At 37.3% G+C, this 47,269-nt stretch carries 45 protein-coding genes and 1 pseudogene (1 of these 46 running past the window's edge); 28 read left to right on the forward strand and 18 right to left on the reverse strand.

Translation table 11 applies throughout. The annotated features are described in order from the left end of the window. The 6 genes from ruvB to ACK1JC_RS09995 all read right to left on the reverse strand — a co-directional run. Positions 1-275: the 5' end (the start) of a Holliday junction branch migration DNA helicase RuvB gene (gene ruvB / locus ACK1JC_RS09970; RefSeq protein WP_409511713.1), read on the reverse strand. 730 nt of this gene lie to the left of the window's left edge; 275 of the gene's 1,005 nt are visible here — the first part of the coding sequence; it begins with the start codon at positions 273-275; the stop codon falls past the left edge of the window. A 46-nt stretch (positions 276-321) separates the two neighbouring features. After that, positions 322-924, reverse strand: a complete 603-nt coding sequence (ruvA, locus tag ACK1JC_RS09975; protein WP_409511714.1) for a Holliday junction branch migration protein RuvA — start codon at positions 922-924, stop codon at positions 322-324. A gap of 163 nt (positions 925-1,087) precedes the next feature. Beyond that, positions 1,088-2,428 carry a deoxyguanosinetriphosphate triphosphohydrolase gene (locus tag ACK1JC_RS09980; RefSeq protein ID WP_409511715.1) on the reverse strand — a complete coding sequence of 447 codons (1,341 nt, stop codon included), beginning with the start codon at positions 2,426-2,428 and terminating at the stop codon, positions 1,088-1,090. A gap of 122 nt (positions 2,429-2,550) precedes the next feature. After that, positions 2,551-2,850 carry a hypothetical protein gene (locus tag ACK1JC_RS09985; RefSeq protein ID WP_409511716.1) on the reverse strand — a complete coding sequence of 100 codons (300 nt, stop codon included), beginning with the start codon at positions 2,848-2,850 and terminating at the stop codon, positions 2,551-2,553. Then, positions 2,840-3,616: a hypothetical protein gene (locus ACK1JC_RS09990; protein WP_409511717.1), complete on the reverse strand. Its 777-nt coding sequence runs from the start codon at positions 3,614-3,616 to the stop codon at positions 2,840-2,842. The genes ACK1JC_RS09985 and ACK1JC_RS09990 overlap by 11 nt, the downstream gene beginning before the upstream one ends. A gap of 15 nt (positions 3,617-3,631) precedes the next feature. Next, on the reverse strand, positions 3,632-4,144 hold the full coding sequence (locus tag ACK1JC_RS09995) for a PAAR domain-containing protein (protein WP_409511718.1): 513 nt from the start codon (positions 4,142-4,144) through the stop codon (positions 3,632-3,634). 380 nt (positions 4,145-4,524) lie between these two features. Between ACK1JC_RS09995 and purL the strand changes: the two genes are divergently transcribed. Both purL and ACK1JC_RS10005 read left to right on the forward strand, forming a co-directional pair. Further along, positions 4,525-8,361 carry a phosphoribosylformylglycinamidine synthase gene (purL, locus tag ACK1JC_RS10000; protein ID WP_409511719.1) on the forward strand — a complete coding sequence of 1,279 codons (3,837 nt, stop codon included), beginning with the start codon at positions 4,525-4,527 and terminating at the stop codon, positions 8,359-8,361. 207 nt (positions 8,362-8,568) lie between these two features. Next, positions 8,569-8,703, forward strand: a complete 135-nt coding sequence (locus ACK1JC_RS10005) for a KGW motif small protein (protein WP_409511720.1) — start codon at positions 8,569-8,571, stop codon at positions 8,701-8,703. A gap of 263 nt (positions 8,704-8,966) precedes the next feature. Here ACK1JC_RS10005 and hemP read toward each other — a convergent pair whose 3' ends face one another. Then, the gene (gene hemP / locus ACK1JC_RS10010) at positions 8,967-9,134 is read right to left on the reverse strand and encodes a hemin uptake protein HemP (RefSeq protein ID WP_409511721.1); all 168 of its coding nucleotides are present in this window, start codon (positions 9,132-9,134) and stop codon (positions 8,967-8,969) included. 141 nt (positions 9,135-9,275) lie between these two features. Here hemP and ACK1JC_RS10015 point away from each other — a divergent pair, with 141 nt between their 5' ends. Further along, positions 9,276-10,178 carry an NUDIX domain-containing protein gene (locus tag ACK1JC_RS10015; protein ID WP_409511722.1) on the forward strand — a complete coding sequence of 301 codons (903 nt, stop codon included), beginning with the start codon at positions 9,276-9,278 and terminating at the stop codon, positions 10,176-10,178. A 21-nt stretch (positions 10,179-10,199) separates the two neighbouring features. Here the strand turns inward: ACK1JC_RS10015 and ACK1JC_RS10020 are convergent, their stop codons facing one another. Both ACK1JC_RS10020 and mrcB read right to left on the reverse strand, forming a co-directional pair. Then, on the reverse strand, positions 10,200-10,781 hold the full coding sequence (locus tag ACK1JC_RS10020) for a tetratricopeptide repeat protein (RefSeq protein WP_409511723.1): 582 nt from the start codon (positions 10,779-10,781) through the stop codon (positions 10,200-10,202). A gap of 17 nt (positions 10,782-10,798) precedes the next feature. Next, positions 10,799-13,198 (reverse strand): penicillin-binding protein 1B, encoded by a 2,400-nt coding sequence (gene mrcB, locus ACK1JC_RS10025; RefSeq protein ID WP_409511724.1) that lies wholly within the window; start codon positions 13,196-13,198, stop codon positions 10,799-10,801. 193 nt (positions 13,199-13,391) lie between these two features. On the opposite strand from mrcB, the gene ACK1JC_RS10030 reads away from it, so the two are divergent. Continuing rightward, positions 13,392-14,297 carry an NAD(+) kinase gene (locus tag ACK1JC_RS10030; RefSeq protein WP_409511725.1) on the forward strand — a complete coding sequence of 302 codons (906 nt, stop codon included), beginning with the start codon at positions 13,392-13,394 and terminating at the stop codon, positions 14,295-14,297. A gap of 2 nt (positions 14,298-14,299) precedes the next feature. After that, a complete protein-coding gene (locus tag ACK1JC_RS10035) occupies positions 14,300-14,566 on the forward strand; it encodes a YeaC family protein (protein WP_409511726.1) in 267 nt (88 codons plus the stop codon). A 69-nt stretch (positions 14,567-14,635) separates the two neighbouring features. Here the strand turns inward: ACK1JC_RS10035 and ACK1JC_RS10040 are convergent, their stop codons facing one another. Continuing rightward, positions 14,636-15,631, reverse strand: coding sequence for a glycosyl transferase family protein (locus ACK1JC_RS10040; protein WP_409511727.1), 996 nt, complete (start codon positions 15,629-15,631; stop codon positions 14,636-14,638). A 437-nt stretch (positions 15,632-16,068) separates the two neighbouring features. On the opposite strand from ACK1JC_RS10040, the gene ACK1JC_RS10045 reads away from it, so the two are divergent. Then, the gene (locus ACK1JC_RS10045) at positions 16,069-17,415 is read left to right on the forward strand and encodes a dicarboxylate/amino acid:cation symporter (protein WP_409511728.1); all 1,347 of its coding nucleotides are present in this window, start codon (positions 16,069-16,071) and stop codon (positions 17,413-17,415) included. Between the two features lie 180 nt (positions 17,416-17,595). On the opposite strand, the pseudogene ACK1JC_RS10050 reads toward ACK1JC_RS10045, so the two are convergent. Beyond that, a pseudogene (locus ACK1JC_RS10050) lies at positions 17,596-18,879 on the reverse strand (dicarboxylate/amino acid:cation symporter); the annotation flags it as partial. A 602-nt stretch (positions 18,880-19,481) separates the two neighbouring features. Between ACK1JC_RS10050 and ACK1JC_RS10055 the strand changes: the two are divergent. Then, positions 19,482-20,624: an acyl-CoA dehydrogenase family protein gene (locus ACK1JC_RS10055; RefSeq protein WP_409511729.1), complete on the forward strand. Its 1,143-nt coding sequence runs from the start codon at positions 19,482-19,484 to the stop codon at positions 20,622-20,624. 145 nt (positions 20,625-20,769) lie between these two features. Here the strand turns inward: ACK1JC_RS10055 and ACK1JC_RS10060 are convergent, their stop codons facing one another. Continuing rightward, positions 20,770-21,288 (reverse strand): DJ-1/PfpI/YhbO family deglycase/protease, encoded by a 519-nt coding sequence (locus ACK1JC_RS10060; RefSeq protein WP_409511730.1) that lies wholly within the window; start codon positions 21,286-21,288, stop codon positions 20,770-20,772. A gap of 333 nt (positions 21,289-21,621) precedes the next feature. On the opposite strand from ACK1JC_RS10060, the gene pheA reads away from it, so the two are divergent. The 3 genes from pheA to ACK1JC_RS10075 all read left to right on the forward strand — a co-directional run bounded on the left by pheA (position 21,622) and on the right by ACK1JC_RS10075 (position 25,519). Then, complete coding sequence (pheA, locus tag ACK1JC_RS10065; protein WP_409511731.1) at positions 21,622-22,728, forward strand: prephenate dehydratase; 1,107 nt, start codon at positions 21,622-21,624, stop codon at positions 22,726-22,728. Positions 22,729-22,756: 28 nt separating this feature from the next. Continuing rightward, the gene (locus ACK1JC_RS10070; protein ID WP_409511732.1) at positions 22,757-25,003 is read left to right on the forward strand and encodes a bifunctional prephenate dehydrogenase/3-phosphoshikimate 1-carboxyvinyltransferase; all 2,247 of its coding nucleotides are present in this window, start codon (positions 22,757-22,759) and stop codon (positions 25,001-25,003) included. A 138-nt stretch (positions 25,004-25,141) separates the two neighbouring features. Further along, complete coding sequence (locus ACK1JC_RS10075) at positions 25,142-25,519, forward strand: hypothetical protein (protein ID WP_409511733.1); 378 nt, start codon at positions 25,142-25,144, stop codon at positions 25,517-25,519. A gap of 81 nt (positions 25,520-25,600) precedes the next feature. Here ACK1JC_RS10075 and ACK1JC_RS10080 read toward each other — a convergent pair whose 3' ends face one another. Then, positions 25,601-26,041, reverse strand: coding sequence for a DUF2147 domain-containing protein (locus tag ACK1JC_RS10080; RefSeq protein ID WP_409511734.1), 441 nt, complete (start codon positions 26,039-26,041; stop codon positions 25,601-25,603). Between the two features lie 175 nt (positions 26,042-26,216). Next, on the reverse strand, positions 26,217-27,611 hold the full coding sequence (locus ACK1JC_RS10085) for a PLP-dependent aminotransferase family protein (RefSeq protein ID WP_409511735.1): 1,395 nt from the start codon (positions 27,609-27,611) through the stop codon (positions 26,217-26,219). A gap of 328 nt (positions 27,612-27,939) precedes the next feature. Here ACK1JC_RS10085 and ACK1JC_RS10090 point away from each other — a divergent pair, with 328 nt between their 5' ends. The 16 genes from ACK1JC_RS10090 to ACK1JC_RS10165 all read left to right on the forward strand — a co-directional run bounded on the left by ACK1JC_RS10090 (position 27,940) and on the right by ACK1JC_RS10165 (position 42,597). Next, positions 27,940-28,050, forward strand: coding sequence for a hypothetical protein (locus ACK1JC_RS10090; protein ID WP_409511736.1), 111 nt, complete (start codon positions 27,940-27,942; stop codon positions 28,048-28,050). 359 nt (positions 28,051-28,409) lie between these two features. After that, positions 28,410-29,414 (forward strand): phosphotransferase family protein, encoded by a 1,005-nt coding sequence (locus ACK1JC_RS10095; protein ID WP_409511737.1) that lies wholly within the window; start codon positions 28,410-28,412, stop codon positions 29,412-29,414. Next, positions 29,411-29,746, forward strand: coding sequence for a hypothetical protein (locus tag ACK1JC_RS10100; RefSeq protein ID WP_409511738.1), 336 nt, complete (start codon positions 29,411-29,413; stop codon positions 29,744-29,746). The genes ACK1JC_RS10095 and ACK1JC_RS10100 overlap by 4 nt, the downstream gene beginning before the upstream one ends. Next, positions 29,743-30,465, forward strand: a complete 723-nt coding sequence (locus tag ACK1JC_RS10105; protein ID WP_409511739.1) for a histidine phosphatase family protein — start codon at positions 29,743-29,745, stop codon at positions 30,463-30,465. The genes ACK1JC_RS10100 and ACK1JC_RS10105 overlap by 4 nt, the downstream gene beginning before the upstream one ends. Further along, positions 30,462-31,622 (forward strand): acyl-CoA dehydrogenase family protein, encoded by a 1,161-nt coding sequence (locus tag ACK1JC_RS10110; RefSeq protein WP_409511740.1) that lies wholly within the window; start codon positions 30,462-30,464, stop codon positions 31,620-31,622. Before ACK1JC_RS10105 ends, ACK1JC_RS10110 begins: the two co-directional genes overlap by 4 nt. Before the next feature lie 53 nt (positions 31,623-31,675). After that, positions 31,676-32,440, forward strand: a complete 765-nt coding sequence (locus tag ACK1JC_RS10115) for an SDR family NAD(P)-dependent oxidoreductase (RefSeq protein ID WP_409511741.1) — start codon at positions 31,676-31,678, stop codon at positions 32,438-32,440. A gap of 12 nt (positions 32,441-32,452) precedes the next feature. Continuing rightward, the gene (locus ACK1JC_RS10120; protein ID WP_409511742.1) at positions 32,453-34,342 is read left to right on the forward strand and encodes a sigma 54-interacting transcriptional regulator; all 1,890 of its coding nucleotides are present in this window, start codon (positions 32,453-32,455) and stop codon (positions 34,340-34,342) included. A gap of 177 nt (positions 34,343-34,519) precedes the next feature. Continuing rightward, the gene (locus ACK1JC_RS10125) at positions 34,520-35,773 is read left to right on the forward strand and encodes an AMP-binding protein (RefSeq protein ID WP_409511743.1); all 1,254 of its coding nucleotides are present in this window, start codon (positions 34,520-34,522) and stop codon (positions 35,771-35,773) included. Positions 35,774-35,815: 42 nt separating this feature from the next. Further along, positions 35,816-36,169, forward strand: coding sequence for an AMP-binding enzyme (locus tag ACK1JC_RS10130; protein WP_409511744.1), 354 nt, complete (start codon positions 35,816-35,818; stop codon positions 36,167-36,169). A 34-nt stretch (positions 36,170-36,203) separates the two neighbouring features. Next, complete coding sequence (locus ACK1JC_RS10135) at positions 36,204-36,515, forward strand: DUF485 domain-containing protein (RefSeq protein ID WP_409511745.1); 312 nt, start codon at positions 36,204-36,206, stop codon at positions 36,513-36,515. After that, the gene (gene actP, locus ACK1JC_RS10140; protein ID WP_409511746.1) at positions 36,508-38,163 is read left to right on the forward strand and encodes a cation/acetate symporter ActP; all 1,656 of its coding nucleotides are present in this window, start codon (positions 36,508-36,510) and stop codon (positions 38,161-38,163) included. The genes ACK1JC_RS10135 and actP overlap by 8 nt, the downstream gene beginning before the upstream one ends. 262 nt (positions 38,164-38,425) lie before the next feature. Then, the gene (locus tag ACK1JC_RS10145; protein ID WP_409511747.1) at positions 38,426-38,626 is read left to right on the forward strand and encodes a hypothetical protein; all 201 of its coding nucleotides are present in this window, start codon (positions 38,426-38,428) and stop codon (positions 38,624-38,626) included. Positions 38,627-38,963: 337 nt separating this feature from the next. Continuing rightward, positions 38,964-40,283 carry an NCS2 family permease gene (locus ACK1JC_RS10150; protein WP_409511748.1) on the forward strand — a complete coding sequence of 440 codons (1,320 nt, stop codon included), beginning with the start codon at positions 38,964-38,966 and terminating at the stop codon, positions 40,281-40,283. Positions 40,284-40,430: 147 nt separating this feature from the next. Next, on the forward strand, positions 40,431-41,432 hold the full coding sequence (locus tag ACK1JC_RS10155; protein ID WP_409511749.1) for an adenosine deaminase: 1,002 nt from the start codon (positions 40,431-40,433) through the stop codon (positions 41,430-41,432). A gap of 78 nt (positions 41,433-41,510) precedes the next feature. Further along, positions 41,511-41,870: a hypothetical protein gene (locus tag ACK1JC_RS10160; RefSeq protein ID WP_409511750.1), complete on the forward strand. Its 360-nt coding sequence runs from the start codon at positions 41,511-41,513 to the stop codon at positions 41,868-41,870. Between the two features lie 592 nt (positions 41,871-42,462). After that, positions 42,463-42,597, forward strand: a complete 135-nt coding sequence (locus tag ACK1JC_RS10165) for a hypothetical protein (protein WP_409511751.1) — start codon at positions 42,463-42,465, stop codon at positions 42,595-42,597. 513 nt (positions 42,598-43,110) lie between these two features. Here the strand turns inward: ACK1JC_RS10165 and ACK1JC_RS10170 are convergent. Beyond that, on the reverse strand, positions 43,111-43,665 hold the full coding sequence (locus tag ACK1JC_RS10170) for a cytochrome b (protein WP_409511760.1): 555 nt from the start codon (positions 43,663-43,665) through the stop codon (positions 43,111-43,113). 247 nt (positions 43,666-43,912) lie between these two features. Between ACK1JC_RS10170 and ACK1JC_RS10175 the strand changes: the two genes are divergently transcribed. Together ACK1JC_RS10175 and rnhB are read left to right on the forward strand one after the other, a co-directional pair. After that, positions 43,913-44,293 (forward strand): hypothetical protein, encoded by a 381-nt coding sequence (locus ACK1JC_RS10175; protein ID WP_409511752.1) that lies wholly within the window; start codon positions 43,913-43,915, stop codon positions 44,291-44,293. Positions 44,294-44,354: 61 nt separating this feature from the next. Then, complete coding sequence (gene rnhB / locus ACK1JC_RS10180) at positions 44,355-44,921, forward strand: ribonuclease HII (protein WP_409511761.1); 567 nt, start codon at positions 44,355-44,357, stop codon at positions 44,919-44,921. Positions 44,922-44,988: 67 nt separating this feature from the next. Here rnhB and csrA read toward each other — a convergent pair whose 3' ends face one another. The 3 genes from csrA to ACK1JC_RS10195 form a co-directional block, all read right to left on the reverse strand. Next, the gene (gene csrA / locus ACK1JC_RS10185; RefSeq protein WP_409511753.1) at positions 44,989-45,243 is read right to left on the reverse strand and encodes a carbon storage regulator CsrA; all 255 of its coding nucleotides are present in this window, start codon (positions 45,241-45,243) and stop codon (positions 44,989-44,991) included. Between the two features lie 240 nt (positions 45,244-45,483). Continuing rightward, the gene (locus ACK1JC_RS10190; RefSeq protein WP_409511754.1) at positions 45,484-46,764 is read right to left on the reverse strand and encodes an aspartate kinase; all 1,281 of its coding nucleotides are present in this window, start codon (positions 46,762-46,764) and stop codon (positions 45,484-45,486) included. Between the two features lie 209 nt (positions 46,765-46,973). Next, entirely contained in the window at positions 46,974-47,189 is a 216-nt protein-coding gene (locus ACK1JC_RS10195) for a helix-turn-helix transcriptional regulator (RefSeq protein WP_409511755.1), read from the reverse strand. Between the last annotated feature and the right edge of the window lie 80 nt (positions 47,190-47,269).

The following is a 47,269-nucleotide window of genomic DNA, read 5'->3' on the forward strand; positions in this document are numbered from 1 at the left end:
CCTGCACGTTCGAGTACAGGGCCAGAGGTAGATTTTAAATTCCCACCCATTTCACGGGCAATAATGTTTGCCAATGTCGTTTTACCCAAACCTGGCGGACCAAAGATCAGTGTGTGATCAAGTGCTTCACCACGACCTCGTGCTGCGCCAATAAAAATTTCCATTTGCTCTCGTACCACAGGCTGACCAATATAGTCATCGAGGGAAGTTGGGCGGATGGCACGATCAAAATGATCTTCGGGTTTTTCAGAACCACTGATTAAACGGTCTTGCATTGGATGATTGATCTAACTCTTATAGCGTTAATTTATCAGGATTGGCTTATTTATTCATTGACTTCAAAGCAGCACGAATAATATCACCTGCTTCAGTAAATTCGCCTTTGGCAGCATTTACTAGCTTCTGTGCTTCGGCAGGTTTATAACCTAAAGATTGTAAAGCGGCCTCCGCTTCAGCCACCGCAGAATTACCCATAAATTGGATTTGTGTTGAAGTTGAACCACTTGCCACAGCACTTGTAGTAAAGGCTTTGAAGCGATCACGTAATTCAATCATCAAGCGTTCAGCTGTTTTCGCACCAACACCTGGAACTTTGACTAATGTTTTTACATCGCCATGTTCAACGGTGTGTACCAACATTTCTACACTTAAAGTTGAAAGAATACCTAAAGCCATTTTAGGACCAACGCCGTTGACTTTAAGGAGCGTACGGAAAATATTTTTTTCTTGTGGGTTTAAAAAACCATACAAAAGTTGGGCATCTTCACGGACGGCTAAATGTGTCCATAGCGTGACTTTTTGTCCTTTTTGCAGTTGGCAAAAGGTTGACAATGGGGTGTCGACTTCATAACCCACACCATTTACATTTAAAAGTACAGTTGGCGCTTCCAACGCTAAAACTTCACCAATGAGACATCCGATCATTATGTTTGTTCACTTCTAAGTTCAGCTTACTTTTTATTAAGTAAGCTTTTATTGCGGTTTATTACGATACTTTTAAATGAATGTGTATCGTATTGATATCCAAATTCGTTGAGAGAGTATAACGAAGCAAGGGAAATTACCAATCTTTCAAATATTAAATGGATTAAAAGAAACCAACCTTATTGCCTTGTAACTCTTGTGCCAATTGATAGGCCTGATGATCTGAAAATTTACTGACAATATCTAAAACTTGCATAATATTGTCGTAGTGATCATCACTAAAACGTGCGCCAAAACGTTCTATTATTGACAATAAACGACCATCTTTAAAACTCAAAGTTTTGTTTGGTGTTGTAAGCGGAATAAAGGCATCTAAAATATGTTGTAAACTTTGATGTGCAATAATTTCTAAACCTGACTTTTGTGGATGTTCAAAAATTTTATCACGGGCTAAATTCTTTGCTCGGTCAATACCCATCTCGATATCTTCAGCGCAATATTGCAATAAAGAGCCTTTGAGTTGCCCTGAGATAATTTGCCAATGATGTTTAGCAAATGCTGTAGTTACCTCGTCTACAAGTCGTTTCATCACTCGACCACGTAATGCCGCAATTTTTTGTTGCCATGTGGTATAGGGCATACTGAGTTCGGCAGGAATACTGAACTCACCCAATAGATCTAAGAAAATGGGTTCCACTTCTTCATAAGAGAGCATGTTTAAAATAATGCCATCTTCAAGATCAATCAGCGCATAACAAATATCATCGGCAGCTTCGAGTAAATAAGTGAGCGGATGACGACACCAATGATACTCACCCAACTGAATTAAACCGAGTTGATCAGCAATTTGTTTGAGTATGTCTTTTTCAGCTTGGTAACAACCAAACTTAGCACGCTTACTTGCAGGTGTATCACCTTGAGATTCGATGGTTTTAGATAGCCATGGGTACTTTAAGTAAGCCCCTAAGGTTGCGTAAGTAAGACGCATGCCACCATCATTTGGATGATAATCAATTTTAGTGAGTAGTCTTAATCCTTGTGCATTGCCTTCAAACTGACGGACATCGGCTTGTTGTTCTAGACTTAAATCTTTTAAAAAATCGGTATGGGAGGCATCGTCAAACCATTCCCGAATCGCATATTCACCTGCATGACCAAACGGTGGATTACCAATGTCGTGCGCCAAGCATGCTGCTTGAATGATTGCACCAACATCGGCAGGGGAAATCCAAACAGGTAGTTCATCTTTGATTTTTTCGGCTGCAAGCATACCGAGCGAACGTCCAATACAAGACACTTCGAGTGAATGCGTTAAACGTGTGTGAATACCATCATGTTGCGTCAGTGGATGGACTTGGGTTTTTCTGTTGAGCTGTCTAAAACTTTGCGAAAATATAATGCGATCATAATCTTTATGAAATGGGCTGCGAGCCTGTTCTGTACTTTGTTTTTTACTTCCTAAACGAACCGTTGAAAGTAGTTCTAACCAACGCATTTGAGTCATTTATCGTTATTCATATCTTCGTTGGATTCATCATGCCAAATTTATAGTGAATGTACTAGAGGAGGGCGACATCAGTTGTCTTGTTCAATTATTTTTAATTGGATTTTGCAAGTTTTTGAGAATTACACCAAGTTTGTAGGATTGAAGTTTGCACAATTATTATGAATTGGCATTTGATAATAAATATTATCTTCAGTTTCAGAAAAATAAAAATAGTTTTGAGAGTCTTTACCGTATCGCCAGTATCCACCAGAACCTTCATCAATTTGAATGGGAGTAAATTGAAAAATATTGCTTTCTTTGGGAATGTAATTGCTATTATCTGTGATCAGCATCCAAAGGTTTGAAGTCGAATATGTAAATATACTGATTAATAAGAAAATAAAAATGCTTATGATTAGTGCAATAGTCTTATTTTTCATAAAAATAAAGATTTCCTTTTTTTTGTATACCAAGATTTAAATTAGCCATAGCATTTTCAGCATCTTTACCTTTCCCGTTATAGGCTTTGATAACTTTCTTTAAATCATCGTACGATAGAGTACCGTTAAAGCATCGTTTCAATTCACGATCAATTAAAAAGCGAAGATGAGCTGCTGCGTAATATAAATCATTTCTCCAATCATCACCTGAAATTCTAGTATCTGTATTTAAACCTAAAATATCCTTTTTTACAGAAGTAGGTATAGGGGGACGTCCATATTTTTTGATACAATTTTGAACCCCGTCTAATAAAGCTTTATCACTAACATTTGCAATTCCTGATGAACCTTTAGAAACTTTATCAGGAATAATCGAAATAATCAGATCGATAGCATTTGCAGCTGTAGTAATAGATCTTTCACCAAACTGAGCAACTCTTCTCCAATAGGGAGTATTTGGATTATTTTCGTTTTGTAGTATAAGTGCTAATAATATGTGTGGGATTTTGTGATATTCACATGCTTCTTTAACCCATTTTCTTAAATCTGAATCATTTATAAATATAATATTTTCTGCTCTTGGTGCAATCCAATAGAGTTTGATTGGAGATTTAATATCGCCATGGAATGATGGAATTCTATTTTCATCTACAAATTGAGCTACTTCATGTCCCGTACATTCACAAAGTACAATTTTTTTTACTGATTTATCTGCCTGCAGAGTTGTACTTGTACTACGAGCGGTGCAATACGTTAATTCACTCATGAATTTCCCTTATTTTTAATAATCGTATGTAATTTTAAATGAAATAATTTCAGAAGAGTTTGAGGTTGAAATTAAATGCGTATAGCCATTGCTATCTGTCACCCCTGATTCTTCACTGCCATCGGCTCTTGTAACGATATATTTTGTATTTTTTATCGGTTCGTCTGATTCACTCATAATTTGATATTTATCATCAAAAATTAATTTATTTGTATTTGATAAGAAGGAGGAATGAGTATCGTGAGATTTAACTTGAGAGGGTGTTACATTTTCTCCAATAACTAAAAATTGTTTTTCAATTAAACGAGCACCACAAGTAAAGTGATCACCAGCAAAAGCTACTGTTTTGCCATCAAAAATAATGAAATCATTACTTTTTATTAAGGTTGACCAACACTTGCATTTGGGGCAAAAGAATCCATCCCCTGCTCTTAAAAATAGACTGCCATCAGTAGAACTTCTTTGTTGAGTAGAAATTACAATACCACCATGATTGGTTGTTGAGCCATGTATGCCAAAAGGTTTCACTTTTGTCTCTATAATATTTTATATTTTTTATTGATAGTTACTTTATATTTTCTAATGAATTATTGCAATGAACTTGTTGCTTTAAATTTGATTTTTTCAAATCAGCTAAGCTTTAATTTAAAAGTAATGACTATTGGATTTTAATTGCCAAAGAAAATGCACAGACAGGTGAATTCAGCTATTCAGTCAATTAAATCAATTGTTACGAATCATGTTTGAATTTGAAAGTCAAAGAAAATCGGACATTTAAAAGCATGATTTCAGCATATTTTAAGTCTTATATGACTAGCTGAAAACTTGCATTCGCAGTAGAATATGCGCTCTCTTCAAGTCACATTGCGGTATGGTTGTCTAAACCTGCCCGTGGAGCCAAAATCAGCATGTTTATCGTTGCCGGTGCACCTGCACACTCTTCTTTTAAGCAAACACAACTTTTAACACGCCTTGCGTCTATGAGTTCTGTTCAATCAATAGAAAGCCAATGGGTTTACCTTTTCGACCAAGCGCTTAGCGAGCAACAACAGCAATCTGCACTACAACTTTTAAATGATGGCGCATCGTTTGAAGTTCGTCAGGCTGCGAGTGATGAAGTCCAAATTTTAGTGACACCACGTGTCGGTACAATTTCGCCTTGGTCATCAAAGGCAACTGATATTTTTGCCAACTGTAATACGCCAATACACCGCCTTGAACGCGGTGTTTTGTTTACTTTAAAGGGGATTTCTACAATCTCTGATGAAGTGAAACAAGTTTTACATGATCGTATGACAGAAAGCGTATTCAATCAAATTGATGATGCGGCTGCATTATTTTCTGAAACGGAACCAAAACCTTTAAATAGCATTGATATTTTAGGAAAAGGTAAAGAAGAGTTAGTGAAAGCAAACTCTGAGTTTGGCTTTGCATTGTCTGATGAAGAAATCGATTATTTAACGGCTGCATTTACCAAAATTGGTCGTAATCCACATGACATCGAACTCATGATGTTTGCACAAGCAAATTCTGAACATTGTCGTCATAAAATCTTTGGTTCTGAATGGACAATTGATGGTGAAAAACAACCATTGTCATTGTTCCAAATGATCAAAAATACTTATAAAGAATCACCTACAGATGTCTTGTCAGCATATAAAGACAACGCTTCTGTAATTGTGGGCTTTGACACTCAGCGTTTTTATCCAAAACAAGATGCTGAAACAGGTCATCACGTTTATAAATATAAGAGCCAAGCTGCTCATATTTTAATGAAAGTGGAAACTCACAACCACCCAACTGCAATTGCACCATTTGCTGGTGCTGCGACAGGTTCAGGCGGTGAAATCCGTGATGAAGGCGCAACAGGTCGTGGTGGTAAGCCAAAAGCTGGCTTAACAGGTTTTACTGTTTCTAACTTGAATATTCCAGGCTTTGAACAGCCGTGGGAAGATAATTACGGCAAACCATCTCGTATGGCTTCACCTTTGCAGATCATGATCGACGGTCCTTTGGGCGGTGCTGCATTTAACAATGAATTTGGTCGTCCTGCGCTTAATGGTTATTTCCGTACCTTTGAACAAAACGTCAATGGCGATGTAAAAGGTTTCCATAAACCAATTATGATCGCAGGTGGTTACGGTAACATTCGTCCTGACCACGTTGAAAAAGATCCAATCCAACCGGGCGATTTACTGATTGTTCTCGGTGGTCCTGCAATGTTGATCGGTTTAGGTGGTGGAGCTGCATCTTCTGTAGATAGCGGTAAACTCGGCGAAAACCTAGATTTCGCATCTGTACAACGTGAAAATCCAGAAATGGAACGTCGTTGCCAAGAAGTCATTGATACCTGCTGGCGCATGGAAGATTACAACCCAATCGTGTCTGTACATGATGTAGGGGCAGGTGGTGTGTCGAATGCGATGCCAGAACTTGTGAATGATCATGAACTTGGTGCTATTCTTGACCTGCGTAAAATTCCTTCATTGGAAAAAGGCATGTCGCCAATGGAAATTTGGTCTAATGAGGCGCAAGAGCGTTATGTATTGGCGATTCGTCCAAGCTCATTAGAATTGTTTGAATCAATTTGTGCGCGTGAACGCTGTCCGTTTGCTGTATTAGGTGAAGCGACTGAAGCACGTCAGTTGACTGTAAACGATCCATTGTTTGATAACAAAGCTGTGGATATGCCGATGCAGGTCATGCTTGGCGGAACGCCTCGAATGAGTCGTTCTTACGATTCTATCGAACGTCATGGTGATGATTTCACAGCAGAAACCGTGACTGATTTGAAAGATGCAATTTTCCGTGTTTTGAAAAATCCAACAGTTGCCTCTAAATCATTCCTCATTACCATTGGTGACCGTTCAATCACAGGTATGGTTGTACGTGACCAAATGGTCGGTCGTTGGCAAGTGCCTGTAGCGGATGCTGCAGTAACGACTACAAGCCTCGTGGGTTATACAGGTGAAGCAATGGCAATGGGTGAACGTCCACCTGTAGCATTGCTTAATCCTGCTGCTTCTGCACGTTTATCCGTTGCGGAATCAATCTCGAATATCATGTGTTCTAAAATTGACCAAATCAGTGATATTAAACTCTCTGCAAACTGGATGGCTGCTGCTGGGCAACAAGGTGAAGACCAAGCATTATTCGAAGGCGTAAAAGCCATCGGTATGGAAATGTGTCCTGCACTCGGTATTGCAATTCCAGTCGGTAAAGATTCATTGTCAATGCGTACGACATGGAATGAAGAAGGTGAAGACAAATCAGTTACTTCTCCAATGTCAGGCGTAATTACAGCATTTGCACCTGTAACTGATGTACGTAAAACATTGACACCTGAATTGAAAAATGAAGATTCAGTGCTCGTACGTATAGATTTATCTAAAGGTCAGTTCCGTTTAGGTGGTTCAATCCTTGCTCAAGTGTATAAAGCGATAGGTTCTGTGACACCTGATGTCGATAATTTTGAAGAGTTCAAAGCATTCTTTGACTTGGTTCAAGATTGGAACAATCGTGGTTTGATCAAGGCTTACCATGACATCGGTGATGGTGGTTTACTTGCAACTGTTGCTGAAATGATGTTCGCTTCACGTTTAGGTGTAGCGCTTGAAGACCAATCAACTGCGGCATTATTTGCAGAAGAAATTGGTGCAGTGCTCCAAATTTCTAAAGCAGATTGGGCAACATTGGAAGCTGAAGTTGCAGTATCAACATTGAGCGATGCCATTACGGTTGTGGGTACTGTAAATGATACAGATACATTAACCATTAATGGTTTGAACTTAGACCGTGCTGAATTACAACAAGCATGGACTGAAGTGTCTTATCAAATTCAGCGCTTACGTGACAACGTAGAAACTGCCGATCAAGAATATAGCTTGATAGCCAATAAAGAACACAAGGGCTTAATCGCATTACCAATATTCGATTTGAATGAACCTGTTGAAGCACCGTACATCAACGAACGTCGTCCAAACATGGTGATTTTACGAGAACAAGGCGTAAATGGTCATGTCGAAATGGCTGCTGCATTTGACAAGGTTGGCTTTAACACTGTCGATGTTCATATGAGCGATTTACTCGCAGGTCGTATTGATCTTGATGAGTTTGAAGGTTTAGTGGCATGTGGTGGTTTCTCATATGGTGACGTATTGGGCGCAGGCGGTGGTTGGGCGAAATCTGTATTGTTTAACCCACAATTACGTGATCAATTTGAGAAATTCTTTAACCGTGACAATACCTTCTCTGTCGGTATTTGTAATGGTTGTCAAATGTTGTCACAACTTGCACCTTTAATTCCAGGTGCAGAGCATTGGCCACGTTTCCAACGCAATACTTCAGAAATGTTTGAAGCACGTGTGGTGAACGTAAAAGTTGAAAAATCGGCTTCAATCTTGCTAACGGGTATGGAAGGTTCGATTCTTCCGATCGCTGTGGCGCATGGCGAAGGTCGTGCAGAAACTTCGGCTGAAAAATTTGCAGCATTAAATGTAGGTAACCAAGTGGTTCTACGTTATGTGGATAGCTTCGGTAACCCAACGCAACAGTATCCAATGAACCCGAACGGTTCACCTGATGCGATTTCAGGCGTAACGTCTAAAGATGGTCGTGCAACCATTATGATGCCGCACCCTGAACGTAACTTCCGTGCGATTCAGCATTCTTGGAAACCTGAAGAATGGACTGAAGATGGTGCATGGTTACGTATGTTCCGCAATGCTCGTCAGTTTATTGGTTAATTGATTTAATCAAAAATAAAAAAGCCCCGAAAGGGGCTTTTTTATTGATGAATAATTGGAAAGTTGAAATTGTGAAGTTTGGCACATAAATTTTAATTGCTTACAATTTAAACATTGGCTTATTTTTTGCTTCATATACATTGTCTAAATAAGACTCGTATTTTGTTCCGAAATGTTCAAAAAAAATGCAAAAATGAGGAGTTAAAAATGATAAAAGTAGCTAACTATAACAATGTCACCTCCATTGCCCTACGTCAAAAAGGATGGAAACTTTTTGGTGCAGTCTTATTATTACAAATTATGATGGTGAGTGCAGGATATCTATTTCGTTTATATGGATAAGAAACTCAAAATATTTTAAATTGGATTAATTGGATTAATTGGATTAATTGGATTAATTGGATTAATTGGATAACAGCAGAAAAGGAGTATTTTGAAAATTATAAATGATGAAATAATGTTGATTTTATTTAAAAAATTTCTTTTTATAAGGAGCTATGGTGTTACCGTCAAATGATTGAACTTAATCTTTTATTAAATTAAAAAGCAGTATGCGCTGATTCATACTGCTTATTCCCACTTTTTTATTGTTAAGTTTTTTCTTGTTATTTTGTCAAGATTAAACGGTTATTACGTGTTAAGCGTAAACGATATTCTTCACCTGCATGCATAATGCGGATTTCACGACCCAAAGCAAATAAATTGTTTGAGTGCAACATTGGTAGAGCGTGAGTTGATTCTGTACGTGTAAATAGGCTAAAAGGTGCGTTCATTGTTGTAACTCCGTTTTTGTGGGGTGTCTTTGAGTGATTTAAATGATAATCATTATCGAATAGACCTGTCAATGCAATTTTTATCATTTTTAAAAAAAGTTACAATAGGACAATGAAGTAAAAATAGCACTGAGGTCAATGATGGCAAAGCCTTCTATTCATGTAGCAATCGCACTACTTTTTCATCGTGGAAAAGTTTTGGTGGGTTGGCGAAATGCAGAGCAACATCAGGGGAATAAGCATGAATTTCCAGGCGGTAAATTTGAAGAAAAAGAAACGCCCATCCAAGCTTGTCGTCGTGAAGTTATGGAAGAAGTTGGAATTGATCTGACCGATTGGCACAATTTTGATTTTGTACAGCATGATTATGATGATCTTCAAGTTAATCTGCACTTTTTCCATACCTATGTTGATGATACGCAATTGGCTACAATAGTAGAGCCTTGGACGTGGTTTAAGCGTGAAGAATTAGACGGTTTAAACTTTCCTAAAGCCAATCAAGATATAGTTAATCGTTTAGTATTGCCACAACACATTAAAATTACGACAGACCTTTCAGATATCGTTCAGCTTGCTGAAAATACGTTGTTGTATTGGCGTATGCAGTTAAAAGTGCATGAACTTGAAACAGCGTTATCCGCATTGCCAAATGAACAATTAGCAAAAATTATGCTGAACGTTGTGCAATGGCAACAGCTTTCAAAGGATTTACAACAACGGATAGGCTTTATCCATTTTAAACAAAATCAACTGATAGAGTATCAATCTAAAGATCGTCCGCAAGGCGTTATATGTATAGCTGCATGTCATGATTTGAGCTCATTACAGCAAGCTCAACAGATTGGAGTTGATGCTGCAATTTTAAGTCCTGTACAAGCAACGAATACGCATCCTGATGTTCAACCCCTTGGATGGACTCAATTTTCTGAATTTACTAAAGCAATGGATATTCCTGTTTATGCCTTAGGTGGAATGAAACCAAGCGATTTGGAGCAAATTCAACAACATCAAGGTTATGGTGTCGCAGGCATATCAAATTTTTAATTTGAATGGCTGATTGAAGAGCTATAGTGCTTTTAAACGTGTTTGTGCTTCCTGAATCAGGGCTGTATTTTTTTGAACTTGCCCTGATTTAAGAATAACCTGCCAAAGTTGCTTTTTAGAAGATTGGGTTTGTGCATAACTCAGCCCACGGCGTGCTAAAAATTCTGCATTGCTGGCTTTATTTTGCTTCAATGCAATTTCAGAAAGCCAATAGTAGCTTTCGTCAGATTGTGGCGCGAGCCGTTGTACGTGTAGAGCATATTTCTCAGCTTCTGCCCATTTTCCTTGCTGAAATGCTGTCTTTGTTGCTTGAAGCAAATGTTTAACGGCAGGCGTTTCACGACCATCGTCAAACTTTTGTGGAGTAGGTAATACTTTCGGTTGTGAGGTGACAATAGGCACTTTAGGTGCTTTTTCCCGAATAATTTCAGGATAGTCATACGTGGTAATTTTTACTCCATCGGATGTTGTGATTGAGGGCTTTGTTGGTGTAGGTGGAGTATGGGGCGTGACTTTTTGAGGTACAGGTGTAGATTGACATGCCGTTAATCCAACGATAATACCTACACCCAACAGCACACAACGAAGTATTTGAGATTGCATCAATACCGTATTCTCCATTAATTTTGGTAGCTACCACTCGAAATTATATGACCACTGGAATTACTATCCTCAGATGAGTTACTTTCACTTTCGCGAATGTAATTTTCAATGCTGTCATTGCTTATAGTTTGTGAACTTGAAGGCTGTTGATCTGGAACATAATCAGGTTCAACATTGTAGTGTGACGAGCCACATGCAGTTGCACGGTTCGGTACAGTATGACGTAGCATTGGAATATACATCGCATCACCACAACCTTGTGCGGATAATTCACCACTTGCGATATCAATCCATTGCCATTGCACATCATCGGTTTGACGCAAGTTGACAGGTTTTTGACGTAGTTGTTTCATAACATTGATCCAGACGGGTAGTGCCCCTGTAGAACCTGTTAATCCTGTAACTTTGTTATCATCAAGCCCAAGCCAAACGACAGCTAAATTGTTGCCTGAGTAGCCTGCAAACCAAGAGTCACGAGTATCATTGGTTGTACCTGATTTTCCTGCCAATTTAAGTTCAGATGAGAATGTATTGTAGGCAGATTTACCTGTACCTGATGACATGACCTGTTGTAAGCCATAATTCAAAATATACGCCGAAGAAGGTTCAATGGTTTGTTGTACATTCAAACCATAACGATCAAGTAAACGACCATTAGAGTCTGCAACAGTACGAATAGCTTTGACTGGATACTTAAAGCCACCTGTTGCAAAATTACCATAAATACTCATCATTTCCATAGGTGACATATCTACAGCACCCAAGAAAATAGAAGGATAGTTTGGAATTTTTGAGGTTACACCAAATTTAACAAGATTATTTTTAAATGTAGATAATCCAAACTCCTGTCCCAAGCGAACTGCAGACAAATTGTATGAATTTGCTAATGCTTGAGCGAGTGGAACATAACCATGACCCGATCCACTATAGTTTTTAGGCGTCCAAGATTTATTATTTTCAACGGGTATACTAATGGGTGAGTCTTCAATTTGAGTCGCCCAATTATAACGTCCCGATTCAATTGCACTTAAATAAATCACAGGTTTAAGCAATGAGCCGACTTGGCGTTTGGCATCAATTGTGCGGTTAAAGCCAGTAAAATCTTGTGTAGAACCGACAGCAGCAATTAGCTCACCATTTTCAGGGCGTGAAATGAGTACTGCACCTTGTAAATCTTTTAAGCGTTTCGGATTAGCACCTGCTAGACGTGCCACACTTTCACGGAAACTATTTTGCACACGTGTCTGTGCAACAGGATCAAGTGTAGTAAAAATACGTAAACCTTGATTGGTTAAATCGGTTTCTTGATATTCGGTTTTAAGTTGACGGCGTACAATATCAAGGAAATCTGGGAAGCGAGCAGTTCCAAGACTCGGTTTATCAACTATATTTAGTGCACGATTACTTTCTTTTTCAAACTGTTCAGGCGTCAAATATCCCATCACTAGCATATTATTGAGGACGACATTGCGACGTTTTTTAGCAAGTTCAGGGTTTTTCCATGGATTGTATAAGGTAGGACCTTGGACTAAACCAACAAGGAATGCTTGTTGGGAAATATTCAGTTCACTGAGCGGTAAACCAAAATAAAACTGTGAAGCCAAACCATAACCATTGACTGAATAATTACCGCTTTGACCTAAATTTACTTCGTTTAAATACGCTTCTAAAATTTCATCTTTACTGTAATGCAATTCAAGTAATAAAGACATAAAGGCTTCGTTAACTTTACGTTTTAATGTTTTTTCAGGAGTGAGATAGAAATTTTTAATAAGCTGTTGCGTAAGTGTAGAACCACCTTGACGCTTACCACCAGTGACGTTACTCACTAAAGCACGGGCAGTCCCACGAAAGGAAATGCCATGGTGGTGATAAAAATTACGATCTTCAGTTGCAATAAGTGCTTCAATTAAAGGCTTAGGGACTTTATCTAGCTTAATGAGGACACGATCTTCATTGTGTTGAGGGTAGATGCCACCAATCAACATAGGTTCAAGGCGTGCAATCCCTGTATTTGTTGGCTTTGTCGCTTTGACATCGGCAATCACATCATTGGCAAAAGTGACTTGTAAAATTTGTTCAGGGTCTACACTGTCACCAAAGTCAAAACCTCGGGTATGGACATAAAATGAATTGGCTTGTGCAACATAGCTACCTGGTTTGGCATAGCTATCACTGCCTTTATAGCCAAGTAATTTGAGTTCTTGTTCAAAATCATCTTGTGCTACTGGTGCATTGACATAGACTTCAAGGGGGCGTGCAAAAACTTTGGCAGGAATATCCCAACGATTACCTTCAAATTTATCACGAATGAGATTGTCGAGCCGAATCAAATACACACTGAAAGCCAAAAATGCGCCAATGATAAGCACACAAAAAATCAATGCAATAATGCCAATACCACGTTCAGACTTCATAAAGACAGATAAAACTCATATTTAATATGCTAATCATGCGAAGCTTTTTGTCATTTTGCAATAATAAAACTGTGAAATCATTTAAATTGGAGTTGTAAATAACAAGAATAGGTATGATATTTTTCTTGTGTCTTTTTAAAAATAATCCTGTTAGTGCTACTATAGTCATAATCACAGTGGAGTCTGAGCATACGTGCAAATATCAGCAAAGTCATTTCGCAATATTGGTTTAATCGGGCGACCTGATAAAACTTCTGTCGTCGATACCTTGTCATTGATTCATGATCATCTGCTCAGTCTAGGGTTACATCCTGTTTTTGATACTGAAACTGCTGCATTGGTGCCTTATCCAAATACGCAAGCCGTGAGTAAAAGTTTACTCGGAGAAGTGGTAGATTTGGTCATTGTGGTCGGTGGAGACGGTTCGTTACTTCATGCAGCGCGTGCGTTGGTCAAATACAATACGCCTGTATTGGGCGTGAACCGTGGTCGGCTTGGATTTCTGACAGATATTAAACCTGCTGAAGTTTTGTTTAAACTCGATCAGGTGTTAAAGGGAGATTTTCAGCTAGATCGTCGGTTTTTATTGGAAATGGAAGTTCGTAGCAATAATCAAACGATTTATGATGCCATCGCACTAAATGATGTTGTATTGCATTCAGGTCGATCTGTACATATGATTGATTTTGAACTCAATATTGATGGTCAGTATGTTTATAGACAACACAGTGATGGCTTGATTGTATCAACGCCGACAGGTTCGACAGCGTATGCATTGTCAGGTGGTGGACCTATTTTACACCCAAGTATGGATGCAATTGCATTAGTACCAATGCATCCACACACTCTATCTTCACGCCCAATTGTGGTGGGTGGACACAGTGAAATTAAAATCCAAATTCGTGAAAATCGTGTCTTACCCATGGTCAGTGCAGACGGGCAACATAGTATTTCTTTAAATGTTGGAGATAGTTTGCATATTCGTAAACATCCCTTCAAACTTATATTATTACATCCACCGGGTTATGACTTTTATATGGCATGTCGTACTAAACTCGGTTGGAACCAAGATTTTGACTCTTTTCAACAGCAGGATTGAACATGAATATTGAACAAATGCTTTCTATTTTGGATGCTGATATTGTTGAGCGTTTAAAAACCGCCGTTGAAATTGGTAAATGGCCAAATGGCGTGGTTTTAACTGCGGAACAACGTCAGATTTGTATGCAAGCGGTAATTGCTTGGGAACATCAAAATGTGGATGCCAAAGAACGCACAGGTTATATCGATAAAGGGCATAAGGAAGAAGATGAAGAGTGTGATTCTCATGTTCCAGAGCCTGAGTTTAAACCAATTCGTTTTGTATAATGTATTAAGTAAAAAGAATCATAGTATCATTCAAATGCTATGATTCTTTTGTAAGATCAAGCAATAAGATTAAAATCGATTCTTCCAGAGTTCTTTGCCCCTTGCCATTGCTTCATCAAATGAAGTTACAGCACCCATCGTATGCAGTGCTATTCCCATCGTTTCAGGCACAGCAATTTCACCATATTCATGGTTTTGCTTACCTTCCCAAACTGCTTTGAATACTGCTAAATCGAGTTCTTCTTCCGAAGGTGAACGGTTTTCGGTAAGTTTTGGTAATTCATGCTCATATTTTTCACCATTTTGAATCCCACAAATTAACGTCTTTGCATCAGGATTGCGCTCAAACTCCCCCCCTTCACCTTTAATCACAGCACTATTTTGATAACCCAATTGGAAAGCAGCTTGTTGATGTGAACTTCTGTAAGCAGGGTGGAAAATGGCTTGCATGGTGGCTTTGGCGTTAAAGGGATTAATGAGGCGAGCAAGCGTATGGATAGGGGAGCGTAAACCCATAACATTGCGAAGATTAATCAGATCACTTAAAGTTGGTGAAATAGCTTCTAAAGGCAAATAAGCAAAATTACGTTGCTTAAGTTGTTCCATAACTTCTTTTTCATTTTGGCAAATAGGAAAACCTAAATATTCTAAAACTTGTTCGGTATATAATCGATTAATTGTATGCCCTGAAGCGCCGTGCATTACTACTTTATAACCATGTTTTGCCAAGGTTAGTGCGGCAAGTAAAAACCATGGATAATGTTTACGCTTGCCAGCATATGATGACCAATCAAGATCGACATTAAGTGTTTGGAAATTCAATTGGTCTTTAGTTGCCTGTACAAAACCGTGTAACTCATCTACAGACTCTTCTTTGACCCGAAGCAACATAAGAAATGCGCCTAGCTGGACATCAAGAACTTCATCTTTTAAAATCATACGAAAAGCCTGATATGCTTCATCATAACTTAGTGATCTTGCACCATTTTTACCTTTTCCAACAATGCGAACGTATTGGGCAAAAGGGTGTTCAAAGTCTTTGTAAAGATTACGTTTTGTAGGCATAGGGAAATCTAAATTTTGAAAAAATAACTGTACTAACACTATGACATAAAAGTATGCAGAATAAATTGGATTGATTAATGTTCGACTAATGTCTAATAGGGAAATGTTTTATTTTTAAGCGATTTTAACAATTTCATGGGGTGTGGTTAGAAAAAATTCATTAAACTAATCACATTAATTTCTATTATTCATCTCCTATTCCCACTTTTTAGTTTTTTCTTTGTAGAAAAACTGAAATAAAGTCGATGACATTAGTCTCTATATGTAGTTGTGATGTTTCGGAATACTTTGATTTTTCGAGTGTATTTTTGTTTTAAAAAATGTTTGCCTTTGTGTTTTACAAAGGTTTTTAGGGCTACGTATCTTATAGATATGTGAAATTTTTGAATATTTATTTCTGTGCTGAGCAGCAATAAATATATAATGATGAAACTCTTATGGCTAAACAACCTTTGTATAAGTCACTATATTTTCAAGTGATTGTTGCCATTATTGCTGGTGTGTTGGTTGGACATTTTTATCCAAGTAGTACGCAGATAATTAATGGTGTAGAAAAAAATATCCCAGGTTTAGGTGAGCAACTTTATCCATTGGGTAAGGCATTCATTAATCTGATTAAAATGATTATTGCTCCTGTAATCTTCTGTACTGTCGTGAGCGGTATTGCGGGTATGGAAAGCATGAAATCTGTAGGTAAAACAGGCGGTATCGCTTTGCTTTACTTCGAGATTGTATCAACAATTGCACTGCTCATTGGTTTGTTAGTGATTAACATTGCCAAACCAGGTGTAGGTATGAATGTTGATCCAAGTAAATTGGATACTTCAGGTATTTCTAAATTTGTAGAAAGTGGTGCATCACAGTCAACGCTTGATTTCTTTATGAATATCATTCCAAACACAGTGGTTGGTGCATTTGCAGAAGGTGAAATTCTGCAAGTATTACTTTTTGCTATTTTATTTGGTTTTGCTTTGCATAAACTCGGTGAAGCAGGTAAACCTGTACTGAAGTTTATTGATCAAGTTTCACATGTGTTCTTTAACATTGTAAATATGATCATGAAGCTTGCTCCGATTGGCGCTTTTGGTGCAATGGCTTATACCATTGGCAAATATGGTATTGGCAGTTTGGCTCAATTAGCTCAGCTAATTATTTGCTTCTATATCACGTGTTTGCTCTTTATTTTCTTAGTATTAGGTACTATTAGTCGTATTTGTGGTTTTAGTATTTTAAAAATGATTCGCATGATTCGTGAAGAGTTACTTATTGTATTGGGTACGTCTTCATCAGAGTCAGTGTTGCCACGCATGTTGAAAAAACTTGAAATTGCGGGTTGTGAAAAGTCTGTTGTAGGTTTAGTTATTCCAACAGGGTATTCATTTAACTTAGATGGTACATCAATTTACTTAACAATGGCGGCGATCTTTATTGCCCAAGCGACCAATACTCAACTTGATTTATCACATCAAGTGACTTTACTTTTGGTGTTATTAATTTCATCTAAAGGTGCGGCAGGTGTAACAGGTTCAGGCTTTATTGTTATGGCGGCAACTTTATCAGCTGTGGGACATATTCCTGTTGCAGGTTTGGCGTTGATTTTAGGTATTGACCGTTTCATGTCAGAAGCACGCGCTTTGACTAATTTGGTTGGTAACTCTTTAGCAACTATCGTTGTTGCGAAATGGGTTGGACAGTTAGACACTGAAAAACTTCAACACGCATTGAATAATCCTGAAGAAGTGGATCGTAAAATGCTTGAAGAAAATAACCAAGCCCATGCTTAAAATTTAAAATTCAAAGCGATTTTATAGATGAAAAAATTAAGGAAGCTGCTGCTTCCTTTTTTTATGCTGAAATTTGAATAGAAAATGAGTCTAGATTTTATTTTATCAGATAATAAAACAGGACGCTTCAAGTCCTGTTTTCTTTAGAAGTGGATTTTAAAACAATGTAGATGTAAGGTTTTAATCTTGTGGAATAGATTGATTTTTTTTCAATGTACGATCAAGCTGTTCTTTATTTAAAGCATTGTCCCAACGCGCCACCACAATTGTTGCACAAGCATTACCGACAAAGTTAGTCAGTGCTCGACATTCCGACATGAAACGATCAATACCTAAAATTAATGCCATACCTGCAACAGGTACAGCAGGAACAACGGATAATGTTGCGGCAAGTGTGATGAAACCTGCACCTGTTACACCTGCAGCACCTTTAGAGCTAATCATGGCGACAAGAAGCAATAAAATCTGATCCTGTAGATTTAAATCAATATTACAAGCCTGTGCAATAAATAGTGCAGCCATGGTCATATAAATGTTTGTTCCATCTAAGTTAAATGAATAACCTGTAGGAACGACCAAGCCGACGACTGATTTTTCACAACCCGCTTTTTCCATTTTACGCATGAGTGATGGAAGTGCAGCTTCAGATGAAGACGTACCCAATACAAGCCATAATTCATCTTTAATATAACGAATCAAATCAATAATAGAGAAGCCATCATAACGAGCAACTGCACCTAAAATGACGAGAACAAAGAGTAGTGCAGTAAAGTAGAATGTCAAAATGAGCATGAATAAATTACCAATACTATCAATTCCATATTTACCTATTGTGAATGCCATCGCACCAAAAGCACCAATAGGTGCAAACTTCATTAGCATGCCAACAAGGTGGAAAATTGGTGCAGTTAAATGATTAAGGAAATCGACAATGGGCTTGCCTTTTTCACCAATTGAAGCGAGTGATAAGCCAAACAGAACGGCAACAAACAGCACTTGTAAAATGTCTCCACTTGTCAGTGGGCTTGCAAGGGTGGTTGGTAGAATATTCATCAGGAAGTCTAAGATTGATGCATCGTGTGCTTTCTCAGAATATTCGGTAATTTTATCGGTTTTTAATGTTGAAGGGTCAATGTTCAAGCCTTTACCAGGTTGAACCAAGTTTGCAACAGTCATACCAACAATCAATGCAAGCGTCGAGAAGGTCAGAAAGTACAGCATGGCTTTACCTGCTACACGTCCCACACTTGCCATATGGGTCATACCTGAAATTCCTGTCACAATAGTTAGGAAAATTACAGACGTAATAATCATTTTAATAAGTTTAATAAATGCGTCACCAAGTGGTTTGAGGCTTCTCCCGACATGGGGATAGAAGTGACCGAGTAAAATACCAATTACAATGGCTGCAATTACTTGCACATAAAGTACTTGGTAGAATTTTTGTGGCTTTTTTGAATGTTCACTTTGAGTATCTGTTTATATTTCCATGTTGATTCCTTTCACCAAATTGATTCCTTTCACCAAATTGATTCCTTTCACCAAATTGATTCCTTTCACCAAATTGATTCCATTTGGTATTTATTTAAAAATATCACTTAAGACTTAATCAATTAAATAAATATTGCTTGTTGTTTTAACGTATTGATTTTAAATAGATGTACTTAAACAACAAACACATTGATTAGATTAATTAAAGTATTAAATTAGATATTATTTATTAAAAAATATTAGGTATTTGTATTTGATATGATTTGTATATTATTTTTATTTATATGAATTTTATTTATTTTTGATTTGACTTGTTTATTTTGATACATTCATTTTTAGAAAAAAATTGAATAAACTGTCTTAAAATGCTTTTAACCTATTTTGATTTGCGATATCCGTTATATATTTCAGGTCTTAATTTAAGTTTTACTGATAAAAAGGTGATATGCGGCACATTTTTATGTATTGGGCTACATCGAGATTAAAAATGACCACAGGTTTCATGTTTTTCATTTCAAAAATGATTAGGATGGCTGTGATAACAATCAAAAATTTCGTGATACAAGGAAAATGTAATGCTGGCTTATGATGCTGATTTGGAATTATTCAAGGACAATTTTAAACGTTTTATGAATGAGCACATTGCTCCTCATTATGAGCAATGGGAGCGTGAAGGAATCATGCCTCGTTCAGTGTGGACACTGTTGGGTGAAAATGGCTACCTCTGTGTTGATGTGCCAGAAGAATACGGTGGTTATGGTGTTCCAACAGAATATTCGCTTATGTTGGTCGAAGAATCGGCACGTGCAGGCTATGGCTCATTATCGACAGCAATTTCGTGTCACTCTGAAATTGCAGGACCGTATATTTTAAATATTGCTAATGAAGAACAAAAGCAATATTGGTTGCCAAAAATGGTATCGGGTGAAGTGGTTGGTGCAATTGGTATGACTGAGCCGGGTGCAGGTTCTGACTTACAAGGTATGCGTTCATCTGCTATTTTAAATGGTGATCATTATGTTTTAAATGGTTCTAAAACTTTTATTTCCAATGGTCAGCATGCAGATTTAGTGGTTTTAGCGTGTAAAACAGATCCACAAGCACGTGCAAAAGGTGTGTCATTACTACTTGTAGATACGCATTTAGATGGTTTTAAGAAGGGTACAAACTTAGACAAAATCGGTCTGCATTCTCAAGATACATCTGAATTATTCTTTGATAATGTCAAAGTGCCTGCCAACCAATTATTAGGAAATGCAGGGCAAGGTTTTGCTTATTTGATGCAAGAGCTTCCACGTGAACGTACAGCAATTGCAGCAACTGCATTGGGCGCAATTCGTGGTGCGATTGATGTGACAAGTAAATATGTGAAAGAACGTCAAGCTTTTGGTCAGGCGATTGGTAACTTCCAAAATACACGTTTTGTTCTTGCTCAAGCGAAAATTGATGAGCTTGCAACGGCGGCATTTTATAACCAAAACTTGGCTTTATATAAAGAAAATAAATTGGATGTTGAAACAGCAGCAGCATTGAAAAGCTTTAGTTCAGATATGCAGATGAAAGTGGCAGATAGTTTACTGCAACTTTTCGGTGGTTATGGCTATATGGTTGAATACCCAATTTCACGCTTCTTTGTTGATGCACGTATCCAACGCATTTATGGTGGAACAAATGAAATTATGAAAGAAATTGTGGCACGTGGCATGATTGGTCGATAATTTCGATACTTGATCTAGACTCCAAAAATAAAGATCAAGCTATCCAAAGGTAGCTTGATCTTTTTACATATATACAGGCTGATCCATCAAAAAAAGCAGAAACTTGATTCTTAATAAAAAAATTAAAAAACAATGTAGTAAATGATTAATTCCTTAAAACACTTAAACATTCATCAATAAAAATAGGTAGCTCAAAGGTCGAACGTGAGGATATATATAGATTATTGTCATTGACTACTTCATGATCAAAAATGACAGCCCCAGCATCTTTAAGTTCTTTAATCGTTTCATGAATAGAGGTTAAGCGTCTACCAATAGCAATCTGTGCATCGATGAGTAAATGCGGACTATGACAACACAATAAAATAGGTTTTTGTGCGTTTGCAAAACTGCGCAAAAAATCGATAAAGCGCTGATCTTTTTTCAGGTGATAGGGTGAGTGCCCACCAGGAATCATCAGTGCATCAAAGTCTTGGACTGAAATGTCATCAATACCTAAATCAATACTCACAGAGGATTTTCGTTGCTGACTATAAATGATATTGCCAGCCTGCTTTTCAATGTTGCGTACACTATGACTTGCTGCACGAAAGGCTTCTACAGGAGCATGATATTCAATATCTTCAAAGTCTTGGGTGACGAGAACAGCAATACGTTTATTCATTTTTTTTCTCGCACTACTTTTATTTTAATAAGCATACGAAATTTTGAGCAAAAATTATTATATGCATTTGTTGTTGAATCGTTATGTAACGTAATTTTAACCAAGTCTATGTATTTTTGTGCAAATTTTTCTGATTTTACGAATTTTTATAGAGAGAACTGCTAAAAAGTAAAAAATGATTTTGTTCATCTGTTTTGGGGTGATGAATTATTGTTTTATTGCAATAAGCTGTTGGATAAAAGGCGTATTGCACAACAAATCGTACTGAACTATTGTTATACTATTTAAACTTAAAACCTCGGGTAATCTCGATTTTCATAGGGCGATATAACAATGATCAACGTTGATCAACAAGCAACCTCTCTCGATCTTTCTCAAATCCGTGACGATATTGATTCTGTCGACCAACAGATTCAACAACTGATCAACCGCCGTGCCAAATTGGCTGAAGCTGTCGCAAAAGCGAAATTTGCAGCAGAAGAGAATCCGTTGTTTTATCGCCCTGAACGTGAAGCTCAAGTTCTACGAAATGTGATGGAGCGTAATGAAGGCCCGTTGTCCGATACAACTATGGCTCGTTTGTTTCGTGAAATTATGTCGGCATGTTTGGCACTTGAAGCACCGCAAAGCATTGCATTTTTGGGCCCTGTTGGAACATATACGCATTCAGCCGTATTGAAACATTTCGGTCAAGATGCAGTGGTTCGTCCATTGCCAACCATTGATGAAGTGTTCCGTGAAGTGGAAGCGGGTAGCGCGCACTACGGTTTAGTGCCTGTAGAAAACTCGTCTGAAGGCGTTGTGAATCATACTTTAGATTGTTTTAAAGCATCACATTTGAATGTCATTGGTGAAGTTGAATTGCGTATTCATCACCAATTTTTAGTGTCTTCAAATACGCGTAAAGATAGTATTAAACAGATTTATGCTCATCAACAAACTTTGGCACAGTGTCGTGGTTGGTTGGATGCACATTATCCAGGTGTAGAGCGAGTTGCACTCAGTTCAAATGCAGAAGCTGCTCGTCGTATTCGTAATGAGTGGCATTCAGCAGCGATTGCATCAGATGTGGCTGCAAGTATTTATGATCTTGAAATTTTGCATGGCAATATTGAAGACAATCCTGAAAATACGACACGTTTCCTTGTGATTGGCCGTGAAAAAGTGCCGCAAAGTGGTAATGATAAATCATCATTACTCATTTCTGCACATGACCGTGCAGGAGCGTTACTTGAGATTCTTGCACCATTTGCTAAACATAACATTAGCTTGACCAGTATTGAAACTCGTCCTGCGTTACCTGAAAAATGGGCTTACGTGTTCTTTATTGATCTTGAAGGTCATGTAGAACAGGACAATGTAAAAGCTGCGATTGAAGAAATTCGCCCATTAGTGAAAGAAGTGCGTGTATTGGGTTCATACCCAATTGCTGTACTTTAAGTTTAGGTTGAAGGTCTGAAATAGCATCATGTCACAACCTATGTTTAAAAAAGTTGCGTTTATTGGGCTTGGGCTAATAGGTTCAAGTCTTGCTCGGGTAATTCTTGCGGAAAATTTAGCAAATACTATTGTTGCTTCAACACGTTCGAAAAAAACCTTGGAAGATGCCAAAGCTTTAGGATTGATTTCTGAAGGTTTTACCGATCCTGCCGATGCAGTGAAAGATGCTGATTTAGTGGTTTTAGCCTTGCCTGTTCGTGCAACGCAAAAAGCACTTGCAAGTATTCAGCCTTATTTGTCAGAAAACTGCATTATTACTGATGTTGGAAGTACCAAAGGTAATGTGGTTGATGCAGCTAAAGCTGTGTTTGGTGATGTACTACCTGTTGGGTTTGTTCCGGGACACCCAATTGCTGGTGCAGAACATACAGGTGTGCATGCAGGTAAAGTCGATTTATTTGCCAATCATAAAGTGATTCTCACGCCATTACCAAGTAGTGCAGATTGGGCAGTGAATAAATTGATTCAGCTCTGGCAAGCAGCGAAAGCCGAAGTTATTTGTATGGATGTGGAAAAGCATGATGAAGTGCTTGCGCATACGAGTCATTTACCACATTTAATGGCATTCAACTTGGTTGAACAACTTGCAAATCGTGAAGATAATTTCGATATTTTTCGTTATGCAGCAGGTGGTTTTCGTGATTTCTCACGGATTGCAGCGAGTGATCCACAAATGTGGCATGACATCTTTTTTGCTAATAAAAAAGCAATACTCAATGCTGTAGATGGATTTGAAGCTCAACTTAAAACATTACGCCAACTCATTGAAAATGAAAATTCACAGGCATTGATGGGATTGCTCGGACATGCTCAAGCAGCACGTCAACATTTCAATCATATGCTCGCTCAAAAACCTTTGATGGAGAAAAATAAGGTGACACAACAATTTACCATTTTGCCAGGTGATAAGACATTTAAAGGTAAATTTACCGTGCCGGGTGACAAATCAGTGTCACATCGCTCCATCATGTTTGGTGCGATTGCAGAAGGCACAACGCATGTGACAGGTTTCCTTGAAGGTGAAGATGCACTTGCAACTTTACAAGCATTCCGTGATATGGGCGTGAGTATTGAAGGTCCTAAGAATGGTGAAGTAACCATTCATGGTGTTGGTATGAATGGTCTAAAAGCACCGAAAACTGCACTATATATGGGGAACTCGGGTACATCAATGCGCTTGCTTTCAGGCATGTTGTCGGCTCAAGCTTTTGACTCTGTGATGACAGGTGATGCATCACTTTCTCAACGCCCAATGGAGCGTATAGCGAAGCCTTTACGTGAAATGGGTGCACAAATTCAAACGACAGGTGAGCGTGGTACGCCACCGATTTCGATTACAGGTGCACAAGCTCTAAAAGGCATTCACTATGATTTGCCAATGGCATCTGCACAAGTGAAATCAGGGATTCTATTGGCAGGTTTATGGGCTGAGGGCGAAACTTCAGTGACTGAACCTGAACCTACTCGTGATCATTCAGAACGTATGCTTCGTGCTTTTGGTTATGATGTAAAAACTGAAGGCAATCGTATTTCGCTACAAGGAGGTGGAAAATTAGTGGGGACTGACATTCAAGTACCCTCTGATATTTCTTCTGCTGCGTTCTTTATGGTCGGCGCTGCCATTACCAAAGGTTCGGATGTAACGCTTGAAGCAGTGGGTATTAACCCGACACGTACTGGTGTAATTGAAATCCTAAAACAAATGGGTGCAGATTTAACCGTTGAAAATGAGCGTATTGCAGGCGGTGAGCCAATTGCAGACATTCGTATTCGCGGAACACGTACACTCAAAGGCATTCATATGCCAGAAGATCAAGTACCATTGGCAATTGATGAATTTCCATCACTATTTATTGCGGCTGCATGTGCAGAAGGGCAAACGATTTTGACGGGTGCTGCTGAACTTCGTGTAAAAGAGTCCGACCGTATCCAAGTGATGGCAGATGGGTTAAAAACCATGGGGATCGATTGTACACCAACTGACGATGGTATTATTATTGAAGGAAAAGGCAAATCAGGTGAGTGGGGTGCAATCTTCACAGGTGGGGAAATTGAATCACACCACGATCATCGTATTGCCATGAGCTTCTCAATGGCGGGTTTGCGTAATTCGGGTGAAATCAAAATTGTTGGTACAGAAACAGTTGCAACGAGCTTTCCAACATTTACGCAATTGACCAATCAAGCGGGTTTGCAGATTCAGGTGACTGAATAAGTTTCAAACCAATTTAATCGCTAATCTTTGGTCTAGTTTTTGTATATTTGTTCGACAACAGCCAAGCAAACGCTTGGCTGTTTTGTTTTTATTGCTTATTCTAAAACCATACAACTATAAAGTCTTTTGGATGAAGCGATGAGAACATTACAATTTACTGCAAACTGTGAAAATCATATCAAAAGTGAAGCTCAGGGCAATGCATGTCATGTCACTCAGGAATATGTAACTGATCTATTGTCTCAATCGCTTAAAGAATATGGTTTTAAGACTGAAACTGCGCATTCAGAAGAAAATATTGCGGTAAGTGTAGAAAATCATCCAATTGGCTTAGGTGTATATTGTCAATTAAATGATAAAGGTTTGTTGACCTGTCAAATTTCTGCTCATGCAGATGAAGAACAAGTCTGGTTTAAGAAAATTGCTACGCAAAGTATGATTAAGCAGCTTGCTAATGCTGTTGAAAATACTTTGAAAAAAGATGATGCGTTTAGTGGTTTTGAGTGGAAAAGTTAAGATTTAAGTGAGTTGAGTGTATATAAAAATGCTGAATAGTGTAGGCTGATTCAGCATTTTTATTGTGTAGCAATTTAAAAGCTATTCTACTCTCAACCAAGTTTGGCTACGCCCCACAGCTGAAACACCAATATAGCCACGTAAAAATAGTTTCTTACCATTTGGACTGACTTTACCTTTTAGGCTATAGAGTTTGCCTGAGACAGGATCAATAATTTTGCCATTGGTATAATTTATTTGATCTTCAGTTTTTAAACCTGAAATGACTTGCATGCCAATAATTGGCTTATTGGTGTAAGGTGCAGGGCAGTTGGTACAAAATTCTTTTGGTGTATAACCAGGTCGAGGAGTTGCTTTGAGTGCGGTTCCTGCGTACGTGCCATTGGCTTGTTTTTCCATTTTAACTAAACCTTTTGGTTCACCTGTTTTGTCATCAATATAGCGCCATGTTCCTGTAATATCTTGAGAAAATACGCTTGTACTGATCAGTGTAATAAAGATTGCCCCAAAAACTTTTTTCATAATATCCCTATATAAAAATATAATTAGCAAAACTAGCTAAAGACTTGATTATATAATAAATAATGAAAATTAATATTTACATATTGCGCCAAAATTAAGTGAAAAATAAAGCATAATCACCAATCTAGGTTATTTATTCCTCATATTATTGTTGTTTGAGTGTATTGATTGGCATTTATTCTTTTAGGTGTTGAATGAGCTGATTAAGCGCTATTTCAATATTTTCATCTATTTCAAATGAGCAATTGATACGAATGTGATGGTATTCTTTTTCCATTTGATAAAATAATGTACCAGGTGCAACACCAATATTTTGCTCCAATAACTGCTGATAAATCAGATGACTATTTAGATATTTAGGTAAACTAATCCAAAGAAAATAGCCTGAAGGATAGAGTTTTATTTTAAATGAGTCAGGTAAATGCGTAGATAAGTATTGATAATATTGTAGTTTTAAACGTTTCATCGTACTACGAAGCATTTTTAAATGCTTTTCATAATGTCGATGAGATAAATATTCTGCCAAAGCATTTTGAATCAGTGAATTGACTGAAATGGTACTCATCAATTGCAAATGTTGGATATGTTCAGAAAATTTTCCTGCATAGACCCAACCAATACGAAAACCAGCACCAAGCGTTTTTGAAAAAGATGAACAGTGTAGTACCCAATTTTGTTGATCAAAATATTTCATAGATAAGGGTTTTTTATGCCCATGATAAAGTTCTTCATAAACATCATCTTCAATTAAGTAAATTTGATGCTCATGTAAAAGCTGTGCTAATTGCAGCTTAATTTCATCGCTGACGGTAAAGCCAACAGGGTTGTGGCTGTTTAACATGAGTAGGCAGACTTTAATTGGATAGCGTGTAATGGCATCTTTAAAGGCTTCTACATCAAACCCATATTCAAGATGCTCTGGAATGCTAATGACTTTTAGACCCAAGTGTTCCGCAGCTTGCCATGCGCCATAGAAAATAGTTTCCTGCAATAAAATATAATCTCCTGCTTGGGTTAGAGCTTTGAGTGAGAGATTTAAAGCATCCAATCCTCCAGAGGTAATGACAATATCAGAAGGATCGGTTTGAATGCCTTGCATACTATAACGTTGTGCAATTAATTTTCTTAGTTCAATATTCCCAGGAGGAAGGCTTGGCATTTGTTCATAGTTTTGACGATATTTAGATTGTTGTGCCAATGTTTGCATCAATTTTGCTGAAAACAACAATTGGCTATTTGGGAATGCACTCCCAAAAGGAGTAATATTTTCATTTTGAATCGATTTTAAATAGCGAAAAATTAAAGAATTAATCTCAATCTGTTCATTTAGTATAACATTGGTTTTATAAGCATTTGTGATGGGTACTTCGGCAACAAAGTAACCGAGCTTTGTCCGTGAATAGATCAGACCCTGTGCTTCTAAATCTTGATAAGCATTCATCACTGTCATTAAGCTAAAACCTGAAGTATTGGCTTGCTGACGTAAAGAAGGGAGTTTTTCATGCGCTTTCCAAAAACCACTTTCAATGAGATGTTTCAAACTGAGTGCAAGTTGTTCTGATTTATACATAAAAAGGAATGCTCTATGGTATGGAAATGCAATGCGTTATAGATTCTGTCAATCATCGACTATATTTATGCGATACAGTGGAACTCAAAATAAATATTCCAGTTTAATTTTAACATGAGCTGTGTATTTTTTTGAAAAATAGCGAAATGTATATTGAATAGTGAATTTTATAAAAAATGATATAAAATATAGTATTAACATATGCATATATAGATGAGCATTAAACGTGCTGTTATCATCTGTTATAGTATTTTTGATCAAAACTGTATATTTTATTTCGAATCAGAAATCTTCAAAATAATGACATCTGCTCAAGTGAGATGAATGTATGAATTTTTTTAACACCAAAAACAAAGCATGGTTTGTTTTTTTCATTATTACTTCGTATTCATTTTTAGGCTTTTTCCTTGGTTTTATTATTTGGAAATACGTGCTCTAAATCAGATACAACGTGATAAAAGTCTAAGATCAAACTTTTTGAAGTTATTGATCTTATATTGAGGCTTATTCAATACAATTTTTGCAATGAAAATATGTGCGAGTGAATAAGCCAAAGTCCTTATATGTCAACGATTAATATCATTCAATCGTACTACTCTATTCTCAGATCTATTTCATTAAAATAAAAATTTCAAATTGTTATGACAGCTTCTATCTATAAAACAATGAGGGACGTTTTTTCATTTTTGAAACATTATTTCATTATTGTAAACTAATAATAATTTTAACTAATTGATATTTAATAAAAATAAAATTGGCATACTCCTTGCTAACCTATTACTGAAAAGGAGATGTATTATGGATGACGTGCAATTTCAGGATTTAAAAAATCTGCTTGTACAGCGACTAGATTTTGATCGAAATACAGACATGAGTATCAAAAAACTCAGTGGTGGTGCAATTCAAGAAAACTGGGCAATTTTAGGTCAGAAAAATCATGAAAATTTTGAAATTGTACTGAGAAAAAATTCTGAAACAAGCGTAGAAGTTAGTTCTGACCGTGAGCAGGAATATCGTTTACTCGAACGTTTACATGCGTTAAATATTTGTGTGCCACAGCCCTTATTATTTGAAAAAAAAGATAATTTTTTAAATAGTGATTTTTTTATAATGGAAAAAATTTCAGGGAGTGCAGAAGGTCATAAATTGGTTCGTTTGAAAGATGAGACATTACAACAAAAAATCTTAAAAGATATTGGGCAGTGTTTAGCAGATTTGCATCAGATTGAAACTGATGCCGAGATTGAAAAAATTTTACCAAAACCACAAAAAGAGACGTATCTAAGCGACTTAATTGCTGACTTATATGCACAACTCGATAAATTACAAAGACATCGTCCTGTACTTGAGTTTGCATTGAGTTGGATGTTGAATGAAAAGCCTGTAATTGATGATTTAGTCTTGATTCATGGCGATTATCGCATAGGAAATATCATGATTAATCAAGATCATGTGTCGGGTATTTTAGATTGGGAATTTAGCCATTGGGGGGATCGCCGTGAAGATATTGGTTGGTTTACTGCAAAATGTTGGCGTTTTGGTCAAGACAATCAAATTGCAGGCGGAATTGGTGCATATAAGAATTTCATGCAAGCCTATGCTGAGCGCACTGAGATATATATCCCTGAATTTGAATTGAAATTTTGGCATATTTTATCGCATGTGCGTTGGGCAATTATTGCAATGCAACAGTCCAACCGTAATCAAAATAATACCCAAGCTTCTTTAGAATTAGCACTCACTGAGTTTTTAGTACCACAGCTTGAGAAAAACATTTTGGATATCATTGGAGAAAAAGAATGACTCAACAAAGAATTCTAGAATTGATCCAAGCGAGTCAAGCCACACTGAAACATGAGTTGATGCCTAAACATCCAGAATCTCGTTATAACCTATTGATGTTACAGCGTAGTTTTGAAATTCTGAAAAATTTTATTGAATCGTCTGAACGTGCACAGACCAAACAACTTGATTTGTTTCAGCAACATTTTCAGTTTCCTGTGCAGGATGTGGAACAAAGTATGGAGCAGCTTTCACAGGATATGCGTACAGCTTTTCAGTCTGATGCGTTAGCTATTTTACAACAACTCAATGAACTTGAAATGAGCCTGATTAAAACAGGAAAATCAACATGATAAAAAGGGTTCGTGTTTATTTGGTACGTCATGGTCATGTGCAATATTTTGATAAGCAACATCAACCTGTGAATCCTAAATATGCACGATTGTCTGCAACGGGTATAGCGCAAATCAGTCAGTTGGCTGAACAATTAAAAGCAGTGCAGATGGATCAAATTTTTTCATCGACCATGCCACGTTCTATTCAAACAGCTCAAATTTTAGCAAGTACGCAGCGTAACTCAATAATTCAGTCTTGTGATGATATTCGTGAAATTAAGTCTGGACGTTTAAAAGAGCTTGATTCGACTCAGGCACATATTGTCATTAAAAAAGCCTATCAACATAGGCGTTATGCTTTAGATACTTTTATGCAAGGTGAACGTTGGCATGAATTTGAAGCGCGCACAACCCATTGGTTAGAAAAAATACTGCTACAACAAGCAGATTTACAGCATCAACATATTTTAGTGTCCTCACATGATGCGGTGAATCGTATTTTTCTCAATCATGCACATGGCTTAAATCAAAAGGATATTCAGGTACAAGAACAGAATTATGCTTGTCTTAATATATTGGATTATTTTATTGAAAATGATCAGATCATAGAAACCCGAATTTTGCTGCAAAACTTTACAGCTCATAATGTTCTAAAGATTAATGAAACACACAATGCACTTGATGATGTGTATCAAATATATATGAAAACAAATGGATTTAAACGAGAAATGATATGAAAACACTGAGTCCTGAATTACTCGAATTACAAAAACGTGTCCGTACGTTTATTCGTGATGTGGTGATTCCCTATGAAAATGATCCTCGTCAAGACAGTCATGGACCAAGTGATGAATTACGTGCTGAATTAATTGAAAAGGCACGTGAACATCATCTATTAACCCCGCATGCAAGTGTGGAAATGGGGGGGCAGGGATGGACGCATATTCAAAAAGCAGTAGCTTTTGAAGAAGCGGGTTATTCCCCATTAGGACCAACAGCAATGAATGTTCATGCTCCTGATGAAGGCAATATCCACTTGATGGATATTGTAGCGAGTGAAGCGCAGAAAAAACGTTGGTTAAAGCCGATGGTTGAGGGGAAAATTCGTTCTTGCTTTGCAATGACTGAACCTGCACCTGGTGCAGGTTCAGATCCAACAATGCTGCTTACCACAGCAACATTGGATGGAGATGATTATGTCATTAATGGGCGTAAGTGGCTTATTACGGGTGCCGATGGTGCTAAAGTTGCCATTATTATGGCAAAAATGGAAGACGGCACGGCATCGATGTTCTTAACTGAAACTGATGCAGAAGGCTTCATTTTAGAAAAAAATATGAATGCCATGGATTCATGTTTTAGTGGCGGTCATGGCATTTTACGTTTTGAGAATTTGCGTATTCCAAAAGAAAATGTACTTGGTGAAATTGGCAAAGGCTTTAAATATGCACAAGTTCGTCTTGCACCTGCTCGCTTAACACATTGTATGCGTTGGCTCGGACAAGCTCGCCGTGCGCATGATCTTGCGACTCAATATGCACGTGAACGTGAAACCTTTGGTAAGCGCTTGGGTGATCATCAAGGCGTAGGCTTTATGCTCGCTGATAATGAAATGGATTTGCTCAGTACCCGTTTAGCCGTGCATTACTGTGCACAAGTACTTGATCTAAATGAAAAAGGAAATTATGAGTCTAGTCTTGTCAAAGTCATTAGCTCAGAAAATATTTGGAAGGTGATTGATCGTAGTTTGCAAATGCTCGGTGGGCAGGCAATTACCGATGAAAATCTAGTTTGTAAAATCTTCAAAGATGCACGAGGATTCCGTATTTATGATGGTGCCAATGAGGTACATCGCATGAGTATTTCACAAAAACTATTGAACGGTAAAACCTAAAACAAAAGTGTATTACCGCTAAATTGAAATCATAGATTATGGAGAATCTTAAAATGTTTAATATTAAAGATAAAAATATTATTGTGACTGGTGCATCGAGCGGTTTAGGGCAACATATTGCAGAGTTTTTTGCTTCACATGGTGCAAATATTATTATTTGCGCAAGACGGGCAGAACGACTAGAGCAATTACAACAAAAAATTGCACTGCAATATGCAGTCAAAATTTATTCATATCAGTTTGATATTAATGATCGTCAAGCAGTGCAAGCGATGTTGAGTGATTTGGAATCAAAGCAGGTTCAGGTCGATGTACTCATCAATAATGCAGGCGTGGGCAACAGTAAACGCTTTCTAGAGAACACCGATGATGATTGGGATTTGGTACTTGGAACAAATCTTAAAGCACCTTGGATGTGTTCGCAAGAAGTTGTTAAACACATGGGAAAACATAAAGTTAAAGGTTCTATTGTCAATATAACCTCTATTTTATCTCAATCGATTAATCTAGGTGTTTCACCTTATTGTGCATCAAAAGCAGGTTTACGACATTTAACCGAAGTGATGGCAGCAGAATTGGCTCGCTACAATGTACGTGTCAATGCGATTGCACCGGGTTATATGGTGACTGAAATTAATGAAGATTATTTACTCAGCGATGTAGGGCAAGCAATTTTAAAACGTATTCCTATGCGCCGTTTTGTTGAATTTTCCGATTTAAATGGAGCGCTATTGTTGTTAGCATCAGAGGCAGGTCGTGGAATGACCGGTGTAGAAATTAAAGTGGATTGTGGGCACAGTTGTGGTGCACTCGTATAAGGAAGAAAAATCATGCTGAATCAGAAACCGATTAATATTTTGGTGAGTTATATTAAAACGCCAAGTATGAATGGGTTTCGTCAGCTTGCTGAGCAAACTTTAGCACAGATGCATTCGGAACAAGTTGGTTTTGTTGAATGCCATATTTCCGATGTACTTGAAGTGGCACAGCAACTCGTTGAAAATGGTAGTCAAATTTTACTGTGTACGGGTGCAACGGCGCACTATTTACAAAAAAAATTGCCTATAGAATTACATCCTATTCGAACAGGGGCTTTTGATGTCATTCAAGCCATCTCCAATTTAAAGCAATACCGTAAAATTGCCTTATTGGGCAATGCTTCTAGTGTTAACTTGACGCAATATTCTGACGTTTTTGCATTGCAAATAGAACAATTCAGCTACGATTCATTTTTAGCTGCGAAAAAAACGGTCGAGCAGGTGCGTAAACAGCAGTTTGATGCAGTGATTGGTTCACCTGTTGCAGTCGAAATGGCACTTAATTTAGGTCTAGCGGCACAGCTTGCTATTAGTCAAAATTCTTTACAAGATCATATTTATAGTGCACTACAGCGACTCGAAAAAATCCGAGAAGAAAAACAGCAAAATCAGCGTTTAACTGAAATTTTCAACCATTTGACCGACGGTATTTGTCTGATTTTAAAGACAGGTAGAATTCATTTTGCCAATCAATCTATGCTTGCTCTATTGGGGCAAACTGAGCACAGTCTTTTAAATCAGCCAGTTGATAGGCTGTTTAAAAATTTTGATTTAAATATCGAAAATACTCATCAAATATTATATGTGGGTGCGAAGAAGCTTGCAGCACATTTATCGGTGCTCAAAGCAGAGCATATCGATGGCTTTATTTTAAGTGTGCAAGATCTCGACACACTTGAACAGTCGAGTGGTGAATTTCGGAAAGTTTCAGTCGGAAAGTTTAATACACGTTATCGTTTCACTGATTTAATCACGCGAGATCCTCAACTCCAACAAAGTATTTTACTTGCCAAACAATATGCTCAAACTGAAGCCACTATTTTGATTACTGGTGAAAGTGGAACAGGTAAAGAGTTATTGGCTCAAAGTATTCATCAACAAAGCTCACGTGCCCATGCGCCTTTTGTGGCAATTAATTGTGCTTCATTTCCTGAAAGTATTCTTGAAAGTGAATTATTTGGTTATGTGGAAGGGGCTTTTACAGGGGCAAAAAAAAATGGCAAGGTTGGGTTGATTGAAGCTGCACACAATGGCACTTTATTCCTCGATGAAATTGGTGATATGCCGTTGCATTTACAAACACGATTTTTACGTGTGTTACAGGAGCGTCAAATTAATCGCTTAGGTGCAACAGTCAGCCATACAGTGAATATTCGTGTACTTGCGGCAACTCACTGTGATCTTGATGAAAAGGTTAAATCTGGAGAGTTTCGAGCAGATTTATATTACCGTTTGAATATTTTGCGTGTGTATATTCCATCGTTGAAACAGCGCCGTGTTGATATTTTACTTTTGGTTGAACATTTTTTAAAAAAACATGCTTTAAATGTAGAAAATATGCCTGCATTTTTATTCAAAGCCTTACAAAAATATCATTGGCCAGGCAATATTCGTGAACTTGAAAATATCATTGAACGACTTGCAGTGATGTGGCAGCTTGATCATTCTATGCTTAATCAAACATTTATGAGCTTACATATTCCTGAACTGTTTCAACAACGTGATTTCGATACTCATTTCGATGCACAATTGAGCCCCTTAAAAGCAGTCAAAGTCAATCAAGAATTACAATTGATTGAACAAGCCATCGCAACAGCAGATGGAAATTTAGATATTGCGGCTCAAAATTTGAATATTAGCCGTACCACGCTATGGCGGAAAATGAAGTTATTGAAGGTTTAGTTTTTTACTATTTATTCAATTTTAGTATTTCATATTTGAAAAAATTTCAATATTGAACTGTTTTAGATTAAATAAAAAACAATAAATTATTGAAAAATAATAATTAAATAGTTGGCATCATAGTTGCAATATTCTATTTGAAACTCAGTTGTAAAATTGTGTAAGGATAGAATAATCATGAATGGACTTATGATGCACTGTAATCTGAACATTACCTCAATCATGCAACATGCAATGATGGTACATGCAGATCAGGAAATTGTTTCACTTAAATCAGATGGTGTGAGTACGCATCGTTATACCTATAAAGCTGCGTTTAAGCGAGTCGCTCAATTTGCGCATGTGCTGGATCAACTAAGTATTTCTTTTGATGCAAAAGTTGGTACTTTGGCGTGGAATACCCATCAACATATGGAATTGCATTATGCCATTCCTTGTACAGGACGAATTTATCACACGATCAATCCTAAACTTCAACCTGCACAAATTAAGCAAATTATTTTAGATGCACGTGATGAGGTACTTTTAATAGAACCTGAATGTGTACCTTTACTTAATCAATTTTATGAAGAGTTCCAAAGTTTTTTAAAATATGTGATTGTTCTTGGTGATATTCAAAATGAGCTAATGGCAGAATTTCCATTCCAATTTTATGAAGCATTAATCAATATTCAACCTGAATGTTACGATTGGCAGGATATTCCTGAGCAACGAGCAAGCGGGCTGTGTTACACATCAGGTACGACAGGGCAGCCTAAGGGTGTGTTGTATTCGCATCGAAGTACGGTATTGCATGCACTGATTATGAGTATGAATGATGCTGTAGGTTTACATCGCAGCAGTGTAATGATGCCAATTGTGCCGCTTTATCATATTAGTGCGTGGGATATGCCATTCAACGGTATTTTATGTGGTGCAAAGTTGGTTTGGCCCAATCAGTTTGCAGGACAAACCGAAAAACTCGTCAGTCTTATGCAAGCAGAAAATGTTGATATTTCGATGGCTGTGCCCACTATTTGGACAGCATTTAAAGAATATTTATCAAATCATCCTCAGATTAAACTCAATTTAAAACGCGCAATTTCAGGTGGGTCAGCAGCACCTCTAGCATTGATTCAGAGTATGCATGCGCTAGGTATCCAAATTGAAAATGGCTGGGGTATGACTGAAACGAGTTCTTTAGGGGCAATTAATCGAACTCAAATAGATCAAAAAAATTTTGAAACACAAGTAATTAAGTGTGGTCGTCCTGTGTTTGGAATGCAAATGCAATTACGTCATCATGACGGTCATTTATTAGCTCACGATGGTGTACAAGAAGGCATTCTTGAAATACGAGGACATACTGTCGTTCATCAATATATCCATACATCTGCACAACAATTATCGCGACAACAAGCTCAGATTGAACAGCAGACTTATGGACAATGATTTGATACAGGCGATATTGCCACGATAGATACGCATGCCTATATGCATATTACTGATCGTGCGAAAGATATGATTAAGTCTGGTGGCGAATGGATTAGTAGTGTTGAAGTTGAAAATGCTGCAATGGGTCATCCTAAAATTTTAGAAGCGGCTGTTATTGCAGTCGCTCATCCAAAATGGGGCGAAAGACCTCTTTTAGTTGTGGTGGCAAAGGAAAATCAAACTTTGAGTCATGAAGAAATGTTGATGTATTTATCAAATCATTTACATAAGTGGTCACTGCCATCGGCGACAATTAGCGTAAAAGAAATTCCACATACGCCAACAGGGAAAATCAGTAAAAAGCATTTAAGGGAGCAATATCACGATTATTTTCAGCAAATGGATGCTGTTTAAAAATTAAAAACGGGCATAACAGGGAGTAATTATAATGAAGCAACAAATAGAAGACGCCATCATAAATGATGCGACATTTAAAAATATGGTCAAATCACGAAATCGTTTTGCTATGTGGTTGAGTATGAGTGTCTTATTGATTTATTTCATATTTATAGGTGTGGCATGCTTTAATCCGCAACTATTGGCACAAACACTTGGCAATCAATCTATTACGGTTGGCATGCCTATCGCAGCTCTAGTGATTATTTTAAGTTGGCTCATTACAGGGGTATATATTTATATAACCAATCGCCATTTTGACCAAGTCAAAGCACAGCTTAAAAGGGAGTATCAATATGAATAAATATGTACTTTCTATTCTAATAATGGGTTTTACGAGTAAAGCTCAAGCTGCGACTAAGATACACTCACTTAATTGGACTGCAATTAGCATGTTTTGCGTGATTGTTGGAATTACATTACTCATTACATGGCATGCAGCGAGAAAAACACACTCTAAAGATGATTTTTATACCGCAGGAGGCTCAATTTCTGCGCAACAAAATGGTTTAGCGATCGCGGGTGATTATATGTCTGCCTCAACCTTACTTGGTGCATCGAGTATGGTATTTTTTAAAGGGTATGATGGTTTTATTTATGTCACGGGATTCTTTGTATGTTGGCCAATTTTGACTTTTTTAATGGCGGAGCGTTTAAGGAATTTAGGTAAATATACTTTTTCAGATATTGTCTCATATCGTTTAGATCCGTCAAAAACGCGTATTCTTGCAACGTGTGGTTCCCTGATTGTAGTTAGTTGTTATTTATTACTACAAATGGTCGGTGCAGGACAGTTAATTAAGCTTTTATTCGGTATTGATTATAAATTTGCAGTCATGCTAGTTGGTTGTTTAATGCTGGTATATGTCATGTTTGGTGGCATGCTCGCAACGACATGGATTCAAATCGTAAAAGCTATTTTACTATTGTTTGGTGGTACGCTATTGGTCTTTTTATGTCTGCGTTATTTTGGCTTTAGTTTTGATCGTTTAGCTGCTGCGGCTGTACAAAATCATCAACTTGGGCAGAAAGTACTTGAACCTGGTTCAATGCTTTCAAATCCAATTAATGCACTTTCTACATCCATTGGTCTAATTTTTGGTTTAGCGGGTTTGCCACATATTCTTATGCGATTCTTTACTGTTTCTAATGCACAAGATGCACGTAAATCGGTATTTTATGCATCTGGTTATATTGGTTATTTCTTTATTTTAGTATGCATTCTCGGACTTGCTGCTGTGACGATTATAGGAACAAATCCAAATTTCTATGTCGATGGAATCGTCGGTGGTGAGCTCATCGGTGGCTCAAATATGGTTGCAATTCATTTAGCTGGCGCGCTCGGTGGTAATTTATTACTTGGTTTCTTGTCTGCTGTCGCATTTGCAACGATTTTGGCTGTAGTGGCAGGTTTAACGCTTGCGGGTGCATCTGCTATTTCACATGATTTGTTCCAAAAAGTAATCAAAAAAGGTGAAGCAACTGAAAAACAAGAAATGGCAGTTTCACGTTTTGCTGTGATTGGATTGGGAATAATTGCAATTGCTTGCGGCATCCTTTTTGAAAAAATGAATATTACCTTTCTGATGGGGCTGACTTTTGGTATTGCTGCATCTGCAAATTTTCCGGTTTTGTTTTTGGCAATGTATTGGAAAGATTTAACGACTCGTGGCGCAATTTGGGGTGGTTTTACAGGAATTATTTCTGCAATCATTTTTGTAGTTTTATCACCAACGGTATGGGTCGGGGTGATGGGGCATGCAGCAGCTATTTTCCCCTATGATAATCCTGCATTATTTTCGATGCCTTTAGCTTTTATTGTGAGTTGTGTTGTCTCATTGATGGATCGAAGTGAGCGTGCCGAAATTGATCGAGCGGGTTTTGAACAACAAGTCGTACGGTCAGAACTTGGTGCAAAACAGCAAGATTTGGAAGAAGTTCCAATGCACTAGTCATTATTAATAGGCTTATGATCAGTGGGGTTTAGTCATTAGAACTTTGAATGAATAAAACTAATTTTCAAATAAACAAATTCTCAACTATTCTAATTAATGCTTGAGAGTTTGTTTACATAACAAAATTGAGTGACAATTTAATGAAATAACGCATCAAAAAAAATGATAGTGATTAAGCTTATTATGTAATAAAAAAATCATCGAGACATGATCGTTTGTATATAATTATTGAGCAATAATAAGAATATGGGTCATTAAAATGTATAAGTTGATGTTACCGATTGGTGTGGGTTTAAGCGTAATACTCTGCGTGGGGTATTTATCTTATCTTGATGTGCAAAAAAAGAGAAAGCAGGCAGAAGTGATACAGATTATTAAGGATGCACATCAGTCGATTAAAATAATTGAAAGTAATCCTTATAATCAGCATTTACTCACAGAAAATAATGCATTGAATTAGATTCAGTATAAATGATTATTGTCAGTTTTTAAGCGTATGTTGAGAAAGCACAATAAAGAAATGTCTAATGTGTTTACATACGCTTATCGTGAGATGCTAATTTTTTTAAAACAGTATGTTATAATTTTAAATATTAAAGGGTATGAATGTTTCAGGTGTATAAGCCTGATTGAAATCAATTGTATAGAAAGCTGCAAATGATGCAGCTTTTTTCATTCAATTTATTTATATCTATTACTTATTCTTGGTACATTTATTGAATGCATTTTGCTGACTTGGCATGCATCTTTAAATAGATCATTTTCTTCCGCATAGCTCAAATTGCAGGGGCTCTACAATGACGAATCCAAATCCTTCAGCGGGTTTGCTCGAACGCTTATTTAAACTCAGCGAGAATAAAACAACGTTCAAAACCGAAATCCTTGCGGGTTTAACGACATTTTTGACAATGTGTTACATCATCATTGTGAATCCGTTGATTCTCTCTGAAACAGGTATGGATCATGGTGCTGTTTTTGTTGCAACCTGTTTGGCTGCTGCAATTGGCTGTTTGGTCATGGGTATTGTTGCAAACTATCCAATTGCACTGGCACCGGGAATGGGCTTAAACGCTTATTTCACGTATTCGGTATGTTTAGGCATGGGTGTACCTTGGCAAACTGCTTTAGCAGCTGTTTTTGTATCAGGCTTAGTATTTATTGCAATTAGCATGTTTAAAATTCGTGAAGCGATTGTCAATGCTATTCCAATGTCTTTGAAGTTTGCCATTGGTGGTGGTATTGGTTTATTCCTTGCATTAGTTGCATTGAAAAACTCAGGAATTATTGTTGCTAATCAAGCAACGCTAGTAGGTTTAGGTGATTTAAGTAAACCAACAGTTTTACTGACGCTTTTAGGCTTTCTTATGATTGTGGTTATGCATTTCTTTAAAGTGCGTGGCGCAATTATTATCAGTATTTTAGTCGTGACAGGTCTTGCAACAGCATTAGGCTTGAATGAGTTTAAAGGTGTGGTTGGAACAATTCCTTCTATTGCACCGACATTCTTACAAATGAACTTTGAAGGTCTATTTACCGCAAGTTTAGTGGGTGTGATTTTCGTCTTCTTCTTGGTCGATTTATTTGACTCAACAGGAACATTGGTTGGCGTTTCACATCGTGCAGGCTTACTCAAAGACGGTAAATTGCCACGTTTGAAAAAGGCTTTATTTGCTGATTCGACTGCAATTGTTGCTGGTGCAGTTTTAGGTACATCTTCAACAACACCTTATATTGAATCTTCAGCAGGAGTTGCTGCAGGTGGACGTACAGGTTTAACAGCAGTTGTCGTTGGTCTATTGTTTATTGCGTGTTTGTTCCTTGCACCATTGGCTCAATCTGTTCCAGGTTTTGCTACTGCACCAGCATTATTATTTGTGGGTGTATTGATGATTCAGGGCATCACCAATATTGAATGGGATGACATTACAGAAGCCGTTCCAGCATTTTTAACCATCGTATTTATGCCATTTACCTATTCAATTGCCGATGGCATTGCAATGGGTTTTATTAGCTATGCTTTGGTGAAATTGTTTACAGGTAAAGCGAAAACTGTACCGTATATGGTTTGGATTATTGCTGTACTTTGGGTGATTAAATTCGTTGCATTTGGCGGCTAATTTTTCATTGCTATTGAAGGGTGTAAACTCAGTTTGCACCCTTTTTTATTTTCAATTTTTTTAATTTTATATCTCTTGTGTATTGATGAATGATGATCCATTAATAGATCAATACATATGAAAAAAGATTTATTCGAGGAACGTAACATGAATCGCTTAGAACTCATTCGTGCTTTACCCAAAGCAGAATTACACGTACACATTGAAGGAACGTTTGAGCCTGAACTCATGTTTGCCATTGCTCAGCGTAATAATATTGATATTCCATATAAATCGGTAGAAGAAGTTAAACAAGCCTATAACTTCCATAATTTACAGTCTTTTCTCGACATTTATTATGCAGGGGCAAATGTACTGATTCACGAACAAGATTTTTATGATTTGGCTTGGGCATATTTTGAAAAATGTGCTGAAGATCAAGTCGTACATACAGAAATGTTCTTTGACCCACAAACTCATACTGACCGTGGAGTTGCTTTTGCAACTGTAATTAATGGTTTACAACGTGCCTGTGATGATGCCAAAGTCAAATTAGGCATTAGCTCGCATTTGATTATGTGTTTTTTACGTCATTTGAGCGAAGAAGCTGCTTTTGCAACACTTGAGCAAGCTTTACCATTTAAAGATCAAATTATTGCCGTGGGTCTAGATTCAAGTGAAGTGGGTCATCCACCTTCAAAATTTGAGCGTGTTTTTGCTAAAGCACATGAAGCAGGCTTTCTTATCGTTGCACATGCAGGTGAAGAAGGACCAGCTGAATATGTTTGGGAAGCTTTAGATTTATTGAAAGTAAACCGTGTTGATCATGGTGTACGCTCTGAAGAAGATCCAAAACTAATGCAACGTTTAATTGCTGAAAAGATGCCTTTAACAGTGTGTCCACTGAGCAATTTAAAGCTAAAAGTTGTTCAGGATATGGCTGAACATAATATTCACCGTCTATTGCAACAAGGCGTGCATGTTACAGTGAATTCAGATGATCCATCTTACTTTGGTGGTTATATGAATGATAACTTTATTGCGATTGCAGAAGCACTTGATTTGACCGATATAGAGTTGAAAACATTAGCTAAAAACTCATTTGACGCTTCATTTATTTCTGCTGAAGAAAAAAATAAGTGGAATGCAAAAATTGATGCTTTGGTTTAATTTAAATATGAATTAAATCTCAAAAAAGCAGTGTCAATTCACTGCTTTTTTGTTGTTTTAAAATTTTGAGGAAAAGCTGTGAAAGTTTTATTGATGTTAATGATGACTATTTTTATGAGTTCGGTGAGTTATGCTACCAATAATGTAACAAAGAATCAGTCTGTGGCACAAAAAATGTTAAAGCCACTCATTGAACAACAATGTGGCCGTGAATTGAAAGCCAATAAAATTTGGCAAGCGTCTTCATTTTTTTGGTCGACATCAAAACAAGATCATGCACAAAAAAAGATTTGTGGATGTGTCAGTGAAAATGCTTTAAATGACGTTTCAAGTAAGGATGTATTAATGGCAACAATTAATGAATCTGCAAAAAATAAACTCATTCAGAATGCTGTGGTGAATAGTATCAAAGGTTGTACACAAGAAATTTTGAAGTAGGTTTAAAGAAATTTTTAGATGGATTCTTTTCAGATATATGCAACTGAATGATAGATAGGGAAATGTCAAAAATAGGCATGTTGAAAATAAATACAAATAATTGAATTTTATTAAGTTATTTTTATACACAATAAAACTATTCAAATAACAAATTGCAGAAAGGTATAAAGCTAAAATGTTGGACAGATTTCAGGTTTACTTCTCACCTTTTTATTAACGGGTTTAGGCAGGATTATGTTTACTTGTAACCCTAAATTTAGTGTTATATGACATTTTGCTTGTTGAGTGACCTACCTGTGGCATTGTTTTCATGCACGTGTATTGGGCTTAACAGGAGGAGTTAGAGTATTCAGCCATTTTATCAATGAGTGTGAAAAACTATATTCAGCGACATTGGGATAAGCACGTGCAGTTGCAAAGTGAGAAAATATAATCAGTGTTGAATGCGATACAAGGTACTTTAAGTCAGGTATTTAGTGATAGTCAAAGTTTAGATTTCTGCAGCTGATGCTTCACAGCAACTCGCTACGGTTATCTAAAATGTACAAAGGCGTTAGTGAATATTGGTGGGTTCTGTAAAAGTGATTTTTATATGGTGAAGGAAGACTTAATCACTCAACAAAGTAATGCAAAATTTGCTAAAGTAAAAATTCAAAAAAATGAACAAAATATTAAAGTTTTACAGGAACAAAGAGCAAGTTTGACGACTGAGTTAAGTGTAGCTTAAGCAGGTTTACATCATAGTGAAAATAATTTGAGGGCGACTCAACTGATTGCACCAAGAGATGGAACAGTGTCTTCTCGTAAAGTGAGAGAAATTGAGTGTCGGTAGAAGCCTTTTCGTGATTGCACCTTTAGATTATTTATGGATTGAAGCCAATTTAAAAGAAACGCAATTGTCTAAATTGTCATAAGGCGATAAGTATATTTTTCGGTACTTTAGACTGTATTTCAGGCAATAGTGACTTCGATTTAGCGTTGCTACCAGCCGATAATGCAAAGGGCAATTTCACTAAAATTGTACGCTATTTTCCTGTGAAAATTGTTTTTGATCCACAGCAAAAGGTCTAGGAAAATTAGCTATTTGTATGTAGGTTATTGGGGACTTAAAAGCCAATACGCAAAAAGATAAATGTAAATAATAAAAATTAACGTTGACTCATGTTGATTCAAAATAAAAGCCGATCAAGGCAAGAGGTCTTGATCGGCTTTTTTAGTATTGGCATTGGGTTAAAAAGGTTTAATCTTTTTGACGGAGCATACTACGTAAAATATTATCTTTATCAATAAAATGATGTTTAAGTGCTGCTGCAATATGCCCAACAATCAGCAAACCCACAGCCCAAGACAAATAAATATGCAAGGGTTTGACAATCATTAAAATATCATCATTTTCTTGAACTAAACGAGGTATCTCAAATAAGTACAACACTGGGGCAGGATGTCCGGCACTCCAACTGAATAAACAGCCCGTAATTGGTAAAGCAAGTAACATCACATACAATGCCAAATGCCCTAAATGTGCCAATGTTTTCATCATAGGCGACATGCTATCAGGGAGTTTGGGCGCAGGATGGGTATATCGCCAAAAAAGACGAATCACGACCAAAAATAAAATGACAGTTGCAATATTTTTATGAAAGGTAATCACAGTACCTTTAAATGAGCCATCCACATCATAACTTAAAAAATTACCGCTATAGAAACCTACAAGCCATGCTGCAATAAAAATAACGGCCATAATCCAATGGAGCCACTGAGCTGTTCTTGTGTAATAAGCATTTTGTGTCTGCATAGTGAAGTCATCTTCTGTATTTTCGAACATGATAGGGGCTTTTATGTTGAGAAACATTGGTAAAAATTCAACGGAGTGTTTTAAAAATGCAACGCAGAGTCATATAAAATGCATTATGAAAATGGTACTCCTTTTTTTTGTCCTAATAATAGACAACTACATGAATGCAGAATAATTTGGCTATCCACTGTCGTTGAGTTTAGGCAAAATAGCTAAACAATTTTTTTAAGTATAGAAAGGTCATATTGTGAAAAAACTGATTGCAGTATTTGCCCCGTTGGCTTTGGTTCTTTCTGCGTGTACAACGACAGATTCTACCGGAGGAAATGCAACACCATCAATGACGCAAACATTAGGAAATGCAGCATTAAAAATTGCAATAAATGCGAAATGTACGACTGAATTAAATAACTTACCCGCATGGAAAACCGCAACGGTATTGATGACAGATACACAAAGAACCAATATTCAATCTGAAATTTGTGGTTGTGTCAGTGAAAAAGCACCAGAAAGTGTAACGGCTGTAGATCTTGCAACAGCAGCTATTGATCCATCGGCACGTGCAACAATTGTTTCAAATGCGGTCAGTAAAACCATCAATGCATGTGTTGCTGAAGCAGTGAAGTAATCTTATGGTAAAATAAAAAGGACTGATTATTCAGTCTTTTTTTTACGAGTGGAACGTGTATATGTATATCGCAGGTACGGATGAAGCAGGTCGAGGACCATTGGTTGGTTCTGTTGTAGCGGCAGCAGTCATTCTTGATCCGAATAATCCGATTGAAGGATTGAACGACTCTAAAAAGCTCACTGAAAAAAAACGTGAAAAGCTCTTTGTTGAGATTCAAGAAAAAGCATTGGCTTGGTGTATTGCAGAAGCATCGCATATAGAAATTGATGAAATCAATATTTTACAGGCCTCATTGCTTGCCATGCGCCGTGCGGTAGAAGGGCTAAAAATTACTCCCGAACATGTACGTGTCGATGGTAATAAAATTCCATTAGGTTTACAGATGAGTTGTGAAGCAGTTGTTGGTGGGGATGCTTTACATGCTGATATTTCTGCTGCAAGTATTTTAGCGAAAGTGACTCGTGACCATCAAATGGTTGAAATGGATGCTAAATATCCACAATATGGTTTTGCGAAACACAAAGGCTATCCAACAAAAGCACATTTTGAAGCCATTGCAGAACATGGGGTAATTGATGAACATCGCCGTAGCTATGCTCCTGTGAAAAAAGCACTAGGATTATAATATTTTTGAACATTTGATAAATTTAAAGTGGCCTTGTGAGCCACTTTATCTTTAAAACCATCAAACCTTATCGGTTAAAATCGTTTTGTTGGAAATTAGCATCTTCAAAAGATGGTTGATATTCCTGATCAATGTGCTGCAAATGTTCATGCATTGCACGTTCGTGTTGAATACGTTGATATATTTCTTCACGATGTACAGATACTTCTTTAGGTGCATTGACACCAATACGTACCTGATTACCTTTGACACCAAGCACAGTTACACTGACTTGATCTCCAATCATTAATGTTTCTCCGACACGACGGGTCAGAATCAGCATGTTTATCTCCTTGCAAAACGCTAAACCTGCGATAGTTATTTCAAATAGAAAGCAACAACCTCAGTATTCGATAAAATTTTAACAGAAAAATGTGACGAATTAAGCAATTCTTATCGATCTATTGAAATTTTATAAAAAACCCTCAGCGCTAATATAACAGAGCCACTACAGAAAAAACTATAGCGGCTCTCGTATTTTATCGCCTATGTGAACGATTAATTTATGATAAGTGTTTCAAAATTATCCGCGAACGCTAGACTCACCATGTTCACGGTCTAAACCGAAAGCAGTATGTAATGCACGTACAGCTAGCTCAAGATAATTTTCTTCAATAATCACTGAAATTTTAATTTCAGAAGTTGAAATCATTAAAATATTGATACTTTCATCTGCAAGAGCAGTAAACATTTTACTTGCTACACCAGCATGTGAACGCATACCAACACCCACAATTGACACTTTGACAATGTCACCACGTGTTGCAACTTCACGTGCACCAATTGCTTTTGCCGTTGCTTCAAGAATAGCTTTGGCTTTGTTTAATTCACTACGGTTAACAGTAAATGTGAAGTCTGTTGTACCATCTTCTTCAACATTTTGGATAATCATATCCACTTCAATGTTTGCAGCACCAATTGGAGATAAGATTTTAGATGCAATACCTGGTTCATCAGGCACACCCAAAATAGTCAATTTAGCTTCGTCACGATTGAACGCAATACCCGAGATAATTGGATTTTCCATGTTGTCTTCCGCTTCAGTAGTGATTAGTGTCCCGACGTTCTTTTTAAATTCTTCGTCGAATGCGCCATCATTGTCATTATCAAAACTTGATAATACACGTAAAGGTACTTGATATTTCCCTGCAAATTCAACAGAACGAATCTGTAGAACTTTTGAACCCAAAGATGCCATTTCAAGCATTTCTTCAAATGAAATGCGATCAATTTTTTTGGCTTTCGGAGCAACACGAGGGTCAGTGGTGTAAACACCATCAACATCGGTATAAATCTGACATTCATCTGCTTTGAGTGCAGCAGCAAGTGCTACGCCTGAAGTGTCTGAACCACCACGGCCTAAAGTTGTGGTGTTGCCATCAGCATCAAAGCCTTGGAAACCCGCAACGACAATCACACGACCTGCATCTAAATGACCAGTCATAACATCGGTATCAATTGACTCAATGCGTGCTTTATTGAATGCGCTATCGGTTTTAATGCCAACTTGGCGGCCTGTAAGCGATTTAGCATCAACACCAATTGAATTGAGTGCCATTGCTAACATTGAAATCGTTACCTGTTCACCCGTAGACACCATTTGGTCAAGTTCACGAGGATCAGGGGTTTCGGTAATGGCTTTCGCTAAAGCAAGTAGGCGATTGGTTTCGCCACTCATTGCCGAAACCACCACGACCACTTTGTGACCATGATCGTGCCAGCGCTTCACACGACGAGCAACATTTAAAATGCGCTCGGGAGTACCCATAGAGGTACCGCCATATTTTTGAACGATTAATGCCATGACACTTAAACCCTTGAATTATTACAGGTAAAGGTTACATATTCTTGCTAATAATTTTATTATGTACACATAAATGTACATTAATGAAAATACTGAAGTTTTTAGCAAGACGTAAATTTGGGGGACAGTATATAGTATGGCAAATGTGCTAACAATCACTCGAAGGGGCTAAATATCATAAAGTCTTATGGTTTTGGCCATTTTGCACTCTATATAGCCTTTTTCGGTTGGTCTATGTTTTGACACTTCTGCTCCCATGCTTCTACATCACTGATCAGGTAGCGTTTCATTGTTCCGCCTTCAGAACTAAATGCAGGGGCAGGGAATGGAATACCCCATGGTGTTTTTGCTTCCCATCGATTTAATGTGCGCTTAGTTATGTGAAACATCTCGCATATATTATTAGATGTTAAGTATCTCTCCATCACGACACCTCCTTCAAACTTTGAGCGATTGCATCAAAATCAATTTTCGCTTTAGCCCAAATTGCCTCTGCACCATCCTC

Source organism: Acinetobacter sp. TY2 (assembly GCF_046269225.1).
Lineage (GTDB): Bacteria > Pseudomonadota > Gammaproteobacteria > Pseudomonadales > Moraxellaceae > Acinetobacter.

Coding starts and splice junctions, on each gene's coding strand:
- ruvA (WP_409511714.1), bottom strand. CDS start 924: ATGATCGGATGTCTCATTGGTGAAGTTTTAGCGTTGGAAGCGCCAACT.
- ACK1JC_RS09980 (WP_409511715.1), bottom strand. CDS start 2,428: ATGACTCAAATGCGTTGGTTAGAACTACTTTCAACGGTTCGTTTAGGA.
- ACK1JC_RS09985 (WP_409511716.1), bottom strand. CDS start 2,850: ATGAAAAATAAGACTATTGCACTAATCATAAGCATTTTTATTTTCTTA.
- ACK1JC_RS09990 (WP_409511717.1), bottom strand. CDS start 3,616: ATGAGTGAATTAACGTATTGCACCGCTCGTAGTACAAGTACAACTCTG.
- purL (WP_409511719.1), top strand. CDS start 4,525: ATGTTTATCGTTGCCGGTGCACCTGCACACTCTTCTTTTAAGCAAACA.
- ACK1JC_RS10005 (WP_409511720.1), top strand. CDS start 8,569: ATGATAAAAGTAGCTAACTATAACAATGTCACCTCCATTGCCCTACGT.
- hemP (WP_409511721.1), bottom strand. CDS start 9,134: ATGAACGCACCTTTTAGCCTATTTACACGTACAGAATCAACTCACGCT.
- ACK1JC_RS10015 (WP_409511722.1), top strand. CDS start 9,276: ATGGCAAAGCCTTCTATTCATGTAGCAATCGCACTACTTTTTCATCGT.
- ACK1JC_RS10020 (WP_409511723.1), bottom strand. CDS start 10,781: ATGCAATCTCAAATACTTCGTTGTGTGCTGTTGGGTGTAGGTATTATC.
- mrcB (WP_409511724.1), bottom strand. CDS start 13,198: ATGAAGTCTGAACGTGGTATTGGCATTATTGCATTGATTTTTTGTGTG.
- ACK1JC_RS10035 (WP_409511726.1), top strand. CDS start 14,300: ATGAATATTGAACAAATGCTTTCTATTTTGGATGCTGATATTGTTGAG.
- ACK1JC_RS10040 (WP_409511727.1), bottom strand. CDS start 15,631: ATGCCTACAAAACGTAATCTTTACAAAGACTTTGAACACCCTTTTGCC.
- ACK1JC_RS10045 (WP_409511728.1), top strand. CDS start 16,069: ATGGCTAAACAACCTTTGTATAAGTCACTATATTTTCAAGTGATTGTT.
- ACK1JC_RS10055 (WP_409511729.1), top strand. CDS start 19,482: ATGCTGGCTTATGATGCTGATTTGGAATTATTCAAGGACAATTTTAAA.
- ACK1JC_RS10060 (WP_409511730.1), bottom strand. CDS start 21,288: ATGAATAAACGTATTGCTGTTCTCGTCACCCAAGACTTTGAAGATATT.
- pheA (WP_409511731.1), top strand. CDS start 21,622: ATGATCAACGTTGATCAACAAGCAACCTCTCTCGATCTTTCTCAAATC.
- ACK1JC_RS10070 (WP_409511732.1), top strand. CDS start 22,757: ATGTCACAACCTATGTTTAAAAAAGTTGCGTTTATTGGGCTTGGGCTA.
- ACK1JC_RS10075 (WP_409511733.1), top strand. CDS start 25,142: ATGAGAACATTACAATTTACTGCAAACTGTGAAAATCATATCAAAAGT.
- ACK1JC_RS10080 (WP_409511734.1), bottom strand. CDS start 26,041: ATGAAAAAAGTTTTTGGGGCAATCTTTATTACACTGATCAGTACAAGC.
- ACK1JC_RS10085 (WP_409511735.1), bottom strand. CDS start 27,611: ATGTATAAATCAGAACAACTTGCACTCAGTTTGAAACATCTCATTGAA.
- ACK1JC_RS10090 (WP_409511736.1), top strand. CDS start 27,940: ATGAATTTTTTTAACACCAAAAACAAAGCATGGTTTGTTTTTTTCATT.
- ACK1JC_RS10095 (WP_409511737.1), top strand. CDS start 28,410: ATGGATGACGTGCAATTTCAGGATTTAAAAAATCTGCTTGTACAGCGA.
- ACK1JC_RS10100 (WP_409511738.1), top strand. CDS start 29,411: ATGACTCAACAAAGAATTCTAGAATTGATCCAAGCGAGTCAAGCCACA.
- ACK1JC_RS10105 (WP_409511739.1), top strand. CDS start 29,743: ATGATAAAAAGGGTTCGTGTTTATTTGGTACGTCATGGTCATGTGCAA.
- ACK1JC_RS10110 (WP_409511740.1), top strand. CDS start 30,462: ATGAAAACACTGAGTCCTGAATTACTCGAATTACAAAAACGTGTCCGT.
- ACK1JC_RS10115 (WP_409511741.1), top strand. CDS start 31,676: ATGTTTAATATTAAAGATAAAAATATTATTGTGACTGGTGCATCGAGC.
- ACK1JC_RS10120 (WP_409511742.1), top strand. CDS start 32,453: ATGCTGAATCAGAAACCGATTAATATTTTGGTGAGTTATATTAAAACG.
- ACK1JC_RS10125 (WP_409511743.1), top strand. CDS start 34,520: ATGAATGGACTTATGATGCACTGTAATCTGAACATTACCTCAATCATG.
- ACK1JC_RS10130 (WP_409511744.1), top strand. CDS start 35,816: ATGCATATTACTGATCGTGCGAAAGATATGATTAAGTCTGGTGGCGAA.
- ACK1JC_RS10135 (WP_409511745.1), top strand. CDS start 36,204: ATGAAGCAACAAATAGAAGACGCCATCATAAATGATGCGACATTTAAA.
- actP (WP_409511746.1), top strand. CDS start 36,508: ATGAATAAATATGTACTTTCTATTCTAATAATGGGTTTTACGAGTAAA.
- ACK1JC_RS10145 (WP_409511747.1), top strand. CDS start 38,426: ATGTATAAGTTGATGTTACCGATTGGTGTGGGTTTAAGCGTAATACTC.
- ACK1JC_RS10150 (WP_409511748.1), top strand. CDS start 38,964: ATGACGAATCCAAATCCTTCAGCGGGTTTGCTCGAACGCTTATTTAAA.
- ACK1JC_RS10155 (WP_409511749.1), top strand. CDS start 40,431: ATGAATCGCTTAGAACTCATTCGTGCTTTACCCAAAGCAGAATTACAC.
- ACK1JC_RS10165 (WP_409511751.1), top strand. CDS start 42,463: ATGGTGAAGGAAGACTTAATCACTCAACAAAGTAATGCAAAATTTGCT.
- ACK1JC_RS10170 (WP_409511760.1), bottom strand. CDS start 43,665: ATGCAGACACAAAATGCTTATTACACAAGAACAGCTCAGTGGCTCCAT.
- rnhB (WP_409511761.1), top strand. CDS start 44,355: ATGTATATCGCAGGTACGGATGAAGCAGGTCGAGGACCATTGGTTGGT.
- csrA (WP_409511753.1), bottom strand. CDS start 45,243: ATGCTGATTCTGACCCGTCGTGTCGGAGAAACATTAATGATTGGAGAT.
- ACK1JC_RS10190 (WP_409511754.1), bottom strand. CDS start 46,764: ATGGCATTAATCGTTCAAAAATATGGCGGTACCTCTATGGGTACTCCC.
- ACK1JC_RS10195 (WP_409511755.1), bottom strand. CDS start 47,189: ATGGAGAGATACTTAACATCTAATAATATATGCGAGATGTTTCACATA.